The organism is Modicisalibacter coralii (assembly GCF_004117855.1).
Taxonomy (GTDB): domain Bacteria; phylum Pseudomonadota; class Gammaproteobacteria; order Pseudomonadales; family Halomonadaceae; genus Modicisalibacter; species Modicisalibacter coralii.
In genome coordinates, this window is the sequence record NZ_QWBW01000009.1 from 168691 (window position 1) to 224020 (window position 55330).

Sequence of the window (55330 nt, forward strand, 5' to 3'; positions counted from 1 at the left end):
CGCGCCTCGGGGATCCGCCACGCAGGCCGATGAACTGCCCTGGGTGGGACCCGACGCGCACCTCGGTTATCCAGCACTCGAGGCGTGGATGCGTCGGCGTGGCGTCGATTCGCATGTCGGTTATCGGGTCGACAGCATGCTCGGCATGCTGGCAGCGGTACGCTCGGGGCTCGGTCAGGGTGTATTGCCGTGCTATCTGGCCGACGGCGAACCGGCCCTGTGCCGCCGGGACGAGCCGATCGCCGAGCTGGCCACCGATCTGTGGCTGCTGACTCATCCGGATCTGCGACGCACGGCGCGGGTGCTGGCGTTCTTCGATGCCATGGCAATCGGTCTGGCGGCAAGGGCGGGCCCACTGGCGGGCGTGGTGGCTCAGTCGACAGCTCAGCCCGGGCAGCCATGACCACACCGTCATCCGCCGACAAGCCCGGTGTGGCCGGGCAGGATCCGCTTGAGTGGCTACGCTGGGGGGAGCGGCAGCACTGCCGTCACGAAAATGTCTCACAGGGACGATCGTCAGCGACGACAAGGAGCCAGTCATGTCACATCGTCACGACAGGAATTGCGCGCATTGCTCGGGGATCGGTGCGGCCGGCGCCCTCGGTCTTGGGCTGGTGGCCGGGGTGGCCGCGGCTGCCGGGGTGCTGGTGGGGCGCAAGGCGTCCACCACGGCGCGCCTGGGCAAGGGGCATCCGCTCAAGCACCGCATGCTCGACGTGGCTTCCGGCACCATGCAGCGCAAGATCCCGCTGGAGGCCATGAGCACCTACCTCAACGGCTTCCACATGTACGCCGACGAGATGGGGCGTCAAGTCGAGGCCTCGCACTTCTGTATTCATCTCGAGCCGGATCTCCACCAGTGCGTGATCTTCGATTCCAACAAACCCGATGCACGGTTGATCGGTATCGAGTACATCATCAGCGAGTCACGCTTTCGCGCCCTGCCGGAAGCGGAAAAACGTCTCTGGCACAGCCACCACTACGAGGTGAAGTCGGGCCTGCTGGTGGCGCCGGGCATTCCCGAGATGGCCGAGCATGCCTACTTCGAGGATCTCGTTACCACCTACGGCAAGACCTTTCACACCTGGCAGTACGATCGCGATGACTTCCCCTACGGTGTGCCGCAACTGATGATGGGCTTCACCGACGACGGCCAGGCCGACCCGGATCTGGTCGCGGCCCGCGATCGGCGGCTGGGGATCTCGACCGCCGAGCGTCGTCGGCATCGCGGTGACATCGCCACGCCGGTGGTGGCGCCCGGCGCCAATAGCTGGGAGAGCGGGCGCATCGTGCAGACCACCCTGGAGGAGCGGCCCTTCAAACGATGACCCCCCGCGGGCGAATGGAAGACGACGCACGAGGCCTGCCGGGCTTTGCCCGGCATCGGGCATGAGTGGCTTGATGCGCCAGCGACGACGATGAGTCTACCGCCGTCATCCCGGCACGGTGGGAAACCTGCCGTGCCGGGAATCTACTGTCCTTAATGCGTCGATACCGCGTCTGCTTTCACGGGTAATCGCCTCGGCATGAGGCGGACTGAACGTAATTGCCAACAACCTGACGGTTACTTTTTGTTACCAATAGGATTATCGTCCATACGGCCAATAAGTTTGAGAAAAGGTCATGAGTGCGGACTATGATCCAGTGGCTCGGGGAGGAGATGCGAGCAAAATCACTACCAAAAATTAATTAAATTTAGGGTGATGCTGCCGTGCAGCACCGTGATGAAATCGATGGCTTGCGGGCCATTGCGGTATCGACCGTTCTCGTCTTTCATTTCTTTCCGGCCCTGCTTCCCCTGGGCTATCTCGGCGTCGATCTGTTCTTCGTCATTTCCGGGTTTCTGATCTCGACCTACATTCTCGAAGAGGTGGAGAAAGCGAGTTTTTCCTTCAAGACCTTCTACTGGCGAAGGGCGAGACGAATCCTGCCGGCGACCCTGGTACTCCTGCTGGTCACCTCCTTCTTTGCCTTCTTTATCTTGACGCCGCCCGATCTGGTGAGATATTCGCAGAGTCTCATCGCGACCCTGACGTTCACTGCCAATATATTCTTCTGGAGGACGGGCGGGTATTTCGGCGATGCGGATGAACTGAAGCCGCTGTTGCACATGTGGTCCCTGGGTGTCGAGGAGCAGTTCTATCTGCTGTTCCCGGCCATCTTCGTCTTGATTGTCTCCAAATTGAAGACGCTCAGGTATGCGGTCATCTGTGTTTTACTGATCGTTCTGCTGTCTTTCCTGCTCAATGTCTTCCTGGCGGGGATCGGTGGCGAGAACCCGGCCTTCTTTCTGCTGCCGACCCGGGTGTGGCAGTTCGGGGTGGGGACCCTGGCGGCTTTTGCCTTCAAGGCCCGCAAAACCGACCGGAACGTCTACGTCACCTATGCGTCGCTACTCGCGGTCATGGCCGGGTTGCTATTCGCCGTCCCGGTACTGCCGATGGCCACGACCGTGACGTTGGGCTTGGGGGTTTTCTTGTCGAGGCCCCATCATGCGTCTTCGCTTCCCATGCAGTGCCTGACGCACCCTCTGGTGAGAAGGATCGGACTCATCTCTTTCTCGCTATATCTATGGCACTGGCCGGTCCTCGTGTTCATGAAATATGTCGCCATTGAACCGCCGCCACTGTCGACCCTTTTACTGGGTATGGTGGTCACCCTGATTCTGGCCAGTGCGAGTTACACGTTGGTGGAGGCACCTTACCGATGGCGGCGTAGCCCCAGGAATGTCAGTACCGCCGTGATTTCCAGTATGCTGCTGATGATCGTGTTCGTGGGTGGTTCGGTGGCCTCACAGGGCTTCAAGACACGGCATTCGCGATTGGTCAATACGCTGGCCAGTGCCACTCAGACCAATTACCGGTGCCCGATAACGGATTACTTTGCCTACGGCAATGCGCGTGCCTGTTTTGTCAACAAGGACGAACGGAGCGACTATGACATCGCCTTGATCGGCAATTCTCATGCGCAAATGTATGTGCCTGCCCTGGAAGACGTCTTGAAAGGTCAGCGGGAAAAGGGAATTCTCATTCCCTTGAACAGCTGCTTGCCGACGATCGATGTCAATGTCTCCCGAAAGTGTCTCGAGTTGGCCAGGATGAATTATGCGGAATATATCAAGGATGATCGCATCAAGACCGTGATATTCGCGATGACCTGGTACTCTGATTCGCTGGTCGATGAGCAGGGGAGAATACGTGAAGACCGCTCCCGGATGCTTCTGGCGAGATCGGTTCTGGGTTTGATGGACAAGGTCGAAAGCGCCGGCAAGGAAGTCTTCCTGGTCGGGCCGATAAAGATCCCGGGACGCGATCTTTCCTCGTCGCTGAGTCGTGAGCTGATGCTGCGCGGTGCCGGCGTGGATGCGGTGATGGAGGCGCTGAAGGTGCCCCGTGGTGTCTTTGACACGGAATTTGGCGAGATGCTGACATTTCTTTCCGCGAGTCTGGGAACGCACTTCGTGACCGCTCACGACCGGCTGTGTCGCGGGGGGTATTGTTACTACGGTGATAAGACCGGCATGTTCTTCGCCGACGCCAGCCACCTGAGTGCCAGCGGTGCCCGGTTGATGGCTCCCGTCTTCCGCCGGATCGTGGCGGCACGGGTCGCGCTCGGTACATGGCCCCGCTAGCAATAACGACGCCCTGACCGGGGGTGGTGCTCAGGGCGGCGGTGACTCGTGCATGAATCGGGCGGCCTCCGCGCACAGCCAGTCGCGGAACAGTGCCGTCTTGCGCGGGGCTTGCGGCGCGCGCAGCACGACGTAATCGATCCCGCTGGGAATGAAGCCCCAGGGCGCCACCAGGCGTCCGGCGCGGATGTCGTCGGCGACCAGCACCCAGGGGGCGATGGCCACGCCGAGACCGGCGACGGCCGCCTCGAGCATGAAATAGAAGTGCTCGAAGTGCGGCCCGCGCGCCTGGGGCACCTCGATGCCCGTGGCCGATGCCCAGTCGCGCCAGGCGTCGGGACGGGTGCGTGTGTGCAGCAGCGTTCGTCCGTCCAGTCTCGGGCGTGACTCCGGGTCCGATGGCGGCGCCATCACCGGCCCCACCCTCTCGGCGAACAGCGGCGTCGTCTCCAGGCCGTGTGTCCACTCGCCGTCGACATGGATCGCCACATCGAAGCGTGATTGCTCCAGATTCAGCGGACCCGCGGAGGCACTCAGGCGGGGCTCGAGCCCCGGATGAGCGTGCTGGAAGCGGTGCAGGCGCGGGATCAACCAGCGCAGCATGAGGCTGCCCAGGCAGTAGACGTCCAGCGTGCCTTCGACGGCGTCGGTCACGCCCTGTACCGCGGTGTCGAGCCGGTCGAAGCCGGCCGTCAGACCCTCCAGCAGTTCGCGGCCCGCCGCGGTCGGACGCTGTGCCTGACGGGGCCCCTCGAGCAGCGTCACGCCCAGGTACGCCTCGAGGCGCTTGACCTGACGGCTGATCGCGCCGTGGGTGACATGCAACTCCTCGGCCGCTTCGGTCATGCGCCCCAGGCGGCCGACCGCCTCGAAGGCACGCAGGGCGTTGAGCGGGGGCATGCGTCGTGCCATGTGAGTTTTCCTGATAAACGATGTGCCGATAAATCGTTAGGTCCACGCCCAGGCACGTGCTTTGCTGGGGCCATGTCCGTTACGTGATGCCATTGAGCCCGGCGTGATCATGATTGTCCAGCCTCGGGTCGTCGCGGTGCGGTGATTCATAAAACTCACATGAAGGAGAGGGCATGGAATCCTGGCTGTTCCTGGCGATCCTGCTGGCGGCCTTGCTGCATGCCGGCTGGAACGCCCTGGTCAAGGTGGGCCTGGACCGGTTTCTCGCGGTATCGCTGATCGCCATGGGCGCCGGCCTGGTCGCCGCGCCCGGCGTATGGCTGGCGCCGCCGCCGGCCCCCGCCGCCTGGCCATGGCTGGCGCTGTCGATGCTGCTGCACATCGGTTACAACGTCTTCCTGGTGCAGGCCTATCGCAGTGGCGATCTGGGGCAGGTCTATCCGATCGCACGCGGTGCCGCACCGCTGCTGGTCGCCGTGGTGTCCGCGCTGGCGCTCGGTGAGTTGCCGCCGCCCTTGACCACGCTGGGCATCGTCGTGCTGGTGGCGGGCGTGGGGCTGATGTCGCTACGCGGGGGCCGCCATGCGCAGCGTCTCGAACGGCGCGCGGTGGGCGCGGCGCTGGCGACCGCGACCTTCATCGCCGGCTACACCCTGAGCGATGCCATCGGGGCCCGGGCCAGTGGCTCGCCCGGCGGGTACATCGCCGGGTTGTTCGTCGCCAACGGCCTGGTGATGGCGGTCCTGCTGCTGGCCACGCGCGGTACCCGGGCATTGCCGGCCCTGGCCGGGCACTGGCGGCTCGGGCTGCTGGGCGGCGCCATGTCGCTGGGCGCCTATGCCATTGCCATCTGGGCGATGACCCGGGCGCCGATCGCGCTGGTCGCCGCGCTGCGCGAGACCAGCGTGCTGTTCGCCGCCCTGATCGGCTGCTGGTGGCTGGGGGAGCCGCTCAGCCGCTGGCGCGCCCTGGCGGCGCTGGTGATCGTCGCCGGGGTGATGCTGGCCAAGCTGGGTTGAGGTCGGCCAGTGACGGGCTGGACGCGCTGCGTCGGCTCTGCTTGAGTAGAGCGGCTCATTCACCCGGACAGGAAGCGTCATGGACGAGACACAGCCCGCCCGCCAGGTATCCCGCGATCAGCCGGGCGATCCCCGGCGCCCGACCCTGGTGGGCCTGCTGCCGGCGCCCGAACAGCCGGCCGACATCGCCGAGAGCCTGGCGGGGCAGCTCCCCGAACTGTTGGCCGACTACGTCGACGACCGTCTCGCGTGGGACGTGCAGGTGGTCGTCGACCCCTTGACCGGCGCCATGGAAGACTCCGATTCCATCATCGACAAGACGGAAGCGTACAAGCACCAGCGGGAATGGGACTACGTGATCTGCATCACCGACCTGCCCATCTACAAGGAGCGGCGTTACATGGTCGCGGAGGCCAGCATGGCGCGTTGCTCGGCGATCGTCTCGCTACCCGCCTTTGGTGCGACCGGGATCCGGCAGCGCCTGCGCGAATCGATCCTGCAACTCGTCAACGAGATGCATCATGGCAGCTCCGAGGCCGCGCGGGAGCGACAGGAGCGCCGCACCGAAGCCTCCGACAAGGTCAGCGACGACCTGCGTGGCGAAGGGGCCCGCCGATTGATGGGCCACCGGCTCTTCGAGAGCCTGATCCCCATCCATCGCGAGACGCCCGAACACGCCGAGGGCAACATCGACGTGCGTTTCGTCACGCGCTCGCGGCTGGGCGGTAGCCTGCGCATACTCTCCGGCATGGTGCGGGCCAATCGGCCCTGGACGGTCTTCCCCGCCTTTCGCAGCGTGATCGCCGTGGCCTTCGCCACCGGCGCCTACGGGCTGATCTTCCCCACCTTCTGGAAGCTCAACGACAGCTACGGCGGCTCTCGCCTGGTGGTGCTCATGCTCACCGCGATGATCGCGATGGTCATCTGGATCATGCTCGCCCACGGCCTGTGGGAGCCGCTCAGGAAAGCCAGTTCGCGGCATATCGCCCGGCTCTACAACATGGTCACCGTACTGACGTTGAGCACCGCCGTGGTGTTCTACTACGGCGTGCTCTACCTGCTGTTCCTGTTCGCGGTCTATCTGTTCGTGCCGGCGAGTCTGCTGAGCCAGAATCTGGGCCATGCGGTGGGGCCGGCGAACTATCTGTCGCTTGCCTGGCTGGCGAGTTCGCTGGCGACGCTTGCCGGTGCCCTGGGCGCCGGGCTCGAAGACGATACCACGGTGCTCAACGCCACCTATGGCTATCGTCAGCGGCGCCGCAACAAGCAGATGCGTCAGGACGACGGCGACTGAGCCGAAGCCTCGGCGGTCAGTCGCCTTGCCCGGCCGGAGCGCTTTCGCCGACCCATTCGCTCAACCAGAACAGCACCGCCGCCAGGGCGAAGGCGGCGCCCAGCGCACAGGCGCCGGGCCAGCCGGCCAGGGTGTACAGCCAGGCCGCGCCGCCCGAGCCCGCGGCGCCGCCCAGGAAGTAGCCGGTCATGTAGGCGGTGGTGATGCGGCTGCGCGCCTCGGGGCGAATCTGGTAGATCGCGCTCTGGTTGAGGATCTGGTTGCCCTGCACGCCCAGGTCGAGCAGCACGATGCCGACGATGATCGCCGCCAGTTCGTGGGCGAACAGCGTCATCGCCAGAAAGCTCAGCACGATCAGGCACAGGAAGCTGCCGGTGGCGACCCGCGACAGGCCGCGGTCGTGCAGGTTGCCGGCCAGGTTGGCGCACAGCGCGCCGGTCACGCCCAGCAGACCGAACAGGCCGATCACCGAATCCGGGTAGTCGTAGGGTGGCCGCGCGAGCAGGAAGGGCAGTGTGGTCCAGAAGGCGCTGAAGGCGGCGAAACCCATGGCGCCGTAGAACAGCCGGCGGCGCAGCAGTGGCTCGTCGCGCAGCAGACTCAGTACCGAGGCCAGCAGGGCGCCGTAGCCGAGTCGGGTCTGTCCGGGCTCGCGTGGCAGCAGGCGCGACAGCAGCAGCGCCTGGACCACCATCAGTGCCGCCGCCAGCCAGTAGACCGCGCGCCAGCCCAGCGCGTCGGCGATCCCGCCGGACACCGTGCGTGCCAGCAGGATGCCCAGCAGCAGGCCGGTCATAACCCGGCCCACCACCCGGCCACGCTCGGCATCGCTGGCGAGATGCGCGGCGAAGGGCACCAGGATTTGCGCGACCACCGCGGTCAGGCCGGTGGCCAGGGCGCAGACGAAGAACAGCGTGATGTCCGGCGCCAGCGCGGTACCGGCCAGGGCGACCGCCGTGGCCAGCGACACCGTGACGATCAACCGGCGGCGCTCGAGCAGGTCGCCCAGCGGCACCAGCAGGATCAGCCCCGCGGCATAGCCGAGCTGGGTCAGGGTGATGATCAGTCCGGCCGTGCCACGGGAGACCTCGAAGCCCCGGGCCAGGGTGTCGAGCAGCGGCTGGGCGTAGTAGATGTTGGCCACCGCCACGCCGCAGGCCAGCGCCATGACGAAGGTCAGCAGATCATTGGGCCGCAGGGCCGGGCGGCCGTCGGTTTGCGTGTCGGTCGCGTCGGTCGTCACCTCGTTTCTCCTACGCTTTGTCTGAAAAATGTCTGCGCTCGCCCATACGGCGTTAAAAATTGACTCAAAATGCTCATTTACGGCTTGTAAACTCCGCTTTTTCGTCAATTTTTGCCTTGTCTGGCCATCGCTCGCCGACTTTTCAGACAGAGCTTAGCTGGGCTGATGGTCATCGCCGCTGACGTCGATATCGACTTCGACCATCATACCCGGACCGATCAAGTCGGCGGGACCGTCATCGAGAGCGATACGCACCGGAATGCGCTGGGTGATCTTGGTGAAGTTGCCGGAGGGGTTGGGATCCGGCAGCAGCGCGAACTGGCTGGTCGCGGCGCGCCCAATGACGGTGACGTGGCCGTGGAAGGCGCGATCCGGATAGGCGTCGACGGTGATGTCGACCGGTTGCCCGACGCGCAGCTCGGCGATGTCGGTCTCCTTGATCTTGGCCTCGACCCACAGCTTGTCCGGGTCGTGCATCATCAGGATCGGCTGCCCGGCGCTGACGTACTCCCCCTGGTCGATCAGTGTCTTGTTGACCACGCCGTCGACCGGGCTTGGCACCTGGAGGTCGGCGATGCGCTGTTTTTCCTGTTCCAGCCGGGCCCGGGCCTGGGCCAGCTCCTGCCGGGCGACCTGCAGTTGCGAGCGTTGCACGGCGGGGTTGGGGAGTGGCATCTGCGAGCCATTGATGAAGCCGACCTCGGCGTTGTCGGCCTGAGCCTGGCTGACCGCGACCTCCTGCTTGGCCTGATGGTATTCCGCCTGCGCCGCCTGGTAGGCGTAGTAGTCTGCATCGCGTTGCTGTTGCGAGACCGAGTGCTTGGCGAGCAGGGCGTCGGAGCGCTGGAAGTCCTTGCGCGCCTGGACCAGCCGCGCCTGGGCGGCCTGCATGGCGGCCTTGCTGGCACTGAGTTCCTGGCGGGTCAGGGTCTTGCCGCCCGCGAGCTGGCGTTCGGCGATCTCGAGGCGCTGGCGTTGATAGTCGACGCGTGCCTGCATGGCGGCCACACCGGCCTCGAGGGTCGCGAGTTCCTGCTCGTCGGGCCGGCTGTAGAGCTTGGCGACGACGGCGCCCTTGTCCAGGTGGTCGCCCTCGGTGATCGAGAAGTCGGTGACCCAGCCTGCCAGGCGGCTGCTGACGGTGACCTGATCGGCCATCACCCGGGCGTCCTGGGCGCTGACATGGGTCATCCGGTGATAGATCGCGAAGCCCGCCCAGATCAGGCAGGCCAGCAGGACCAGCGCGAGCAGCGTCAGCTTGGTGCCCTTGCCGGGGCGGCGGGATACGGCATTCGACGTCGGCGATGTCATGATCGATGAATCCTTGAACTGACGAATGAAAGACGGCTCAGACGCGCTGCCAGCGGCTGAGCAGGATCGAGGGGATCGCGACCACCAGCAGGCTGCCCACCAGCAGCCAGAACCCATCCTGATAGGCGAGAATCGCGGCCCAGACCGCCTCGAGGCGGCCCAGCAGATAGCCGGCCATCGCCTGCTGGTGGGTATCCGGTACGCCCAGGTGGCCGGCGATCTGGGCGTAGTCGCCGAGCTGTTCGCGGGCCAGGCTGTTGCCGGCATTCACCCCGGCGTTGAGGTACTGGCCGTGCAGCGCCGTACGCCGGTCGAGCAGGATCACCAGCCCCGCCGTGCCCAGCGCGCCGCCCAGTTGCAAGGCGAAGTTGATCGTGCCGGAGCCGTAGCCGGTCAATTTCAGGGGCAGGGCGGCGATGGCGTTGGACAGGGTCGGCGGCGGGAAGGCCGCCATGCCGATCGACATGATCGCCATCGACCCCGCCAGATAGCCGAACGAGGTATTCCAGTCCATCTGCGCCATGTGCCACACCGAGAACACCGTGCAGGCCAGGCCCGGTAGAGTGATCCAATGCGGCGGATAGCGATCGCTCAGCCATCCCACCAGCGGCACCAGTACGCCCAGCACGGCGGTCGAGGGCACGAAGATCATCCCCGCGCTGACCGGGCTGTAGTGCAGTACCGACTGCACGAACTGGGGCAGCAGGTACATGATTCCGTAGAAGGAACCGCCGAACAGCAGCATCGTCAGGGTGCCGACCACGAAGATCCGGTAGCGGAAGATCGACAGGTCGAGCAGCGGGTGGGCGGTGCGCTTCTGCCAGGCGACGAAGATGGCCGCGCAGATCAGCGCAGCGCCGATCAACTCGGGGATGCGCGGGTCGTCCCAGCCCCAGCGCTGGCCGTTGGAGAGCGCCGCGAGCAACGAGAACACCGCCGCGAAGAGCAGCACCACCCCGGCCCAGTCGAAGGGCGGGCGCGGCCCCTTGGCCTCGCGCGGGGGCAGGAAGAAATAGCCCATCGCCACGGCGGCCGCGCAGATCGGCAGGGTGATGAAGAACACGTAACGCCAGGTGAAGTTCTCCACCAGCCAGCCACCGATCACCGTCGCCAGCGTCAGCGGCAGCCCCAGGCACATGCCGTACATGGCCAACGCCATGCCGCGGCCTTCCGGCGGGTAGGCGGCGAACAGCGCCTGCATCGCCACCGGACGGATCAGCCCGGTCATCGCGCCCTGGATGACCCGGGCGGCGATCAGCATCGCCATGCCCTGGCCGAGACCGCCGAGGAGCGAGGCGGCGATGAACACCAGCAACAACCCCACGAAGGTGGCGCGCTGGCCGACGGCGGCGACCAGCCACGGCGCGACCAGCAGCGATACCGTGGTCGAGGCCAGAAAGCCGGTGGACAGCCACTGGACCTGGGAGTCGCTCATGCCGAAAGCGCCCTTGATGTAGGGAATCGCCACGTTGACGATGGTGATCGACATACCCAGCGCCACCAGCCCCAGCATCACCGTGAGGGTCACCCACAGCTTGTAGCGGGGGCCGTAGCGCTCGAACAATAGATCGACCTGACTCATGACGCCCGCCGTTGCGGTGCGCGCACCCGGTCAGGATTGGCGGTGAATACCACGGGAGGTCTCCTCGTGCCTACCGGCTGCCCAAGAAGGCGGGCCGGCATCTCTGAGTGGCGAGATGTCGGCCCGAAGTATCGAACAGCGAGCTGTAACGCCGATGTAGCGCTAACTAGTAGCTAGGACATCGTTTGATAGCTAAGGATAGTAGCGCATTCTACCGCCGAAACCCAGTGACAATGACCACCGGCGCTGAGAGGGTATGCTCTGATCGCTGGGGGCACTCGACCGGCATTCGGCCGCCGGTGGAGGGGAACCCGTGAGGGAAGGGCGCATGGACCGGGAGCCGCGATGCCAGAGATCGACCCGAGATGGTGGCTGGGCCAGGGCGTCAGTCTGATGGCGCTGGCCCTGTGTGTCGTGGCCTTCGCCAGCCGGCGCGACGATCGCCTGTTCGTGCTGCTGCTGTTCGCCAACGTGGCCTTTGCCACCCAGTTCGCGCTCTTCCAGAGCTGGGTGGCCGCGGGCATCTCCGCGCTGATCGTCCTGCGTATCGTCCTGGTCCGCCGCTACCCCGGTCATGTCGGGATCATGGCGGGGATGCTTCTCGCCACGCTGGCGATCGCCGTGCCGACCTGGAGCGGGCCGCAGGATATTCCCGCCCTGCTCGCCGGGCTGGTGGGCACCTATGGCATGTTCATGCTGCGCGGCCTGGCCATGCGCGCGATGCTGGCCTTGGCCGCCTTCTGCTGGATCGTCAGCAATCTGCTGGCCGGTTCCCTCGGCGGCACGCTCGCCGAGTCGCTGATCTTCGTCACCAACGTGATCACGATGTGGCGCCTGCGACGTGATCCGGCGTGGCGTCAGTCGCCATGACCGCCGGCGGCCGTGCCCGTGATCAGTCCGATGACACTGACCACCACCAGCACCACGCCGAGGATTCTGAAGAAGGTCTGCGTACCGGCGGCGAGCATGTAGCGATGGACACGTTCGCCCAGCAGATGGCCCAGCAGGGCGCAGGGCAGCAGCCAGAGCTGATGGATCAGTTGCAGGTCGACGCCGGCGATGATGAACGCCGTCATCTTGATCGCCACCAGGATGAACCACAGCGCGAACAGGGTGTCGCGCAGTTGATGCTTGGCCACGTGGCTGGCGAATACCGAGACGATCAACGGCGCCCCGATCAGCGAGGTGCCGCTGACGTAGCCGCCCAGGCCCAGCAGCAGGCAGTCGACGACCGGGTGGTTGCTGCGAAACGGTCGGTTCAGGGCGTAACTGACGCCGTAGACGATGACGATCACGAAGATGATGATCGACATGATGCCGGCCGGCAGGGTCAGCAAGCCGACGACGCCGACCAGCTTGGGCACGATCATGATCTTGAGGGCCTTGCTCAGGTAGCCCCAGTCGATATTGCCGCCATTCGTCGTCGCCGTGCCCTCGGCTTGTGCCTGGCGATGGCCGCGCCAGGCGATCCAGCTCGAGAAGATCATCAGGTGGATGGCGATGATCGGCAGGAAGACCAGCGGATCGTCGACGACCAGCAGCAGGAAGGGCAGGGCCAGTACCGCGCCACCGAACCCCAGGCTGGTGCGCACGAAACCGCTCCAGGCGAAGATGGCGCCGATGAGCGCGTATTGGTACCAAGACAGATCCGACATGCGTTCCCGTTCGTTGTGGGTTTATCAGCAGAAACGACTATACCCGAAGCCCGGGACCCGATCGCGCTGAAAGCGGTTGGACGCACGGCGACAAGGGGCTCGATGAGGGGCGACAGGCGTTGCCGCCGCCGACCGCGCCGGCTATGTTGGCCGGCGTGTCCATGCAATGGCGGGGAAGCGACGATGAAGCAATACGCGGTGGTGGCCTACGACCACACGGATGACGACGCGCTGGCCCGGCGGCTGGCCAATCGCGATGCGCACCTGGCGGGCATCCGCCGGCTCGCGGATCGGGGGCATTTCCTCAGCGGCGGGGCGATCCTCGACGACGACGGCCGAATGGTCGGCTCCAATGCGCATTTCCAGTTCGCCGATCGGGCGGCGCTGGACGACTGGCTGGCCAGCGAACCCTACATGACCGGCCGGGTCTGGGAGCGGGTGGATATCCGCGAGGTCAGGCTCTTCGATCCCGGCGCCTGACGTCATGGCCGAGACTGGTACGCCGTTGGCCGCCCGGATTCGCCGGTTGCTCAAGACGACGCCCCGCGAGGCGCTGCCGCTGACCTATCATCAGGTCGCCGACGCACTCGGACTGCAGCCGCCGCGAACCATTCGCCAGGTCGCCATGGCGCTGGAGCAAACCATGCGCGAGGACGCCGCCGCGGATCGGCCCTTGATTGCCGCGCTGGTGGTCAGCCGTCAGGGGGAGGGCCTGCCCGCCCGGGGGTTCTTCGATCTCGCCGTGGCGCTGGGGCGCTTTCCCGACGCGTCCGAGAGGCATGTCGAAGCCTGGCGGGCGGAGTATCGGCATGCTCTGGCGTCGAGGGGCCACGATTGATGGGTCCGCTTTCCAGACACGCAAAAACACCAGGGCCCGCCGAAGCGAGCCCTGGTGTTCGAAGCCTGACGGCGCGCGAGGCGCCGAACTAACCGGGAGGGTTAGAGAGGCTTGATGTTCGCAGCCTGAAGGCCTTTCTTGCCCTGGGTCACGTCGAAGGAGACCTGCTGGCCGTCCTGCAGTGACTTGAAGCCTTCGGCCTGAATTTCGGAGAAGTGGGCGAACAGATCGTCACCGCCGTCGGCGGGAGAAATGAAGCCGAAACCTTTGGTGTCGTTGAACCACTTGACTGTGCCAGTTGCCATTTTCGAATTCCTTACGCATTGAGCGTGTATTGCGGTTGCCGGGTGATACCCGAGATACAGTGGGTAAGACAAGGGATATGACCAGGTAACCGAATGCTTCGAGTACAACTGACGATATGCGACTTGCTAACCAACTGGGGGCATGATGGGGGTCTGCCGGGGCTGCGTCAAACGTTTTCTGCCGCAGGCACGAAAAGATGGCCCGAGGGGACGTCGGTAGCGGGCCTCGGCGGGCCGGCCGGTGGTGCCTGGCTTGTCGTCGTTTAGACCAAGGTCTACGTTGAGCGCAGGTGCGGTCACTCGCGGTGACCGCCACGCACGCATCACACGGAGGTGAACATGACCAATGAGTTCGAGATCCACGCCCAGTCGCAGACCCTGCCCGGCAGCGAGGCCGCCATGGATCCGCCGGCCGAGATGATCCGGGCCGGTTACAGGGGCGCCGACAAGCTCGCGGGCAAGGTCGCGCTGATCACCGGCGGCGACAGCGGCATCGGCCGCTCGGTGGCGATCCATTTCGCCCGCGAGGGGGCGGACGTGGCCGTCGTCTATCTCAGCGAGGCCGAGGACGCCGCTGAGACCCGGCGCCTGGTCGAGGCGGAAGGGCGCCGCTGCCATCTGATCGAGGGCGACCTGGCCGAGGCCGAATTCTGCCGTCGCTGCATCGCCGAGACGGTCGATGTCCTCGGCGGCCTCAACGTGCTGGTCAACAACGCCGGCACGCAATGGGTCAGCGAGGATCTCGCCGAGCTGCCCGACGAACAGTGGCGCCGCATGTTCGACGTCAACATGCACAGCCAGTTCTACCTCGCCAAGGCCGCGCTGGCACACCTCGGCGAGGGCGATTCGATCATCAACAATGCCTCGATCAACGCCTATATCGGCCCGGATTTCCTCGTCGACTACTCGGCGACCAAGGGCGCCATCGTCAGCTTCACCCGCAGCCTCTCCAACCAGGTGGTGGGGCGGGGCATCCGGGTCAACGCCGTGGCCCCCGGCCCGGTATGGACGCCGCTGCAACCCGCCACCCTGGGTTCCCACGATCCGCAGTGGCTGGAAGGCTTCGGCCAGCAGACGCCGATGGGGCGCCCCGGTCAGCCCAGCGAGCTCGGCCCGGTGTTCGTGTTCCTGGCCAGCCTGGACGCCTCGTTCATCAGCGGCCAGACGATCCACCCCAACGGTGGTACCGTGGTCAATGGCTGATACCGGGGCCGAGCCCCTTCGTCGACACGAGGCAGCGTAGCGATGACCCAGGACACTCCACGCCAGCCGCGCCACTGGCTCGACAGCGCCACCCATCGTCACTGGTTGACCCGCGAGGGGCTGGCCCTGCTCGACTTCCATCGCGCCGGGCGGCTGGCGTCCGGTGGCTTCGGGCCCATCGACGGTGACGGCCGTCTTCTCGACGGGGCGAGCGCCGATACCATGATCACCGGGCGCATGGCGCACAGTTATGCCCTGGCGGCGCTCCAGGGCGTGCCGGGGGCGGCGGCGCTGGCCGAACACGCCGTCCGTGCGCTGAACGGTGTGCTGCGCGACACCCGGCATGGGGGCTGGTTCGCCGGCGATCCCGCGGCGACGGACGACCGCAGCAAGCAGTGCTACCTGCATCACTTCGTCGCCCTGGGGGCCGCCACCGCGACACACGCCGGCATCCCCGGGGCGGCCGAACTGCTCGACGAGGCGGTCGAGGTGATCGATAGCCGTTTCTGGTCCCCGGAGGAGCAGGCGTTCGTCGAAGGCTACGCCCAGGACTGGCGGGATCTCGCCGACTACCGCGGCGGCAACAGCAACATGCACGGCGTCGAACTGTGCCTGGAACTCGCCGATGTCCGCGGCGAGTCCGTGTGGCTGGAGCGGGCACTGGCGATCGTCGAGCGAATCATCCACCGCCACGCCGCCGCCCGTGATTTCCGTATCCTCGAGCACTTCCACGGCGACTGGTCCGAATGGCCGGAGCACAACGCCGACCGGCCCGACGACGGCTTCTACCCCTATGGCGCCACCCTCGGTCACGGCTTCGAGTGGGCGCGCTTGATGCTGCACCTGGAGGCCGCGCTGGAAAGGCGCGGCAAGGCGGCTCCGCCCTGGCTGTTCGTGGAGGCCGCCGCGCTGTTCGACGCCAGCCTGCGTGACGGCTGGGAAGCCGATGGCGCACCGGGTCTGGTGTATACCGTCGACTGGCAGGGGCAGCCGGTCTCCCGGCGCCGGCGTCACTGGGTCCATGCCGAGGCCGCGGCCGCGGCGGCGGCCTTCATCCAGCGCACCGGCGAGGCGCATTACGAGCACTGGTACCGGCGGCTGTGGGACGTCATCGACGATGTCTTCGTCGACCGCGAGCGGGGCGGCTGGCGCCAGGAGCTGGACGGCCGTCTGGCCATCGATGCCGCCGAGGGCGATATCAAGCCCGATCTCTACCACGCCTATCAGGCCACGCTGCTGCCCCGGCTGCCGCTGGCGCCCAACCTGGCGCTGGCGGTCGAAAGGTTATGAGTCGCCCCCGCCCGGCTTACAGATCCTTGACCAGCCGCAGCGCGTCGTGGATGGCGGCATGGGTGTTGCGATGCGAGATCGCGTCGCCCACCCGGAACAGTTGGAACCTTCCCCCCACCTCGCCGGCGAGCGGCTGCGGCTCGCCGGCGATCAGGGCCTCGTAGTCGACCGCGCCACGGTTGCTCGACAGCGGCCTGAGCGACGCGTACAGGTCCTCCATCGGCAGGGTGCCGAAATTGACCACGACCTGATCGACTCGCCGCTCGCGGCGGACGCCGGTGTAGTCGCTGCCGATCGAGGCCAGCAGGGCCTCGCCGTCGCGGCGCACCCCGGTCAGCCGGAAGCTCGGCGTGAAGGTGACGTCGAGCTGCTGCAGAGCGCGCAGGTAGGGAACCAGGTTCATGGCCATCACCTCCGGTGCCAGGGCACGGTCGGCGGTCATGTACTCGACCCGTCCTCCGGCCCGGGCAATGATCTCGGCGGCCTGCAGGGCGGTGTGATCGCCGGCGTCGTCGTAGACCAGGACGTCGCTGCCCGGCCTCGCGTGGCCCGAGAGGATGTCCCAGCCGGTCACGACGAGGTCGTTGCCGGTTTCCAGGGCCCGTTCGTTGGGTAACCCACCGGTTGCCACGATCACCACCTCGGGGGCCTCCGCCAGGACCTCGTCGTTCTCGGCGAACACGTTGAAGTGGAAGGTGACCCCCAGGGCCTGACAGCGTTCGTAGCGCCAGTCGATGATGCCCATCATCTCGCGGCGGCGTGGGCTCTGGGCCGTGAGGCGAATCTGCCCGCCGGGCGCGTCGGCGGCTTCGAACACCACCACCTCGTGGCCGCGTTCGGCGGCCACCCGCGCCGCCTCCAGCCCGCCGGGCCCGGTGCCGATCACCACCACCTTGCGGCGAGCCGTCGCCGGCGTAATGGTGTGCGGCAGGCTGGTCTCGCGGCCGGTCGCCGGGTTGTGGATGCAGTAGGCCGCGCCGCCCTGGTAGATGCGATCGAGACAGTAGTTGGCGCCGACGCAGGGGCGAATCTCGGCCTCGCGGCCTTCGATGACCTTGCGCATCAGGTGCGGGTCCGCCATGTGGGCCCGCGTCATGCCGATCATGTCGACCTTGCCCGAGGCGATGGCGTGCCGCGCGGTGGCGACGTCCTGGATCTTCGCGCCATGGAAGGTGGGAAAGTCGACCGCGCGCCGGATCTCGCCGGCGAAGTCGAGATGCGGCGCGCTGGGCATTCCCTGCACCGGGATGACATCGGTCAGCCCGGGGTCGGTGTCGATGTGCCCGCGGACCACGTTGAGAAAGTCCACCAGACCGCTGTCCTTGAGGCGATGCGAGATCGTCACGCCGTCGTCGGCGTCGAGTCCGCCCGGCAGGCACTCGTCGCCGGTGTAGCGCACGCCCAGCAGGAAGCGCTCGCCCACCCGCGCGCGAATGGCGGCGAGGATCTCGAAGGTCAGGCGAAGGCGATTGTCCAGGCTGCCGCCGTAGGGGCCGTCGAGCTCGTTGGTCAGCGGCGACCAGAACTGGTCCAGCAGGTGGCCGTAGGCCTGGATCTCGAGGCCGTCCAGGCCGGCGGCGTGCATCCGCTCGGCGGCATCGGCGTAATCGTCGATGATCCGCGCGATGTCCCAGTCCTCGGCGGTCTTGGGGTAGGCGCGATGGGCGGCTTCGCGGTGATGCGACGCCGAGACGATGGGCAGCCAGTCCCCCTTGTCCCAGCGGGTGCGACGGCCGAGATGCGTCAGCTGGATCATCACCGCCGTGTCGTGCTCGTGGCAGGCGTCGGTCAGCTCGCGCATCCACGGCACCACCTCGTCGCGATGGGCGAGGATGTTGTTGAAGGCGGGCGGACTGTCCCGGGAGACCGTCGCCGAGCCGGCGGTCATGGTCAGCGCCACGCCAGCGCGGGCACGTTCGACGTGATAGGCCCGATAGCGTGCCTTGGGCATGCCGTCTTCGGCGTAGGCGGGCTCGTGCGCGGTCAGCATGACCCGGTTCTTGAGCGTCAGATGCTTGATCTGCAGGGGCTGCAGCAGAGGGTCGTGGTTCACGGGGCGAGATTCCTTTGTTGTTGTGGCGTCGAGGCGGCCCGATGATGGTTCTGTACATCGGTGTCAGAATAATAGACAGTGGTGTACAGTAAAGGAAAGAAAAGGAGAGGGTGGGGCGATGGCCTTGGCCGTGAAGGTGGCGTCGGAGGGAATCAAGTGAAAGGCGAGCGTTCGACCGTCAACCAGGCGGCCTGGATCGATGCGGCCTATGAGCTGCTGATCGGCGGCGGGGTCGGGGCCGTCAAGATCGTGCCGCTGGCCAGCAAGCTCGGCACGTCGCGGACCAGTTTCTACTGGCTGTTCGAGGATCGCGAAGCGGTCCTTGCCGCACTGCTGGCGCGCTGGGAGCGCCAGAACACCGAGGCGCTCGTCCGCCAGAGCGAGGCGTATGCCGCGTCGATCGTCGAAGCCGTGCTTAACGTCTTCGACTGCTGGTTCGACCCGGGCCTCTTCGACTCGGAATTCGAATACGCGGTGAGGAGCTGGAGTCTGCAGGACGGCGCCGTCGCCGAGCGCGTGCGGCATGCCGACGAACGGCGTCTAGAGGCCCTGCAACGGTTGTTCGTCCGTTACGGATACGCCGCGGCGGAGGCGGACACCCGGGCGCGGACCGTCTACCTGATCCAGATCGGCTACATCTCGATGCACACCCGCGAGAGCCGGGAAACCCGACTCGCCCGCGTGGCGCACTATGTCGAGATATTCACCGGGCAGAGCTGCACGCCCGAGGATCTCGCGCGTTTTGCCGCCCGCCACCCGGCGCGTTTCGCCGACGAAGCCTGAGGCGTCACGCGTCGTTCCAGGTGGCGCCGGTCGCCTCGCAGGAGACCCCCCACAAGCGCTCGGCGAGCGCCGGATCGCGGGCCGCGGCGGTGGCGCGGGCGCGCTTCGCGGCGCCGCGCATTTCCCCCGGCCCGGCGGGGCCGAAGTAGTCGCCGGGGCGCACGTCATCGGCGGTGGCCGCGTGCAACACCGGCCGGGCGCCGTCGGCGGCGGACTGGCTGATCAGCGGCATCACCAGCCGAAACAGGCTGCCCACCAGGGCGCGGCTCTCGACGCCATGCTCGAACAGCGCGGTGCGCGACAGCCCCGGATGCGCCGCCACGCTGAGCAGCCCCCAGCCACGCGCGTCGCTGTGGCGTTGCAGCGCCTGACTGAACAGCAGCATGGCCAGCTTGGATTGGCGATAGGCTCGCCAGGGATCGTAACGGCCCTCGCCGTGGAGGTCGTCGAAATCGATACGCCCGCCGCGATGCGCCAGGCTCGAGAGTTGCACGACCCGGGGGGCCGGCGCCGCCAGCAGCAGGGGCAGCAGCAGGCTGGTCAGCAGGAAGTGCCCCAGGTAGTTGACGCCCAGCTGGCGTTCGAAGCCGTCGCGGGTGGTTTCCCGCGTCGGAGGCGCCAGAATGCCGGCATTGTTCACCAGCACGTCCAGCGCGCCCTCGTGCTCGCGTACCCGGGCGGCGAAGTCACGCACCGAGGCCAGGCTGTCCAGGTCGAGTGGCTCGCAGCGCACCGCAGTCTCGGGGAATTCGGCACGCAGCGCCTCGACGGCGGCACGGCCCTTGTGCGGATTGCGCGCGGCGACGATGACGCGATGGCCCCGCGCGAGAAGGCCCCGGGCGGTCTCGAAGCCCAGTCCGGTGTTGGCCCCGGTGACGATCGCCAGCGGGGCGGCGTGGTCGGTCGCCATCGGCTCAGTCGTTGCCGACGGTCTGGATCACCTCGAAGCCCTCGAACTGCGGCGGGCCCAGGTAGAGCCCCTCGCGACGGCTCTGCCCGGCATTGGCGTGCGCCGCGCGGAACGCCTCGGAGTGCGTCCAGGCCTCGAAATCCTCGCGCGAGCGCCAGACGGTGTGCGAGGCGTAGAGCACGTGATCGTCGTTCTCCGGGCCACGCAGCATGTGGAACTCGACGAAACCGGGCAGGCCCTGGAGGTGGCTCTCCCGCTCCAGCCAGATCCGTTCGAACTCCTCCGTTCGCTCGGGATTGACCCGGAAACGATTCATGGCGATGAACACGATGGTGTGCCTCCTGGCGGATCGATGGGTGCCCGGGAACGATGACACCTTCCCCCGAGTGGGGCAAGGCGGTCGGCAGGGGCGGCCTCGGCACGTCGGTGCCGTCATTGACTGCCCCCGGGAGTGATCTCTCGACAGGTTTTTCCTCCGGCCTTTGTCTTCAGCCATTCTCCAGAAAGAGGTCCGCGCGGTTCGCGTGCTGCAGGACCAGGCGCATGTTGGGCAGGTCGTTGCCCTCCAGCTTGGTCTGACGCTGGGCGTCGGAGAGGTGCGCCCAGCGCCGGGTCAGACGTTCCTCCAGTACGTGCTCCGGTACCTGGATGAAGACACGTAGATCGAACCTGTCAGCCAATCGCGCCCAGAGCGGGTCATCGAGCAGCAGGTAGTTGCCCTCTACCACGATGAGCCGCGCTTTGGGGCCGATCAGCCGCGCGGCTCCTCGGGCGATCTCGAGCGCGCGATCGAATACCGGCACCGCAACGACGCTACCGTCGTCGGCCGCGATCCGTGCGAGCGTCACTGACAGGCCCTCGACATCGAAGGTATGCGGTGCCCCCTTGCGTGCCAGGTCGCCACGCTGCGTCAGCAGGGTGTCGTCGTAGTGAAAACCATCCATCGGCAGAATCTCGGCGCTCCCGGGGGCGAGCGCCGTCAAGGCCTCCATCAGACGCGCAGCGATATAGCTCTTGCCCGCGCCCGGTGGGCCTGCCAGCGCCACGATGCGGCGCTCGGGGCCTTGCGTCATGGGGACGAGACGGGCAATCAGATCATCAAGGTTGGTGCGGGTCGGCATTCGGTATCGCCTCCTGTGCCAGCAGTGACTCCGAGGGATCGCCGATCATCAGACGTGGCGGGATGACCGCCACCTCGCCGGTGCGCTCGTCAGCGCGATCGAACCACTCGAAGCAGGTAGCAATCATCGTTTCCATGTCCTGGCGCAGCATGACGGTGTCGAGGGGCAGGCAGGCGGCGAAAGGGTCCCAGTCGAAACACGCCAGTCGGACGTGCCGCACCAACTCGGGGTGGGCATGCCAGAACATGGCAAAGCCCTCGAAGGCGGTGATCGAGTTCACCAATAGCGCTGACGGCGGTCGGTCACTCTTGGCGAAAAGTGTTTCCAGCGCGTTCTTGGCCGCCAGCGGACTGTAACCGCAGCGCAGGACGTCTCCCGCCTCGACCGGATGGGAGCGCGCCTGGCACTCCGCCATGAAGCCCGACACGCGCTGATCCGTGGCGTACTCCGACTCCCGACCACCGAGGAAGATCACCCGCTCCCGTGACGCAAGGCCGTCCAACAGCCAGCGGGTCAGGCTGCGTGCGCCGCCGACGTTGTCGGTGACCACGGAGAAGGTATTGGCGCCCGGCAGGTCGACGTTGACACAGCGCACCCCACGGGCGAGACAAAGCCGGTTCAGCGGCTCCGGATCGCGCACGCCGGCAATCACCATCAGCTCCACCTGCTGTGCCACCAGCGTCTCGACGACCTGCGTCTCGATCTCGTGGTCACGCTGCGTGCTGACCACGATCGGCACCAGCGAGCGCTGCCGGGCCTCGCTTTCGAAGCTCTCGATCAGGCCGGCAAAGAACCGGTTGCGGTGATGGGGCACGATCATGCCGGCAAGCGACGATCGCTGCATGCGTAGCCCCCGGGCGCGCTGGTTGGGCTGGTAGTCCATCTGCCGGGCCACCGCCAGCACGTGCTCCGCCGTGGCCTCCTTGATGCGATGCTGCCGCCAACTGCCGTTCAGCACGAAGCTGACCGTCGAGATCGAGGTCCCCGCCGCGCTGGCCAGCTCTCGAATCGTGGTGCCCCCTTTGCGGTTCGCCTTGGTCATAGCGGTCTCCGACGCCTGGGCTACGAGGTGAGTCTTGGACTAAAGACGATGCCATGATCGCATTGACGCCACAAGCTAAAAGGTTTTTGCTAATAACCGAAACGACCGACATGCCCGGCTGGCGGGTGCCCCAAGACAGCGACACGTCATGCCGTACGACTCAAACAGGCCCTACAACAATAGCCCTGGGAGACATGCATATGATTCGCAACAAAGGTGTACGCCGCTGGTTGACCCTCGCCGCCAGCGTCTTGCTCATGACGCTGGCGACCGCGCCAGCGATGGCCAAGGAGATCACCATCGGCGTGGTCGCCAAGATCGGCGGGATACCCTGGTTCAACGCCATGGAAGCGGGCATCGAAGAGCGCGCCAAGGAACTGGACGTGAACGCCTTCATGGTGGGCCCGACCAGCGCCGATCCGGCCCTGCAGGTGCGAGCGATCGAGGATCTGATCGCCCAGGGCGTGGATGTGATCGGCGTGGTGCCCAACGATGCCCAGGTGCTCGAGCCGGTACTGGCCCGCGCCCGGGAGCAGGGCATCATCGTGCTCACCCATGAATCCCCCGATCAGAAGAACGTCGACTGGGACTTCGAGCTCGCCTCGGTCAAGGGTTTCGGTGCCGCCTATGGCAAGCGGTTGGGCGAATTGATGGGCGGCAGCGGCAAGTACGCGGTGTTCGTCGGCGGGCTGACCGTGCCCCTGCACAATGCCTGGGCCGATGCCGCCATCGCCTACATCAAGGCGCACTACCCCGACATGCAACTGGTGGGTGATCGCTACGGCGTGGCGGAGGATGTCGACGCTTCCCGGCGCACCGCCCTCGACCTGATGCGTGCCAATGACGACCTGGGCGGCATCCTGGCCTTCGGTAGCCAGGGGCCGATCGGCGCAGCACGCGCCGTGAAAGAACACCGCCGCAGCGGCGACGTCGTGGTGCTCGGCCCCTTCTCCCCCGGCCAGGGTCGTCGCCTGGTGCATGACGGCGTGCTTAGCGGCGGCTTCATGTGGAACCCGAAACAGGCCGGCGAAGTCTTCGTCACCCTCGGCACCCTGCTGGCCAAGGGTGAGACGCTGAAAGACGGGATGGAGATCGCGGGCCTCGGCGAGATCCATCCTGACGTGAAAGGTCGCGACATCATTGTCGACCAGTTGGTCGAGATCAACGACAAGACCGTCGACGACCTGGCCGCGCTCGGTCTCTGACGCCACGGCGCCGGTGTCCCATCCGAATGGGCACCAGCGCCTCTGAATCCCCCCAGGATTACGCCAGAGGTGCGCCATGCACACCCCGATTCACTCACAGCCCGGCGACATCGATCCGGGACCCTGGCTACTGCGCCTCGAGCATGTTTCCAAACGCTTCGGCGGGGTCCAGGCCCTGGACGACATCGCCTTCAACGTGCGTCCCGGCGAGGTGCTGTGCCTGGCCGGCGAGAACGGTTGTGGCAAGTCCACGCTGATCAAGACGGTCAGCGGCGTCCACGCCCCCGAACCCGGCGCCGTCATGCAGTGGGATGGCCAGGACATGCTCGGCATCGATCCCGCCCGCGCGCGCGAACTGGGCATCCAGGTCATCTGGCAGGACCTGGCGCTGTTCCCCGAGATGAGCGTGGCCGAGAACATCGCCTTCGAACGCAACCTGGGTCGCCGTCCACGGCTGGTCAAGACTGCGGCGATGCGCGCCCAGGCTGCCGAGATTCTCGACAGCCTGGGCGTGAACATCGACCTGGATGCTCGGGTGGCCTCGCTGTCGATCGCCAACCGGCAGTTGGTGGCCATCGCCCGCGCACTGATCGCCAACGCGCGACTGGTGTTCATGGACGAGCCCACCGCCTCGCTGTCGCGGCACGAGACCGAGGCGCTGATCGACATCGTGCGGCGACTCTCGGCCCAGGGCATCGCGGTGGTGTTCGTCAGTCACCGCCTGGCCGAGGTGCTGGATATCTGCTCCCGGGTCACGGTGCTGCGCGACGGCTGCTACGTCGGCACCTACTCCACTGAGGGCATGACCCAGTCACGCCTGACCGAGCTGATGACCGGTCGCCAGTTCGACTACCGCACCCGGCCCGCGCCGACAGGTGATGGCGAGCCCCGGCTGTCGGTCCGAGGACTGACCCGCCAGGGTGAGTACCGGGACATCGATCTCGACATTCGTCCCGGCGAGATCGTCGGCCTGACCGGACGCCTGGGTGCCGGGCGCACCGAGCTGGCGCTGTCACTGTTCGGCATGCGCCGGCCGGAGCGCGGGCAGATCCTGCTCGACGGCCGACCGCTTAGGATGACCTCCAACCGCGATGCCATCCGCGCCGGCATCGCCTACGTCTCCGAGGATCGACTCTCCCTCGGCCTGGTGCAGCAGCAGGCCATCGCCGACAACATCGCCATCACCGTGCTCGGCCGCCTGCTGAACCGGGCCGGGCTGCTCTCGCCGCGTCGGCAAACCGGCCTGGTGGCGGACTGGATCCGGCGCCTCAAGGTCAAGGTCGGCTCGCCCCAGGATCCGGTCTCCAGCCTCTCCGGCGGCAACCAGCAGCGCATCGTGCTCGCCAAGTGGCTGGCCACCGAGCCGCGTCTGCTGATTCTCGACAGCCCCACCGTGGGGGTGGACGTCGGCGCGCGTGCCGGCATCTTCGAGATCGTCGCCGAGCTCGCTGCCCAGGGCATGGCGATCCTGCTGATCTCGGACGAGACCCCGGAGGTCTACTTCAACGCCGACCGCGTGCTGCACATGCGCGACGGTCGCCTGGTCGAATCGTTCATTCCCGCCCATACCGAACTCGAGCGGATCGAGGAGGCCGTCCATGCGTAAATTCCTGCCCCGCCTGGGCAGCACGGAACTGTGGCTGATCGCCGTGATCGCGGTGATCTGCGGCGGGCTCGCGCTGACCACCGACACCTTCCTGACCCTGGTCAACCTGCTCGACCTGCTCAACTACTCGGCGGTTAACGTGATTTTCGCCGCCGGCCTGCTGGTGGTGCTGGTCGCGGGCGGTATCGACATCTCCTTCGCCGTGGCCGCCTCGGTGGTGCAGTACCTGGTCGCCACCACGCTGCTGAGTCTGGGCGGGGGCGGCTGGGTGCTCGGCTTCGCCCTGTCGATCGGCTTCGGCGCCCTGCTGGGCGCCTTCAATGCCGCCCTCATCCATCACTTCCGCATCATCTCGATCGTGGTGACCATCGCCACCTTCAACCTCTTCTTCGGCTTGCTGATGTTCTTCACCGATGGGGTGTCGATCTACAACCTGCCGGATTGGCTGGTGGAGCGCGTGGTGCTGTTCGAGCACGAAACCGCCAATGGCTGGGCGGAACTGACCCTGCCGGTAGCGGTCATGGCCGTGGTGGTGCTGGCGACCTGGCTGCTGCTGCGCCGCCTGAACCTGGGGCGTCAGCTGTTCGCGATGGGCGACAATCCGGAAGCCGCCCGCCGCCTGGGTATCGGCATCGCCAAGATGCACTATCTCGCCTACGGCTGGCTGGGCGCCTGCGCCGGCATCGCCGGGCTGATGCAGATGCACTACGCCCAGGAGGTCGTGCCCAACGCGCTGTACGGCCGCGAACTGGATGTCCTCGCCGCCGTGGTGCTGGGCGGCGCGCGTCTGGGGGGCGGGCGCGGCACGTTGCTGGGGGCGGTGCTGGGCCTGGCGCTGATCGCCATCACCCAGAACGGCCTCAACCTGCTGGGCATCTCGCCCTACGCCTTCCGCATGATCGTCGGCGCCATCATCCTGATCGCCATCTGCATGTCGGGAGAGACCCTGGACGTCCTGCGCACCCGTCTTGCCCGCCGACGCGCCGCCCCGCGCCAGGAGGTGCTGTCATGAGCCCGAGCGTGATCTCGCGTCTTATGAACCCCGCCGGGAGCAAAAGCCCCGCCGCCGGCGAGCTGGCCGGCATGGGTATAGTGCTGGGCGTACTGGTGGTGAGCTTCAGCCTGCTTTCGGATCGCTTCCTGACCGGCGCCACCTTCGACTCGATCGCCTTCCAGCTCCCCGAGCTGGGGCTTCTGGCACTGGCCATGCTGATCCCGCTGCTCTCCGGCGGGCTCAATCTGGCGATCACCTTCTCGGCGAACTTCTCGGCCCTGGTGATGGCCTGGGTGGTCGGCTGGCTGGGTGGCCCAGAGGCCGGCATGAGCGGGATCCTGCTGGGCATGCTGGCGGCGCTGCTCAGCGGCGCCCTGATCGGCTGGGCGCTGGGGGCCATCGTCGCCTACACCGGCGCCCATCCGATCCTCGCCTCGCTGGCGATGATGATCTTCCTGCGTGGGCTGGGTGAATTCCTCACCCGTGGCGGCAGTGTCTCGGGCTTCCCCGACGCCCTGGTCGGCCTCGGCCAGGGCACCTGGCTCGGCATCCCCGTGCCGCTGCTGGTGTTCGCCGCCTGCGCCGCCCTGTGGGCGCTGATCCTCAATCGCACCCGGCTGGGCTTCTCGATCTACATGCTGGGCTCCAATACCGAGGCCACGCGCTACTCCGGCATCAGCACCCGGCGCGCCCTGACCCTGGTCTACGTGCTTTCGGGGGTCATGTGTGCCGTCGCCGGGATCATCATGACCAGCCGCTTCAACTCGGTGCGAGTTGGGCACGGTGAAGCCTACCTGCTGATCACCGTACTCGCCTGCTTCCTCGGCCGGGTGGATCCGTTCGGCGGCTTCGGCCGCGTGGCGCCGGTGGTGATGGCGCTGATCATCCTGCAGGTGATCAGTTCCGGTCTCAATCTACTCGGCACCAACCAGCACCTCGCCACGGCGTTGTGGGGCGGCATCCTCATCGCCGTGATGGTGGTGCGCTATCTATGGGGCCGGCTACGCGATCGCCGCCGGCGACGTCGCTGACACTGCGCAGCGCCGTCACGTTTGAGTGTGTTTCGCGACATCGATCTATCCAAGACATCAACGACAGAAGGATGAGGCTATGAGTGTCAGTGGCTTTGGCGTACACACGGCCATGTGGGCCATGGAGTGGAACCGGGAGGCCGCCGAATTCGCGATCCCGGAAGCGGTCAAGCACGACATCGACTTCCTCGAGATCACCATGCTCGATCCCGAGGGAGTGGACACTGCGCATACCCGCCGCCTGCTGGAGCAAGCCGAGGTGGCCTGCGTCTGCTCGCTCGGACTACCGCTGGACAAGCTGCCCACCAACAACCCCGAAGGCGCCCTGGATTTCCTCACCATGGCCATCGACAAGTCGGCGGAGATCGGCGCCAAGGCCATGAGCGGGGTCATCTACGGGGGGATCGGCCAGCGCACCGGCCAGCGCCCCACCGAGAAGGAGTTCGATGACACCGCACGCGTGGTGGCGCGCGCCGCCGCCTACGCCCGCTCCAAGGGCATGCTGTACGGGCTGGAAGCGGTCAACCGCTACGAGAACCATCTGATCAACACCGCCGATCAGGCGGTCCGGCTGTGCGAAAAGGTCGGTGCCGAGAATGTCTTCGTGCACCTCGATACCTATCACATGAACATCGAGGAGAAAGGCATCGCCCAGGGGATTCTGCGCGCCCGCGAGCATCTCAAGTACATCCACCTCTCCGCCTCGGATCGTGGCACCCCCGGCCGCGACACCATTGCCTGGGACGAGGTCTTCGCCGCCCTCGCCGCCATCGACTTCAAGGGCGGCATGGCCATGGAGAGCTTCATCACCGTACCGCCGCAGGTGGCCAGCGCGCTGTCGGTATGGCGCGACGTCGCGCCCTCCCGCGAGGAGGTATTGACAGATGGGCTCGGCTATCTGCGCATGAAGGCCGATCAGTACGGCTTGATCTAGCGTGTCCTGTCCGGTAATCCCCTGATGCCGGAGGCGCCGGCGGGTCACCCGCCGGCGCCTCCGGTCAGCCCGACAGCACCGTTGGCAGCCACAGGGCGATCGCCGGCCACAGGCAGACGATCAGCGCGCCGATGCACATCAGCACGAAGAACGGCGCCGCCGCCAGCGCCACGCGGCCGATGCTCTCGCCGGTCAGCCCCTGCAGCACGAAGAGGTTGAAGCCCACCGGCGGGGTGATCTGACCCAGTTCGACCATGATCACCAGGAAGACGCCGAACCACAGCGGGTCGTAACCGGCCTGGACGATGATCGGCAGGGTGATCGGCAGGCTCATTACGGTGATCGAGATACCGTCCAGGAACAGCCCCAGCACGATATAGAACAGCGCCAGGGCCAGCAGCAGGGCCACCGGCGAGAACGCCTGTGCGGCGATCCAGCCCGCCAGTTCGCTGGGCAGGTGCAGGTAGCCCATGGCGGTGGACAGCAGGGCGGCGGCGATCAGCAGGCTGCAGACCATCACCGCGCTGATCAGCGCGCCGCGCAGGGCATCGACGAACAGGGCCAGACTCAGCTGGCGTTCCCACAGCAGCAGGACCAGGGTGGCGGCACAGCCCACCGCGGCGGCCTCGGAGGGGGTGGCGATGCCGCTGTAGATGGCGCCCAGCACGATCACGATCAGTCCCAGCACCGGCGCCAGATCGAGCAGGGCGCGGCCGACGCCGGTGGCGTCGTCCTCGCCCCGGGGCGCGACGCGCGGGTCGAGCAGGCTGCGCAGGGCCACGTAGCCGACGTACAGCGCGGCGATCAGCAGCCCCGGCAGCACGCCCGCCATGAACAGCTTGCTGATCGAGACCTCGGCCTGGACGCCGTAGACGATCATCACGATCGACGGCGGTATCAGCAGCCCCAGGCTGCCCGCCCCGGCCAGCGAGCCGATCGACAGGTCGCGGTCGTAGTGGCGCCTGGCCAGTTCCTGGGTGGTGATCTTGCCGACGGTGGCGGTGGTCGCGGCGCTCGAGCCGCTGACGGCGGCAAACAGCGTGCAGCCCAGCACGTTGGTGTGCAGGATGCCGCCGGGCAGGTGCCGGGTCAGCGGCGTCAGGCCCCGGAACAGCCGTTCGGAGATGTCGGAGCGGAAGATCAGCTCGCCCATCAGGATGAACAGCGGGATGGCCGAGAGCTCCCAGCTGTTGGCGGCGCGGAACAGGATCTTGGAGAGGATCAGACCGATCCGCTGGGCATCGAAGTCGCCCAACCCCCACAGCGAGAGCATGGCGACGATGACCAGGCCGGAAAACACCCAGTTGCCCAGCGCCAGCACGCCGAGCAACAGGGCGATGACCCCGGCGCCGGTGAGAAGCATGTCCATTCATCGTCCTCCGGGCGGGAAGGTCCGGCGCTGCGCGAGGATATGCAGCGTGCGCACGGCGAGCGTGAAGCAGAGCAGGTACAGGCCCAGTAGTACCGCGCCCTGGGGGATCCACAGCGGGGTGCGGGCCATCGTCTCGCTGATGATGCCGCGCGCGAAGCTGCGCTCCACGGCCAGCGTCCAGTAGCGTGCCAGCCAGCCGAAGGCGAGCAGGGCCGTGAGGCTGGCGAACAGCTCCAGCGGCCAGCGCCAGCCCTGGGGCAGGCGCTCGAGGACCAGGGAAACGCGGATCAACCCATCCTTTTCCAGGGCGTAGGGCATGCCGAGGAAGGTCATTGCCGCCACGCTGTAGCCGATGTATTCGTCGAGGATGAACGTGGAGCGACCGAACAGGCGCAGGCCGATCTCGAGCAGGATGTGCCCGAGCATGTACACCACCAGCAGCATGGCGACACCGGCGCCCAGCGCCGCCAGGGCGCTGGACAGCCGGCCGAGCACGGCGACGACGGGATGTACCCGGCGCGGCGTTGCGGTCTCCCCGGCAGGTTCGGGGGCCGCCATCACGGGGCCTCTGGGTCGCGGTACTGTTCGAGGATGCGCTGGCCGCGATCGCCGGCCGACTCGACCCAGTGGGCGACCACCGGCTCGGCCGCCTTCTCCAGGCCGGCCTGGAACTCGCCCGGGATGGGGTCGTGGATGGCCACCTGGTGCTCGCGCAACTCGGCGTAGTTCTGTGCCAGACGCTGTTTCACGACCTCCCAGTTGTGGGCGTCGGTCTCCTTGGCCGCCTGGAGCACCGCCTGCTGGTTGGCCTCGCTGAGATCCTCGAAGGCATCCCGGTTCATGTGCACCATGTTGAGCGGAACGGCGTAGTTGATGGCGCTGAAATCGCTGAGGTGTTCCCAGAAGCTGCCGTTGGCGCCGGCCTCGGCCGAGGTCAGCACCGCCTCGATACCGCCGGTGGCGAGCTGGGGCACGACATCGGCCCAGGACAGTTTCACCGGCGAGGCGCCGGCGCTCAACAAGGCTTCCGTGCCGTTGCGGTCGTAGCTGCGGATCTTGAGGCCATCGAGGTCCTTCATGCTGGTCACCGGAGTCTTGGACCAGATGCCGCTGGCCGGCCACGGCGAGGCATAGAGCAGGATCTGGTCATTGGCCTCGAAGACCTTGGCGTACTCGGGCCGGGCGATATTGTAGAGGCGGTGCGCGGATTCGACGTCGTCCGCCAGGAAGGGCAGCGACGACAGCAGGAAGATGGGGTCCACGCCGCCGAGAGTGCCGGAGAGGCTGTCGGCGATCTGCACGGCGTTGTCGGCCACGGCATAGAAGTGATCCGCCGAGCGGAAACCCAGCGAGCCGCCGGTGTGCAGGGTGATGTCGACCTCGCCGTCGGTCAGGTCCTTGACCCGGTCGATGAACCAGGCATCGCCCTGGGCATGGATCGAGCTGGCATTGTATTCGTTGGAGAAATCCATGGACGCCGAGTAGACGGGGGCGGCCAGAGCCGCCAGGCCGAGCGCCAGCAGCGAGCGCGTCACGAGGCGGGCGGGGGAAATGGACAATCTGCCGGGCATGGGTGAGTCCTTGTTGTTGGTCGATCCTTGAGCTTCGGGAAACGTCCCGACCGAGGGCGGTCTCTGGACGACGCAAAGCGTTCCCTGTGCGACGCCGGCACCCGTGCGGGGGGCGCGCCGTCGGGTCGTGTGAGGTGCGCCAGCGGCAAGCGGTATCGGCGCGGTGTCGTGCAAACCTTTCGGGGTGACGCTGAGAGAACGACCGGCCCGGGCATGGCCAGCATCATGGCGAATACCAACAAGTCCACAATCACGGTCATTGCCATGATCTACACCATCGCCATTCTGCTCAGCCTGATCGGCTATTTCGTCATCGGCCACCTGGCCGGGCGTCGCGTCAAGCACCTCGACGATTACCTGGTCGCCGGGCGCAACGCCCCGACCTTCCTGATTCTCGGCACCCTGGTGGCCAGCTACCTGAGTACCAGCGCCTTTCTCGGCGAGACCGGCTTCGCCTACGCCGGGTACCCCTTCGTCATGCTGATCTTCGCCGCCGTCAGCACCTCCGGCTGCCTGCTGGGAGCGCTGGCCTTCGGCCGCTACCTGCGGCGCAGTGGCGCGCTCACGGTGCCCGAGTTCTTCGGCAAGCGCTTCGCCTCGCGGCGCGTGCAGGTGATTGCCGGGCTGACCACGGTGGTCGGTCTGGGCGCCTACCTGCTGGGGGTGATGCAGGGCGCCGGGATCATGTTCGAGGAACTCACCGGGCTGCCGTACTGGGTCGGCCTGGTGCTGGTCTGGCTGACCTATACCGGCTTCATCCTCTACTCGGGCTCGCCGGGTGTGGTGCTGACCGACACGGTGATGTTCGTGATCTTCTCGCTGGCCGCGCTGGGCGGGTCGCTGTACATCATCGACGACCTGGGCGGTTGGCACGGCGTCATCGAAGGGCTGCTGAGCCAGTCCGACAAGCCCGGCATCGCGCTGTGGCACGGTGTCATTCAGGGCGAGGACGCCACCTTCTCCTCGCCCGGCGAGGCACTGACCTGGGGGCTGACGCTGGGTCTGGTGTGGGCCGCGGTGCTCGCCGCCAGCCCCTGGCAGGCCAGCCGCTACCTGATGGCGCGCAACGAGCACGTGGTGATGCGTTCGGCGATGCTCACCGCCGTGGCGCTGGCGATCTTCTATGCGCTGATGATGATGACCGGCGCGGCCATCAACCTCTACGACCCCGGCCTCGACGGCGAACACGCCATGGTCTGGTCGGCGCTCAACGTGCTGCCCACCTGGCTGGGCATCGTCATTCTGACCGGCGTCTTCGCGGCCGGCCTGTCGTCCTGCTCGACCTTCCTGTCGATCATCGGCTTCAGCCTGTCCAACGACATCCTGCCCGCCTCGCGCGACGAGAAGACCGCCATGCGCACCAGCCGCATCGCGGTCCTCGCCGCCGGGCTGATCGCCCTGGTGCTGGCGTTGTTCCAGCCGCCGGCGGTGATGGCCGTGGTGTGGTTCGCGGCGACACTGTTCGCCTCGTCCTGGGGGCCGGTGGCGCTGATGAGCATCTGGAGCCGGCGGATCACCGCCGCCGGCGCGGCCTGGGGGCTGATCGTCGGCTTCGTCGGCAATCTGCTGCTCTCGCTGGCCGAGCAGGCCGGCTGGGTCACGCTGCCGGTCTACCTGCACCCGGTCGTGGTCAGCACCCTGGCGGCGCTCGTGGCCATCGTGGCGGCCTCGCGGCTGACCACGGTCAGCCCGGCGGAACGCGACTACCTGGCGAGCCTGCACCGGCGCGACGAGGCAACCCAGGCGAACTGGGAAAGCGGCACGCGCCGGGTGGCCGTCGGCACCATGCTGGCGGGAATCCTGGTGGGCGTCTTCCTGTGGTACCAGTACGCGGACACCCTCGCCGGGCTGGCCGGGCGCTTCGCCATCGCCGAATCGGCGACGCTGGGTGCCTACGCGCTGGCGGTGGGCTGTGGCGGCATGCTGCTCATCGCTGGCGGGGTCGGGTACCGGGTCGCCCGCACCCGCCGGGCCGGGGTAGCGCGAAGCGTCTCCAGCGGTGCCTGACGCGGCGTGGCGGCCACGGCGCCGCCATTGCCGCCCGATCCACCCATCGGGGCCGCATCGCCGGGTGCGGCCCCGACTCGTCAAGCGAGGTGCCGGCGATGTCTCTCGAGGTACAGGATCACCGTCACGGCCTGCTGCTGGCCACGTTCGGCATACTGGTGCTGAGTGTCGACAGCCTGCTGGTGCGCCTGGCGGACAGCGACGGCTGGGACATCGTGTTCTGGCGGGGCAGCCTGATGGCGCTGTCCGTGGGGCTGCTCTATGGCCGTAGGCACCGTCTCGCCACGCTGCGGGGGCACGCAGGCGCCGCGCTGCTGTCGGCGTTGCTGCTGGCCGCGACGTCGACGCTGTTCGTCCTGGCGGTCATGCATACCCGGGTGGCCAATGTCGTGGTCATCCTCAGCACCGCGCCGCTGTTCGCCGCGCTGTTCACGCGGTTCTGCCTGCACGAGGCCGTCGCGGCGCGCACCTGGATGGCGATTGCCCTGGCGTCCCTGGGGCTGGTGATCGTCTTCGCCGGCTCGCTGCAGAGCGACGGGATGCTGGGCAATCTCTACGCGCTGGGCGCCTCGGCGGCCGTGGGCGGCAATCTCACCCTGCTGCGGCGCTTTCCCGTCATGGACCGGCTGCCGCTGATCGCGGTGGGCGGGCTCGTCTCGGCGGCGATCGCCTGGCCCATGGCGACCCCGCTGCGGCTCGACGCCGGCAGCTACGTCGTCCTCGCCGTCATGGGGCTGGTGCAGATGCCCCTGGCGACGGCGCTGATCAACAACGCCACGCGCTATCTGCCCTCCGCCGAAGTCGCGCTGTTCTACCTCGTCGAGGCGATACTCGGCACGCTTTGGGTGTGGTGGATCCTCGGCGAGCGCCCGCCCGGCGCCACCCTCTACGGCGGCACGCTGACCCTGGTCACGCTGGTCGCCAACGCCTGGCTGGGGCTGCGGGCTAGGGCGGCTACCAGCCCCGGTCGAGCGGGCTGAGCAGGCGTCACTCGGCGTGCCGTCGGCGCAACGGCTCGAGCAGGTCGCTCAGGCCGTTGTGGTCGATCTCGTGCATCAGTTCGAGCAACTGGCCGATCTCGCCGCGCGGAAAGCCCTCGCGGGCGAACCAGTTGAGATAGGGGCCGGGCAGGTCGGCGATCGGCCGACCCTCGTACTTGCCGAAGGGCATGCGGCGGGTGAGCAGTTTTTCCAGGTCTTCGGGTTTCACGCTGGCTCCTGTGTCGATCGCGCGATTATGCCATGCGGCTTCCGGTTGCCGTCCGGCGGGCTCCAGCGGTCATGGAACGGAAGGCTTGTCGTGCCGGTGAAGGTCCCGGGTGGCGTCGATCGCCGCGTCGATGGCACGGGGCTCGAGGACCAGGCCGACATGATCGATGCCGGGCAGCAGCTCGACCGGGGCCGCACTTCCCGCTTCCCGGAACACCGCGTCGAAGCGTTCGACGTGGAACACCGGGTCCTGCTCGCCGACCAGCACGTGCATCGGCCGCTGGACCGCGGCGATGGTCGCCCGGTAGTCGCGCTCCGGTCGGTAGTTCTGTGCCAGGTTGAAAGCGTACCAGGGCGTCAGGGCGGCCTTGGCCTCGTCGTTGAGGGCATAGCGAACCACCGGCAGGTGGTCGAAGGCGTGGATGCCGAGCCGGTTCAACAGCAGGATCGCCAGGTAGCGGGGGATGCCGACGCGCACCCAGCCGCCGCTGCCGTGGCGGTAGGTGGGGGCATCCTGGCCGATGAACGGCGCCAGCAGCAGGTAATGGTCGAACAGCCCCTGGTACCGGCCGCCGGCGACCCTGAGCGCGAAACCGCCGCCGGCGGAAAAGCCCACCAGCGTGGTCGGCGCGGCGGGAGTGACGGCCCGCATGAAGTCTTCCAGATCCTCTTCCAGTTGACCGACATGGTCGATCACGCCCCGGGTGCCGGAGCCGCCGTGGCCGCGCACATCCAGCGCGTAGGCGGCGTAGCCGGCATCGGCGTAGGCCCGGGCCAGCGGGTGCAGGCTCCAGCTGGTGGCCGAGGAACCGTGGAGCAGGACCACGCTGCCTCGCTGCGCCGTGGCGTGGGGCGGGTAATGGCGAAAGGCCAGTTGCGACCCGTCGCGCGCCGGGTAGTGGCTGGGCGCCGGCAGGTCGCTGTCGTCCAGCGCCTTGAAGGGTTCGGTGATGCCCTTGGCCACGGGCGGGCTGGACGGCCCGCCGAAGAGAAGGGCCAGCACCACGGCAACGGGCAGGCCGATGACGATCAGGAGTACGGCAATGAGGAGGAGTTTCATCGGCTTCTCGTGTTGGCGACGTGCTGCCAGCCTAGCGCTTCCCGGCGGTGGCTGGCGAGCCGCGAGATTGACACGGGCCTGCGCTGCGGTAGGCTGATTCCAGCGCCGCAAGGCGTCCCCGTCCGCGGAAAGGGCTGCGCCCATCGCCACCATCGATGCCATCCATACGACTCCCGGCCTGTCCGGCGGACGCAGGCGCATGGAGGGAATCGTATGACCCCGTCCAGCCGGCCCGACGCCATCTCCCATGGCCGCCTCAACCTCGAACAGCAGCGCAAGCGTGCCAAGGAATTGCTCAAGGCGGTTCGGGCGAACGAGCCCCACGCCCTGGCGCGTGTCCTCGACCATCTGCCGCCGCGTCAGACGCCTCTCAAGCTGGCCGACGCCCAGTTCGTCATCGCCCGGGAAAGGGGTTTTGCCAGTTGGGCCCGGTTGAAGGCACACATCGGCGCGCTCGATGCCGCGAAGGCGCAGCTCGCCGAGCGGGGCGACCGCGACCTGGCCACGCTGCACATCCGCTGCGGCAACGATATCGAACACAGCCTGCGCACGGCGGGCTTCGTCGGCGACTTCCTGGAATTTTCCGACCCGTTCTGCCTCGGGCCGCTGGCCGATCTGCCGCCGGACGCACTGATGCGGTTGCGGGCCCGCTTTCTGGCCGGCGCCTTCGCCATGACCGAGGCGGATGCCCTGGGGCGCCTGCGCGCCAGCTACGAACGGCTGGAGAGCCTCGAACGCTATCAACGCATCGTGCTGTGGTTCGAGCACGACAGCTACGATCAGCTCCTGCTGGCCTACCTGCTGCACCGCTTGAATCGGCAGCGTCCCGAGGCACGCGTCGAGCTGATCGCGGTGGACAGCATCCCCGGTGTGGCGCGTTTCATCGGTATCGGCCAGCTCGCCCCCGATCTGCTCGCCTGGCTGTGGCGGCAGCGCCGCCCGGTGCAGGCCCCGCTGCTGGAACTCGGCACGCGTGCCTGGGGTGCGCTGGTCGCCGACCGGCCCGACCCGCTCGAGGCCCTGGTCGCCACCGGCACGCCGGCGCTACCGATGATGGGGCGGGCGCTCGCCCGGCACCTTCGGGAACTGCCCGAGCCGACGACGGGGCTCGGGCTGACCGAGCGGCTCACGCTGGAGAGCGTCCGCGACCATGGCCCGTTGACGGTCGGCCAGGCGTTTTCGCGCTTGATGCGCGAGTCCGAACCGCTGCCCTACCTGGGCGACCTGATGTTCTGGTGGCAGATCCAGGCGCTGATCGAGGCGCCACGGCCGCTGCTCGCGATCACCGACACCGACTGCGAATGGCCCCAGCGGACGCTCGCCCTGACGACGCTGGGCAGGGAAGTGCTGGCCGGCCGGCGCAACTGGCTGGATTTCGTGACGACGGCCCGCTGGGTCGGGGGCATCCGTATCGCGCCGCATTGAGGGGTGTGCCCGGCGGGCTATGTCAGAGGATGGCGGCCGGCTCCACGGCTGTCTCTGAATAGGGGGGCCTTGCTGTCCAATTTTCACGGGTGTCCATGAAAAATGGACATATTGAATTATTGGACATCAGAAGGCGCTGGAACGGGAAATCGCCGAGACGGCGACCCACGGCCGGCGTCTTACACGACGCGGGCCCCGAACGAGACGGCATGAGTGGATGGACAGGACGGATTGGTGGTCGTGTCGCCAGCCAGCCACTCATGACCGTGCCGTGCTGTGAAGGCGCCAGTCCTCGCTGGACAGGGAGTCGCCGGGCGACAGGCGCGGGACCATGACCATCTGCACCAGGATGCCCACCAGCATGATGCCCCAGGCCAGGGTCAGATCATCGAAGGCGTCGCGCAGCAGACCGGCCAGGAACGGCATGACGCTGGCGATGATGTACCCGCCGCCCTGGACGAAGCCCAGCAGGGCGCCCGCCTGGCGCGCCGCCTGCAGATGGTCGACGGCGATGATCAATGACATCGGGAACAGCCCGCCGATGCCCAGGCCGAGCAGCAACAGGGCCGGGAGGGCGAGCGGTTGCGGCGCGACGATCAGGCTCAGCAGACCCAGCGCGATGACCACGAGGATGACGTAGAACACCGGGCGGCGGTCCGGGAAGCGGTCAACGACCGACGAGAGGCCGACGGCGGCGACGACCTGAGCCAGGGTCAACCCGCCCAGCAGGAAGCCACTGGCCGTCTCCGACCATCCCAACTGGACATAAAAGGGCGGCAGCCAGGCCAGCACCAGGGTGTAGGCGGCGGTACCGATGCCGAAGAACAGCATCAGGTACCAGGCGCGCGGTGACGCCATCGGCAGGCCCGGCCCACCGCCGGCGTCGGCCCCCGGCCGTGGCGTGCCGACCCGGCGCCAGCCGAGCAGGGCCAGAATGGCGAAGGCCGCCCATACCGATAGTGCCACGGGCCAGCCCTGCATCGCCGACAACGGGGCGACCAGCGACGAGGACACCATGGCGCCGGCCATGATGCCGACCGTGTAAAGGGCCATTAGCTGGCCGGCCTTGGCGCCGTGGTCCCGCTTGATCATCCCGGGCAGGGTCGCCTGGATGACGGCGATACCGATGCCGCCCGCCGCGGCGGTGGCGATCAGGCCCGCCTCGCCGTGGAAGGGCAGGCGCGCCAGGGTCGCCGCACCCACCATCACCAGGCCGTACTGCACCGTCTTCTCGACGCCCAGAACGCGCTGCAGCATGCCGCCCAGCAAGGCAAACAGTCCCATGGCCAGCACTGGCAGCGTGGTCAACAGCCCGGCGGTGGTATCGCCGATGCCGGTCGCTGCCTGAACGCTGGCGAGGATGGGGCCGACGGCCGCCATGATGGGACGGAGGTTCAGCCCCACCAGCACGACGGTGAGTGCAACCAGCGCATGGCGCCCGGCGTTGGCATTCGACATGGCGTCCTCCAGGGGGTCGATGTTCGGCTAGATTCTCGATATAAAGTATCTTTACGTCAAGGTATGTGCCCGACAATCGATGTGCATCGAGGGGCTACCGCATGGGCGCACGGCCGATTGCCTCGACGCTGGAAAGCGCGCGCAGCGGTGCGAGGAGGCTGTCTACGCTATCTCGTCGCCGTCGGCGCCGACACGCTCAGGAGCGTCCGCCCAGACTGCCGCCGCCATCCACATCGATGACCTGGCCGGTGACGAAGCTCGCCGCGTCCGACATCAGAAAGCCGACGACAGCCGCGATTTCCTCGGGAGAGCCGAGCCGGCGCATGGGAATGGTCGCGATGACCTCCCGCTCCGCCTGGCTCCCGGCGGGGCGCGCCTGATGGAAGAGTTCTGTGGCGGTAGGGCCCGGGGCGACCGCGTTGGCGGTAATCCCATGTTCGGCGAACTCCAGGGCCCAGCTTTTCGTGCAGCCCGCCAGCGCGCTCTTGGCGGCGGCATACGCCGTGCGGTTCCTGGCGCCGTGAATGGCCCGGCTGCAGATGTTGACGATGCGACCGAAGCGTCTCTCTCGCATGCCAGCGATCAACGCCTGGACGATCTGTATGGCGGTGCGCACGTTCAGGTCGTGGACGCTCTGCAGGGTGGCCAGATCGAGCGACTCCAGTGGCTGGGGAGAGGCGATGCCGACATTGTTCACGATGCCATCTATCGCGTAGTCGGCCCTGACGTGCTCCAGCAGGTCCTGCGTGGTATCGATCCGGGAGAGATCGCCGCTCAGCAGGGTGCCCGGGAAGTTGGCTGCGTCGCCCTGGCGTGCCACCCCGACGATCCGGTGCCCCTGATCGGCCAATGTCTTCGCAATGGCCCATCCGATCCCCCGCGACGCGCCGGTGACGAGAAAGGTTCGGGGTTGCATGGGACGGTTCTCCATTTGAGAGGGTGTTTACAAAATGCCTGCGCTCGACAATACGGCGTTAAAATCGGCCTCGCGCGCGAGCCCGGTCAAAATACTCATTTACCCCGTGTAAACTCCGTTTTTTCGGCCGATTTTGCCTTGTCTTGCCTTCGCTCGCCGACTTTGTAAATACCCTCTGAGGTCCGGGATAACGCGATGTGACGTTATCGTGTTCGATAAGGGGGCAGCCCTAATGTTCCGGCTAGTTCGGTACTCGTTGCCACCCCACCGTCAGCCGCCGGGGGTGCCGATCGTGTCCCGTCTCGACCAGATCCAGCATCGCCGAGGCGAAGTCGGCATACGAAATCCGCGAGATACCTTCCGCGTCGCTGACCAGGGTATCCGTGCCCCACTGGTAATCGCCCGTGCCCGGGCCATGTACCAGCATCGCCGGTGGCCGCAGGCAGTACCAGCGGGCATCGGGAGTGACGTCGAGCAGGGCGTCCTGTGCGGCGCAGGCCTCGGCGATGGGGCGCACCGCCTCGGGCAGGAATCCCGGTGTGTTCAGCACACTGGCGGGTTCGCCGGCGCGCAGCTTTAGAGTCGCCGCGCCGCCGGTGACGAAGACTGGAACGTCGGCGCTCGCCGCCCCGGAGAGCACGGCGCGAGTGAGGGCGACGAGCTGCATTTCCGCCCCCGTCGCCGGCCGCAGGGTGCTGATGGCGGCGTCGTGTCCCGGTATCAGCCGTCGTGCCGCGTCGGGGTCGGCCATCAGGTCCGCCGCCTGGCGTGTCAGGGAGCCTTCCAGTTCCTCGAGGCGTCGCCGTGAGCGTGCCACCGCCGTGATGGTGTGACCACGCCGCCGGGCTTGTGCCACCACGTGATGCCCGATCTCGCCGGTCGCGCCGAATACGATGATCTTCATGCCTTGTCTCCTGCCAACGAAGGGGTTGTGAGGGGCTTGCGAGCGGCGCGCTGACCGAGCCATACGCTGGCGATCACGATGAGCGCGCCCAGTGCCTGCGTGGTGCTGAAGGTTTCGCCGAGCACCAGCCAGCCCAGCGCCACCGCGGTGAGCGGACTCAGGAAGCCGAATGCGGTGACGGTGGCGGGCCCCAGCCGGGCGATGCCCCGGAACCACAGGTAGTAGGTGAGTGCCGAGCCGATCAGGCCGAGCCACGCCAGGCCGACGAGATTGCTGGCCGACGGCAGGGGAAACGCCGGTTCCACGACACGTGCCAGCGGTAACAGCAGCAGGCCCCCGGCGACGAGCTGCCAGGCCGTGACGGTCAGCGGCGAGGCCGGGGGCTGCCAGTGACGGGTCAGCACCGTGCCGGCGCCCATCGACAGGGCGCCGAGCAACGCCGCGCCAACGCCGATGGGATCGAGCCGGGTACTGGGTTCCATGATCAGCAGCGCCACGCCGAGGATGCCGGCGACGGCGGCGGCCAGACCGCCGGCGCGGATGGGGGTGGCCAGCACGAGTCGCGAAAGCACCAGCACGATGAGCGGCTGAATGGCACCGAGCGTCGCCGCGGTACCGCCCGGCAGCCGGTAGGCGGCGACGAACAGGGCCGCCCAGAACACCGTGAAGTTCAGCGCGCCGAGCAGGACGATCCGCCCGAGCCAGCGGGCCGGTGGCAGCTCGCGAACGATCAGCAGCAGGAGCAGGCCGGCGGGAAGCGCCCGCAGCATTCCCACCGTGAGCGGGTACCCCTGGGGCAGCAGCTCCGTGGTGACGAGGTAGGTGCTTCCCCAGACCGCCGGCGCGGCGGCGGTGAGCAAGAGATCCCGGGTGTGTGACATGGCGGCCTCCAATAGTTTGACGTCAAGATAAACCAATAAATCTTGATGTCAAACTATTGGCCGGTTAGCCTGACGGCATGGATCAAGTCGAACGTATTCTCGCGCAGTGGCGCGCCGAGCGCCCGGACCTCGACGTTGCCCCGATGGGGACCATCGGCCGCGTGAAGCGCCTCAACGTGCATCTTTCCCAGGGGATGGAGCGCGTGATAACGGCTCACGGGCTCACGGCGGCCGGTTTCGACGTGCTCGCCACGCTCCGGCGTGCCGGGCCGCCCCATGCGCTCAGCCCGTCCGCGCTGATTGCCTGGACGATGGTCACCTCGGGGACGATGACCAACCGCATCGACCGGCTGGAGGAGGCCGGTCTCGTCACCCGGCGCCGTGACCCCGACGACGGGCGCGGCTCGGTGGTGGCGCTGACGGACGCGGGGTTCGCGCTGATCGATCAGGTGGTGGGCGAACACGTCGCCAACCAGCACCGCTTGACCGAGGCGCTGAGCGACGACGAGCGGGCGAGGCTGGATGAGTTGCTTGGCAAGTGGCTGGCTTCGTTCGAGGATTAAGAGGATGTTTACAAAATGCCTGCGCTCGACAATACGGCGTTAAAATCGGCCTCAAAATGCTCATTTACCCCGTGTAAACTGGAGCGCCAGCCCGGTCCGTTTTTCGGTCGATTTTGCCTTGTCTTGCCTTCGCTCGCCTAATTTGTAAGCACCCTCTAGGCCGTTGTCACAACTGCGCTTCGACCGCCGCCTTGTCGATCACCGACCACACGCCAACGATCTTGGCGTCGAGGTACGCGTAGAACACGTTCTCGGCGAACGTCACCCGGCGGCCATTGACGGGCAGACCGAGAAACTTCCCCCTTGGCGTGCAATCGAACCGGAGCCGGCTGGCTACGTGGGGCGGGTCGGCCGTCAGCAGTTCGATGGCGAAGTGCAGGTCCGGAATTGCCAGATAGTCCTGCTCGAGCATTTCGCGATAGCCCGCCAGCCCGAGTCGGCGGCCGTTGTGTTCCACATCGTCGTGGACGAAGCGGCCCAGGCTCGACCAGTCCTGCGCATTCAGGCAGTCGATGTAGCCGCGATAGAGGTTGGCGAGATCGTCTCGAGTCATGGGCGCATCCTGTGCCATCGTTCACCAAGGTGATTCTTCGTCAGTTCGTACATTGCCGGAATGCCTCGGTCGCCGTGCCTTGATGAAAGCGGATCCGCCAGCCGCGTGCACTGTGTATCCATAGCGACGAGCGTAGTGTGTGGGCGGATAAATTGCCTTCGTCATCGGCCTGTGCCGCCCGGTAGGTCAGCAGCGCAATATCCTCCGCCAGGCGAGCGATCTCGTAACCTTCCGACCAGATGGTGTCCGCGCGGCGTTCGACAGGCAGCCACTCGAGGATGTCGGCCTTCGTGAGCCGGGCACCCGATTTCCCGAATTCCAGGAATTCATCATCGAGCAGTTCATCCAGCCGGTCACGATCCGAGCGCGTGAGCGGCTGGTGAAGCGCGACTTCGAGATGGCGCAGATGCTGCAACAGTTCGCTGTCGTTCATGGAACCTCCGCAGAGCCTGGGACACTGGCCGCGCGATCACTCCGTGAGTCTGACCACCTGCCTGGTATCACGGCCCGCTAGTTGGTGGCGGTGATACGGGGCCGCCGAGCAACGCCGCGTGCTGGATGACCCGTTCGCTGAGGAAGTCCGCGAGGGCGCGGACGCGCGGCGAGCGGGTCAGGTCGGTCTGGATCACCAGATAGATGGGCTGCTCGACCTCGATGGCCGGGTCGATGCAGACCAGGCCGGCCTCCCGCGCGGTGAAGTGGGGCAGCACGGCAAGCCCCAGCCCCTGGGCGGCGGCCTCGACCTGGGTTCGCAGCGACGTCGTCGTCAGCGCGGGGCGGCGCCCTTGCAGGGTCCGCTCCATCCAGCGCGCGGCGGGCAGGTGAGCGTAGGCGTCATCCCAGGCGATGAACCGGTCGGCGTCGTAGCCGTTTTCCGGGACGCCTCGGCGCCCGGCGGCGTAGGCCGGGCTCGCGTAGAGGCCATAGCCCAGCGTCGCCAGGCGGCGCAGCGAGACATGGCCGCGTTCCGGCCTGACCATGCGGATGGCCAGATCCGCGTCGCGGCGGTGCAGGTTGGCCGTGGCGATGTCCGTGACGAGTTCCACCGTCAACGCGGGATGGCGCTCCCGAAAGTCCGCCAGCGCCGGCAGGATCAAGCCGGTCGCCAGGTTTTCGGCCGTCGCCAGCCTGACCGTGCCGGCAATCGCCTCGTGGTCGCCGCCGTCCGCGGTAAAGGCATGCGCCGCCGCCTCCAGCGCTTCGGCCTTGTCGACGAGACGCTCGCCGTCCTCGGTGAGCCGGTAGCCCGACTGCTGGCGCGTGAACAGGGCCCTGTTCAGGGCCGCCTCGAGACGTTCGATGCGCCGGGACAGCGTGGCGACACCCACGCCGAGGCTGTGCGCCGCGCCACTCAGGGTGCCGCTGCGAACGACCGCCAGAAAGGCGCGCGCATCGTTCCAGTCGACGTCCCGTGACGCTGGCTTTCCGTGAGTGGAAATCCCCTTTCCGGCATCGTGCATGTTGGGTGTCCCGACATCGTGCAATTCTGATCCGCGAGCATGACACGAGGATTCTGGAAATGGAAAAACGCACACTGGGCGCCGATCTGTCGGTGTCGGCCATCGGCCTGGGCTGCATGGGGATGAGTGAGTTCTACGGCGCACGGGACGATAGCGAGTCCCTGCGAGTGCTGGACAGGGCGGTCGAGCGGGGTATCGACTTTTTCGATACAGCGGACATGTATGGCCCGCATCACAATGAAACCCTGATCGGCGAGTTCCTGGCACGCACGTCCCGCGAGGTAACGATCGCGACGAAGTTCGGGATCGTGCGCAACCCCGGCGAATACCGGCGCAGCCTGGACAACAGCGCCCGGTACGCGCGGGAATGCTGCGAGGCCTCCCTGCGTCGGCTCGGGGTCGAGCGCATCGATCTCTACTACGTTCACCGGATCGACCCCACTCGACCCATCGAGGAAACCATCGGCGGACTGGTCGAGTTGATCGAGGCCGGCAAGATCGCCCGCATCGGACTCTGCGAGGTGAGCGCCGAGACCCTGCGGCGCGCCCATGCCGTGCATCCCATCACCGCCGTGCAGACGGAATATTCGCTGTGGACGCGCGACGTGGAGGACGCGGTGCTGCCCACCTGCCGGGAACTGGGCATCGGCTTCGTGCCGTACTCCCCGCTGGGGCGCGGTTTCCTGACCGGGCGCTTCCAGGACACCGATCAGTTCGGAGAAGGGGACTCCCGCGCCCATCTGCCGCGCTTCGCGGAAGGGGCGATCGAACATAACCGGCGTATCGCCGATGTGATCGCCGAGATGGCGGCGGCGAAAGGCTGCACATCGGCCCAGCTATCGCTGGCCTGGCTGCTGGCCAAGGGCGATGACATCGTGCCGATCCCCGGGACCAAGCGCCTGCGCTACCTCGACGAGAACGCCGCCGCCGTGGACATTGCGCTGACCCGGGCCGAATGCCAGCAACTGGAAGCGGCCACGGCCCGGATACCGGTGGCCGGCGAGCGCTACACGGCGGAAGGCATGAAGGGGGTGAATGCATGAGTGGCGCACGGACTAATCGGCGCCAGGAGGCAATGGCCCTGCTCGAGCGCCTGGAGCCCGAGGCGCCGGGGCGGGTCGCCGACAACCTCGACGACTTCCACCCGCAGGCCCTGGAAACGCTGCTGGGGTTCGCCTTTGCCGATGTGGTCTCCCGCGAGGGGATCGACCTCAAGACGCGTGAAATGCTGACGGTCGCCATGCTCGGCGCCATGGGCAACGCCCCCGGCCAACTGGAATTTCACCTGCGCGCGGCGATGAACACCGGCGTCACCCGGGAGGAAATCGTCGAGATCGTCCTGCAGATCGCGGTGTATGCGGGAATACCCGCCGCCATGAACGCGATGAGCGCCGCCAAGGCGGCGTTCCGGGCACGGGAGGGTGCGTGAGGGGCTTGCCGAGTGCGGTGTTGGTCGGGCTTGTCGCGTGCCGCGCTCCCGGGAGTCGTGATTCCTGAACGGAAAAAGAAAACGGCCCGGCGCGATGCCGGGCCTTGCTTTGCTGGACAAGGGCTCAGGCGCGAGTTGTCAGGGCCTCCGCCGGCGTATGGCTGGAAGCTTGGCGCGCGGTCAGGCTCATGGCGACGAAAATCGCCGCGTTGACCAGCAGGCCGCAGAAGCCAGCATTCCAGCCGAAGGGTGCATTGCCGCCGAACTGGAAGAAGAGAGTGAGGCCGGCGCCGACAGCCAGGCCGGTGAAGGCGGCGCTGCGTGACGCCCGGTGCCAGAACAGCGCGCCGAGCAGCATCGGCAGCAGCTGGACGACGATACCGTAGGCCCCCAGCAGCAGGGCCACCAGCGAGCCTGGATTGGCCAGCGCCAGTAGATAGGCGGCCAGTGAGATGACGATCACTCCCAGACGCGTCAGCTTCAGGGCGCGCTGATCAGGCAACTGGCGCCAAGCGGGCAGATGCTGGCCGATATCGCGCACCAGAATGGTGGCGGATGTGTGGGCCAGGTTAGCGGCCGTGGACATGGCGGCGGCCAACGCGCCAGACAAGGCGAGCCCGATCAGCCAGGCCGGGAAGTCGGCCATACCCACCACCAGACTCAGCAGTACCTGATCCGGTGAATCGAGCGGGTTGTCCTTGAGCACCACGATGCCGGCGAATCCAATGATCAGCAGTGGCACCAGCAGGTAGCTGTAGAGCGGGTAGAGCACGAACACTCGCTTGAGGGTTCGTTCGCTCCGGGCGCTGTAGAACTTCATGAAGATATGCGGCCACATCACGCAGCCCAGGGCGCTGATCAGGATGGCGGTAGAAAAGGCGCCCCAGCCCATGCCTTGGCTGCCGGGCATGGTCAGGTACTCGGGTGCCTGGCGCTGGATCTCTCGGAACATCTCGCCCACACCACCAAAGAACTGGTCGGCGGTGGTCAATCCCAGGACCCAAGCGATGACGATCATCATCACACCCTGCAACAGGTTGGTCCAGCCGATGCCCTGCAAGCCGCTGGCGTAGACATAGGCAGCGACCACGCCGCAGGCCACCAGGCTGCCCAGCCAGAAGGGAATGGTGCCCGAGGTGGCGGCCTCGAACAGCATGCCGGCGCCGGCGATCTGGATCGTCAGGTAGGGAATCATGGCCAGAACGCTGATGATGCCGATCAGCAGCCCCAGAACGTTACCGCGGGTGGGGTAGCAGGCGGACAGGAACTCGGCCTGGGTCAGGAAGCCATGTCGGCGTCCGAGCCGAGAGATGAGTGGCGCGATTACCCACCAGACCAGTACTGCCAGAGCCAGGTAGGCGATGATGTAGAGCGCCGGGGCGCCCTTGCTATAGGCCCAGCCGGGGGCACCCAGGAAGGCGAAGGCGGAGAAGATCTCCGCGCCGAGAATGAAGAACAGCACCAACAGGCCCATGTGTCGGCCCCCGGCGACATAGCCCTCCAGCGAAGAACTCTGGCCGCGCCGGGCCCGCAGGCCCACAAGCAGCACGATCAGCAGGTAGCCGAAGGTCATGACGGTGATCAGCAGCGAATCATTCATCGTCGACCTCCTCGGCGCTGTCGCGGCGATAGCAGATCACCAAGCCGACGAACATGGCGAAGACCCAGGCGATGTACCAGAACATGAAGAAGGGCAGGCCCATCACCATGGGCTCGATGCGATTGGCGAGCAGTGCGCCGGGCCAGATCATGGCCAGGGCGCAGAGCAGGAAAAAGACGCGCATTCCCCGGGAGGGAAGCGTGGATTTCGTGGTCATTTGAGGCCTCTTTGTTGTGGTGTTGGTTGGGCGTGGATTGGGCAGGGATCAGCCCTGGCGCAGCGCGCCGAGCCCGATGGCGGCCAGCAGGCGGCAGCCGACGGGAATGACGTCGTCGTTGAAGTCGAAGCGGGCATTGTGCAGTGGCGGCGTGTCATCGCCTTCGGCGGTGCCGAGGAAGAAATAGGCGCCGGGACAGCGCTGCAGCATGAACGAAAAATCCTCGCCGCCCAGGCTCGGCTGGACATCGCGCACCAGGGCCTGCTCGCCGAGCAGGTTGGCGACGCTCGCCTCGACATGGCGAGTCGCTTCGGCGTCGTTGAGCGTGGCGGGGAAGATGCGCTGGTAGTCCACTGCGATCTCGCTGCCATGTGCCGCCGCGATACCATCGCAGATCCGGCGCACGGCCTGTTCGATACGGTCCTGGGTGGCAGTGTCGAGGGTACGCACTGTGCCACTGAGGCGCACCTCGTCGGGGATGATGGCGAAGCCATCCAGATCGCCGCCCTGCAAGCCACAGAGGCTGAGCGCGGCCGGGGCGAGAGGATCAGCGTCGCGCGAGACCACGCTGTGCAGGGCCTGAATAAGGGCGCCGGTAGTACGCACCGGGTCGACGGCCAGATGCGGATTGACGCCGCCATGGCCGCCCTTGCCACGCACGGTGATATCCAGCCGATCGGTGGCGGCCATGATGGCACCACTGCGTACCGCCACACGACCAGACGGCAGGGCTGGCCAGTTGTGCAGGGCGTAGATGGCATCCATCGGGAAGCGTTCGAACAGACCATCCTCGACCATGGCGCGCCCGCCACCCAGTCCCTCCTCGGCGGGCTGGAAGACCAGATACAGGGTGCCGGCGAACTCGCGGTGCGCGGCCAGGTAGGTGGCCACGCCGAGCAACATGGTGGTGTGGCCATCATGGCCGCAGGCATGCATCACACCAGGATTCGTCGAGGCGTGCTGATGCTCGCCGAGCTCCTGGATAGGCAGGGCGTCCATGTCGGCCCGCAAGCCGATGCGACGGCCGTTGTCGGGGAGCAGGCCCGTCACGGTGGCGACGATGCCGGTGCCGCCGATGCCGCTCTCGAAAGGGATGTTCAGGCGCGTCAGTTCCGTGGCCACACGCTCGGCGGTGGCATGTTCCTGGAAACCCAGTTCCGGACGGCGGTGCAAGTCGTGACGCAGCCTGGTAAGCGCCGCATGGTGGTGGTCGAAGAACGTAGGATCGATGAAGTCAGTCATGGTTGTCGTTTGTAGTGGATGGATGACTTTGGCCATCGTGGTTGCTCGACTGGCTATAGGTAAAATAGTTTTATTAGGTGTTTTCCATACTAAAATTGGATGAAAGGTGCGTGAGCGATCACGTGGTCGCCAAGGGATGCCATGGACTTCAAACAGTTACGTTATTTCGTCACGGTGGTGGAAGAGGGGTCCATATCGGCGGCTGCCAAGAGCATTCCCCTGGCACAGCCAGCCCTGTCGCGGCAACTGCAACTACTGGAGGAGAGTGTGGGGGCGCCGTTGCTGATGCGTTCGCGACATGGGGTCCGCCTTACAGCTGCAGGCGAGGCCTTCCACGATGAGGTGCGGCGGTTGCTGGGCGAGTTCGAGCAGGCCAAACGCAATGCCCGCCGGATCGCGGATGGTCAGCTCGGCCAGCTACGTCTGGGAGTGACCGTCATGCATCTGTGGGTGCCCCAGATCGTGCGACTACTCAACGACTTCCGTCTGCGCCATCCCGAGGTGACGCTCAGGGTGATGTCGCTGCTCTCGGCGCCGCAGATCGAGGGCATTCGCGAGCAACGGCTCGATGCCGGGATGCTGTTCTTCCCGCCGGAGGATGACGATGAACTTTGCAGACACTGTCTCTACGAGGATCGCCTGGTCCTGGTGACCAGCGCCGGATCGTCCCTGGCCGAGAGCCCACCAAGCCGTCTGGCGGACCTCAACGGCGAGGACTTCATCTGGTTCGAGCGCAGCGACACGCCCACCTATCACGACAAGCTGATCCATGCCTTCCAGCGGCGTGGTTTCACGCCCCACGTGGTTCAGGAGGGGACGGACAACGCCACCATGCTGTGTCTGGTGGCGGCCGGCATGGGGTGCACCATCCTGCCGGAGATGACAATGGCCGGGGCGCCGGAGGGCGTGGTCAGTCATCGCCTGGACGATCTGGATCTGGTCCTGCCGCTGATGCTGGTGTGGCGGCGAGATGCCAGTCTGTCGGCGGTACATCGATTGATCGAGCTGGCCGAGTCGCGTTCGCTGGCACCGCCGACGAGCGAGGAAGTCTTCCCTTCCCTTTAAGACGTGAGGCGTCCCGGGATGTCAGCCGAGTGGGGGCATGGGGCGGCAGACGCCGATAAAAAGACGCCAGCGATGCCGGCAGGTGACGGCACCAACCTTATGAGCGTTCCGTTGGCGTTTCCGCCTCGTCCTCGGCGGGGTCCTCCAGCGGCTCGCCTTCCTCATTCTGGAGCTGGCTGTCGTAGGCCGCCTGAAGACCGGTTTCCTCCCTGGTCTCCTCCTCGGTTTCCTCATCGTCGCTCTGGGCGATGGCGCCCGGATAGAAGGGCGACAGAATGGACACCAGGATGCCCAGCGCGGCGAACATCGCGAAGGCATCGGCATAGCCGAAAGCATTCACCAGCCCGCCGACGGCCGGCGAGCCGGAGGCCTGGCCGAGCGATACCGCCATGAAGGGCAGCACGGGCCCCGCCGACAGCCGGCCCGGCAACAAGCGGATGCCGGTCATCAGATAGAGCCCCGTCAGGCTCATGTAGGCCAGGCCGAAGACCAGCGCGGAAAACGTCGCCAGCAGCGGCTGGCTCGGGCTCGCCGCGAGCAGGGCCAGGCTTGCGGCCAGCATCATCAGCATCAGCGCCTGGGTGATGGGCGGGTTGTTGCGATCGGCCAGGTCGGCGACCACGGCACCGCCGAGGCCGGCGACGCCCACCGCCAGCCAGAGCCACCCGGTGGTAGCGGGCGAGAGCTTGCCGAGGTTGACCACCAGATCGGGGGCGAAGATCCAGTAGGCGGAGGACACGAAGCCCATCACGTAGGCAAACAGGGTGAGCCGGCACAGACGCGACCAGGGCAGCTCGCGGAGCGGGGCCGGTGGCGCGGCGTTGGCCGGCACGATCCGCGCGACCGAGGGCAGGATGAACCAGGCGCCGATCACGCCGAGGACGGCCAGCACGGTGAACGACAGATAGGCGATGCGCCAGGCATCGGCCAGGAACAGCACCGTGGGTACGGCGACGATCACGCCGATACTGGTCCCCGCGTTCATCACCGAACTGACGCGGCCGTGCATCGAGCGCTTCACCAGCGCCTGCATGGCCGCCGTGAGTGCCGGCATCATCAGGCCGGTGCAGATGCCGCACGCGAACACCCCGGCGCCGAGCTGCCAGGCGTTGGGGGCCTGGCTGATCAGTCCCAGGCCACCGACGCCGAAGGCGCCGGACAGCACCGCCGCGTAGCGGGCACCCAGATAATCGGTGGCGAGCGGCGCGATCGCCGTGGCGAACAGGAAACTGATCAGCGGCAGCGCGCCGATGATGCCGATGACATAGGGCGAAAGATCCAGCGCGGTGCGGATCTGGGGCACAAAAAGGCCGAACGCGAAGCGCGCGAGCCCGTAACTGATGGCGATCAGTGCGGCGCCGAACAGCGCGAACTGGGTACTCGACAGGGATCTCATGGCGCCTCCATGCGGCAAGAGTCGTGGATGTCGGTCCGTTCCGCGTTCAGGCGGTTTGCCCGTGGCTGGGCGAAATCCATGTCCGTCGTCATCGCCATGCGGTCCCCGCCTGACAGGAACGAAAGTGTCGACGAAGGCCTGCCGAGCCATCCAGGGAGCGGGATACCGCGCTACCAGGAACCTGGGCCAAGGCGCCGCACCGCGAGGTGCCGTCGATGTGAGTCCAGGGCGGTTCGTTGGCACACCGTGGACTGGCTCGAAAAGCCTAGGAGTTCCACCGACCCCCTTCAAGCCGGCTGTCGGTATGCGCACATGGCGCTACGTTTTCGACAGAGATGGCGCCCTTTCATCGTCCTTGGCCTGGCCCCGCGCGGCCGTGAGTTTCACGCTTTGGCCGGCACGCTGGCTGCTAGGCTGAAGCGAACGCCTACCGCCGGAGGGAAGACACGATGATCCAAGATCCGAAGGATGTCGAGTCCCGTGTCATTGACTACCCGCTTGGTAAATAACTCAGAACGTTGGGTCTGCCATTCCTTCATCACCTGATGGGTGATTGATCCTTGAGGGGTGATTGATGGTGCAGCGCATTCTGCGGGATGTGATGGTTGTACAGACATATATAGCGTTTCAACGTCTGTTCTAGGTTTTCGCCTGAGCGATAGCGCCGAGTCGCCAGCACGTAGCTGATACGGCCGTTGAAGCGCTCCACCATGCTGTTTGTCTGGGGCCTTACCGGCTTGATCAGACGGTGCTCGATACCCAAGGCCTGGCACTCCTGATCGAACGGGTGGCGGCCGCTGGGCTTGCGCTCACCCGCCCGCGTGAAACGATCGGTGAACGACTTGCCGCTGTCGGTCAGTACCTTCTGGACCTTGAAGGGCGCTTTCTCCTCCACCCGCTTCATGAACGCCCGCGCATCCTTCGCGGACTGGCTGCGTCAAACCTCCATAGACCTAGCGCGTGGCGCGGTCGATGGCGACGTACAGGTAGCGTTTCTGCTTCTCGTCGGGCATCTGGGGCAGGTGCTTGATGTCGATGTGCTCGTAACTCGGCTCATAGTCCTTGCAAGGCTTGTGCCGAGGCTTTCCCTCATCGCCTGAGTCCCGTCGAGCCAGCTTTACCAGTGTCGCCACCCCGCGCTGCTTGAGCATGCGGTTTAGACCAGAGCGCGACAAGCGAGGATTGAAGAACTCACGTGCCACTACGAACAGGTCATCCAGGCCGAGACGCAGAAAGTCGCGCGCCGCGATCAGCACCTCCTCCTGATCAGGCGTGGCCAGCAGATTGTGACGTGTATGCGATCGATCATGGACATCATCACGATACCGTCAGCGCCGGATAGTCGCGACGGCGACTCCGTACTGGCGAGCCAGCTCGCTATCGGTGATGCTGGTGGACGCTACCTGGATCTCGGCATGGGTCTTCGGGGCCATCGTGGCCTGCTTATGCAGCTTGATGTCCATGAACCTGCTCCCTGATGAATTGCTGAATAAGCTCCCTGGCTGCTAGCAAAGGATAACTTTTACAGACGATCTGATCATCCGGGGCCCCACAATTACAGGGTGTCAATGAAAAACCGCACCATCCATGATGGCGCGGTGTAATCAAAATTTATCTAGTCAAAAAGCTTTCCATACCCTTCAATACGTACCTTAGCGTCAATTGACCGCAAGGCATCCCAGAGAATGACCTGGTTACCGGTGATCATGGAAACCCCCAAGGTGTCTTCCACGGCATCGATGATGCCCACCGAGCGTTGCCCGTTACCGCCAATGAAAACGGTGTCCGCCTCTGACTCGGCCACGATCTTGGCAATCCAGTCATATAGGCTCTCTGGCGTGATGTATTTCTGACCACTTGGTAGGCCGCACGGGGCGTGGTGAACCACGCGGAACCCTGCCGCTTCAAAGTATCGTGCTCCCAGTTCATCCAGCTCTGCGTCGAACCACGGTGGGTTGACGATTGCCAGCCGCTTGGCGTCCAGCTTGGCCAGCGCACGCTCCGTGCTCAGACACGTAGAGACGAGCGGTAAATCTCTGGCCCGGGGGCGCAGGCGCTCTATCAGAGCTCGCTCGCCATCAGGGCCGTGCTTGTACGCCGAGCTGGTAAAGGCCAGACCGACCGCATCCAGCGGCGACGCGGCTAAGCTTTCAACGGCCTCATCGACATAGGGCGGCTGGGCAAAGGAAGCCACTGGATCATGAGGGATTTTTTCATCCATCTCGCCGCCGGCGCGCATGGCAGAGAAATACAGGCGACTGCCGTGGATAGTGATGTCATCGGTGGCCATCGCTTGAAGCTCAGCTTCCGGACCGACGTCCGCATGCGGGACGACGGTGCCAATGCGGATCGTCCTGTTCCAGCCATCCGGACGAAATAGGGCGGTTGCGTTCGCTTTGGCCTGGGCCGGGTTTAGAGGGGCATTCACAGAAAGCTCCTTTTTCGTTTCCAAAGATTGAACGGCTCAAGAGCCTGAGTTGTGGCGTGCTTATAGACAGCCATGGGCCAGCGATCCGGAAAGTTAGCCAGCACCTGATACGTGCCGCGGTAATCGAAACCGGCCTCGGCGGCACTATCCCGGTCGACGGCGTAGACCACCTCGTCGATTCCAGAGAACAGTGCATTGAGGTAGCACATGGCGCAGGGTTCGCCTGACGCGATTAACGTCGCCCCGCGTAAGTTTGGGGAGCCCACGTTTCGGCAGGCATCACGAATGGCCTCTACCTCTGCGTGGGCGGTAGGGTCATGTTGCTCGAGAACACGGTTGACTCCGCGTCCCAGCACTTTACCCTTGGCGTCGACCACATAGGCTGTGAACGGGATGCCGCCGCCACGGACATGCTCCATGGAATACGCTACTACATCTTCCATGAGGCGAATGATGTGGCCCGGGGGGGGAGTCGACATGGGTATCTCCAGTGATGAGATATTCTGAGCGAAAGGGCAAGCGAGAAATAAGCCAGCCCCTTCGCTAAAAGGCCATTGATCTTCAGGAAGCTACTAACCCTGACTCCTCCGGCTGTAACTTCTCGCTGCTGGCGAGTTTCAGCCAGATAACCCCGGCGATGATCACAGCCAGCCAGATGGTTTGGGTTAGCGTCAGGGATTGATCGAGCAGAAAGCTGCCGAAGACGGCCGAGCCCACTGCGCCGATTCCCGCCCATACGGCGTAGCCAATGCCGACGTCGATCGTTTTCAGGGCCACGCTTAAGGCATACAGGGTGAGGAGGAAGAACACGATCGCGGAAATCGACCAGCTCAGCACGGTAAAGGCTTGGCTCCCCGCGACACTGAGGGCATAGACAATTTCGAAAGCGCCAGCGAGAAGCAGCATGACCCAGGCGCGACCGGTACTGGTTTGGTTGCTAGCAGTGTTGGACATGACATTTTCCTTCGATAGTCTGTTAAGCAGTAAATATCGTAATTACGGTAATATTCCTTGCGCTTGGCCTCAGGCCGCCCCACTGAGCCGAAGCCCGATGACACCGCCTATCACCATGGCAATGCCGGAAAGCTTTCTCAGGTTGAGACGCTCCTGGAAGAACACGGCCCCAAGGACGACAATTCCGACGCCAGCCACCGAGGTCCAGATGGCATAGCCAACGCCGACATCGAATTCGAGCAGAGCAAGGCTGAGGAAGAAGGTGGCAATGGCGCCACTGACGAGGGTGGCGATCGTCCACCACAGACGAGAGAAGCCCTGTGCGTTGCCGGCCGAAAAGGCCACAGAAATTTCAAACAGCACAGCGATGCCAAGGTAAATCCAGCTGATCATGATTAATGCTCCTGCAATGTATTGAGTGGCGTGGGGCTAGCGTGGGTTACCTGCCACTTCCGTGGCAGGGGTGGGAGAGGTGATCCGGTCGACAGCCCGGCGCAGTTCACCCGGCGTGGGAACACCGCGGAAGATCTGCTCGCCGATCACTATAGTGGGGACAGAGGTGATCGCCATGTCCTCACGTGCGTGCCGAAGGGCTTCTTGATGCTGCTCACGATAAGTACCGTCAGCCAGCGCCTGAAGAACGGCCCCACGCTCAAGACCTACTTCAGCGCCCAGATCAGCCAGGACTTCTGCGTGGCCGATATCCTTTTCTTCCTGGAAGAAGGCTTGCAGGGCACGCATCGAGAAGGCGTGTCCAAGCCCTTGCTCATCAGCCATGGCGAAGACCTCGAATGCCTTGTCAGTGCGTGGCTGGGGCGACAGCGAGGGCAGCTTGATCGGCACGCCGAGACGCTCGGCCATCGGATATACTGATTGCTTCCAGACCTGAGGCAGATAGGGATCCTCGACACGCAGGGTCGGTACCGGCTCTGGCCGCAGTTCGTAGGGCCGCCACTGGATATCGATGTCTTGCCCCTTGATCACATCTTCGATGACATGCTCTGCCAACAGGCAATATGGGCAGACATAGTCGGTATAGATCGTGATGCTCTGGCTCATAGGTTCACCTATGGTTGTGCATACATATACCGGGAATTACAACACGGCCCCGGACGTTTTGGCTTGGGGTACCCGTCCTCCAGGGGTGACCATGCCAGGGTGATAGGTGTTCACCAGTTCGATCAGCTCAGCGTAGCCAGGATTGGTAAACACCATGGGATCGTCGAGGTAGTTCATGGCCAGGCCACCACTGAACGGCTGGTGTATAGCACTGCTATAACCATCGAATTCGAGTGGCTCGATCCCGTAGAGCTTGCACAGCAGCTTGTTGAACACCGGTGAAACCTGCAGCCATGCGTCGCCGACCTTCACCTCGTTGTACCAGTGGAGGAACACATCTCCGCCGACCAGGTCCTGCAGTTCAGGTGTGGCGATGTGATTGATCACACGGCTAGCCACGACGCGGCAGGCCAGACCCTGAGAGCGGCAAGCGGTGGCGTACAGTAGCGCCTTGTGCAGGCAGAACCCGCGGCGGTCATTCACGATCTGGCTGGCACGAAGACCCGCGTTGCTGATGTCGGTATCGAATACCTCATAAGCGATCTTGTCGCGTACGGCGTAAAAAAGCTTCACCGCCGTTTCGCGCTCATCAAGCGGCTC

The 55330-nt window shown here is 66.1% G+C and carries 56 protein-coding genes and 1 pseudogene (2 of these 57 running past the window's edge); 23 read left to right on the top strand and 34 right to left on the bottom strand.

Annotated features, from left to right (window positions below; all coding sequences use genetic code 11):
* The 3 genes from D0901_RS05770 to D0901_RS05780 all read left to right on the top strand — a co-directional run.
* On the top strand, positions 1-403 hold the end of the coding sequence (locus D0901_RS05770; protein WP_129139341.1) for a LysR family transcriptional regulator. The gene continues 509 nt to the left of window position 1, outside the view; 403 of the gene's 912 nt are visible here — the last part of the coding sequence; the start codon falls outside the window, past its left edge; the stop codon is at positions 401-403.
* Between the two features lie 136 nt (positions 404-539).
* Positions 540-1328 carry an OBAP family protein gene (locus D0901_RS05775; RefSeq protein ID WP_129139342.1) on the top strand — a complete coding sequence of 263 codons (789 nt, stop codon included), beginning with the start codon at positions 540-542 and terminating at the stop codon, positions 1326-1328.
* 383 nt (positions 1329-1711) lie between these two features.
* Positions 1712-3631: an acyltransferase family protein gene (locus D0901_RS05780; RefSeq protein ID WP_129139343.1), complete on the top strand. Its 1920-nt coding sequence runs from the start codon at positions 1712-1714 to the stop codon at positions 3629-3631.
* Between the two features lie 30 nt (positions 3632-3661).
* Here the strand turns inward: D0901_RS05780 and D0901_RS05785 are convergent, their stop codons facing one another.
* A complete protein-coding gene (locus tag D0901_RS05785; protein WP_129139344.1) occupies positions 3662-4543 on the bottom strand; it encodes a LysR substrate-binding domain-containing protein in 882 nt (293 codons plus the stop codon).
* A gap of 173 nt (positions 4544-4716) precedes the next feature.
* On the opposite strand from D0901_RS05785, the gene D0901_RS05790 reads away from it, so the two are divergent.
* Together D0901_RS05790 and D0901_RS05795 are read left to right on the top strand one after the other, a co-directional pair.
* Positions 4717-5562 carry an EamA family transporter gene (locus tag D0901_RS05790; RefSeq protein ID WP_129139345.1) on the top strand — a complete coding sequence of 282 codons (846 nt, stop codon included), beginning with the start codon at positions 4717-4719 and terminating at the stop codon, positions 5560-5562.
* A gap of 79 nt (positions 5563-5641) precedes the next feature.
* On the top strand, positions 5642-6856 hold the full coding sequence (locus D0901_RS05795; RefSeq protein WP_129139346.1) for an MFS transporter: 1215 nt from the start codon (positions 5642-5644) through the stop codon (positions 6854-6856).
* Positions 6857-6872: 16 nt separating this feature from the next.
* Here D0901_RS05795 and D0901_RS05800 read toward each other — a convergent pair whose 3' ends face one another.
* The 3 genes from D0901_RS05800 to D0901_RS05810 form a co-directional block, all read right to left on the bottom strand.
* Positions 6873-8099, bottom strand: coding sequence for an MFS transporter (locus D0901_RS05800; RefSeq protein WP_203234801.1), 1227 nt, complete (start codon positions 8097-8099; stop codon positions 6873-6875).
* Positions 8100-8252: 153 nt separating this feature from the next.
* Complete coding sequence (locus D0901_RS05805; protein ID WP_129139347.1) at positions 8253-9410, bottom strand: HlyD family secretion protein; 1158 nt, start codon at positions 9408-9410, stop codon at positions 8253-8255.
* A gap of 37 nt (positions 9411-9447) precedes the next feature.
* The gene (locus D0901_RS05810; RefSeq protein WP_129139348.1) at positions 9448-10992 is read right to left on the bottom strand and encodes a DHA2 family efflux MFS transporter permease subunit; all 1545 of its coding nucleotides are present in this window, start codon (positions 10990-10992) and stop codon (positions 9448-9450) included.
* 345 nt (positions 10993-11337) lie between these two features.
* Here D0901_RS05810 and D0901_RS05815 point away from each other — a divergent pair, with 345 nt between their 5' ends.
* Positions 11338-11862 (top strand): YgjV family protein, encoded by a 525-nt coding sequence (locus tag D0901_RS05815; RefSeq protein ID WP_129139349.1) that lies wholly within the window; start codon positions 11338-11340, stop codon positions 11860-11862.
* Here the strand turns inward: D0901_RS05815 and D0901_RS05820 are convergent.
* Entirely contained in the window at positions 11850-12647 is a 798-nt protein-coding gene (locus tag D0901_RS05820; RefSeq protein ID WP_129139350.1) for a sulfite exporter TauE/SafE family protein, read from the bottom strand. The genes D0901_RS05815 and D0901_RS05820 overlap by 13 nt on opposite strands.
* 183 nt (positions 12648-12830) lie before the next feature.
* On the opposite strand from D0901_RS05820, the gene D0901_RS05825 reads away from it, so the two are divergent.
* Both D0901_RS05825 and D0901_RS05830 read left to right on the top strand, forming a co-directional pair.
* On the top strand, positions 12831-13127 hold the full coding sequence (locus D0901_RS05825; RefSeq protein ID WP_129139351.1) for a YciI family protein: 297 nt from the start codon (positions 12831-12833) through the stop codon (positions 13125-13127).
* 4 nt (positions 13128-13131) lie between these two features.
* Positions 13132-13485 carry a hypothetical protein gene (locus tag D0901_RS05830; RefSeq protein ID WP_129139352.1) on the top strand — a complete coding sequence of 118 codons (354 nt, stop codon included), beginning with the start codon at positions 13132-13134 and terminating at the stop codon, positions 13483-13485.
* A 101-nt stretch (positions 13486-13586) separates the two neighbouring features.
* Here the strand turns inward: D0901_RS05830 and D0901_RS05835 are convergent, their stop codons facing one another.
* Positions 13587-13790, bottom strand: coding sequence for a cold-shock protein (locus tag D0901_RS05835; RefSeq protein WP_129139353.1), 204 nt, complete (start codon positions 13788-13790; stop codon positions 13587-13589).
* 339 nt (positions 13791-14129) lie between these two features.
* Here D0901_RS05835 and D0901_RS05840 point away from each other — a divergent pair, with 339 nt between their 5' ends.
* Complete coding sequence (locus tag D0901_RS05840; RefSeq protein ID WP_129139354.1) at positions 14130-14993, top strand: SDR family oxidoreductase; 864 nt, start codon at positions 14130-14132, stop codon at positions 14991-14993.
* Between the two features lie 42 nt (positions 14994-15035).
* The gene (locus D0901_RS05845; RefSeq protein WP_129139355.1) at positions 15036-16283 is read left to right on the top strand and encodes an AGE family epimerase/isomerase; all 1248 of its coding nucleotides are present in this window, start codon (positions 15036-15038) and stop codon (positions 16281-16283) included.
* A gap of 16 nt (positions 16284-16299) precedes the next feature.
* On the opposite strand, the gene D0901_RS05850 is transcribed toward D0901_RS05845, so the two are convergent.
* Positions 16300-18336, bottom strand: coding sequence for an NADH:flavin oxidoreductase (locus D0901_RS05850; RefSeq protein ID WP_129139356.1), 2037 nt, complete (start codon positions 18334-18336; stop codon positions 16300-16302).
* Between the two features lie 156 nt (positions 18337-18492).
* Between D0901_RS05850 and D0901_RS05855 the strand changes: the two genes are divergently transcribed.
* A complete protein-coding gene (locus tag D0901_RS05855; protein WP_129139357.1) occupies positions 18493-19119 on the top strand; it encodes a TetR/AcrR family transcriptional regulator in 627 nt (208 codons plus the stop codon).
* A gap of 4 nt (positions 19120-19123) precedes the next feature.
* Here D0901_RS05855 and D0901_RS05860 read toward each other — a convergent pair whose 3' ends face one another.
* The 4 genes from D0901_RS05860 to D0901_RS05875 form a co-directional block, all read right to left on the bottom strand.
* The gene (locus D0901_RS05860; RefSeq protein ID WP_129139358.1) at positions 19124-20029 is read right to left on the bottom strand and encodes an oxidoreductase; all 906 of its coding nucleotides are present in this window, start codon (positions 20027-20029) and stop codon (positions 19124-19126) included.
* 4 nt (positions 20030-20033) lie between these two features.
* Entirely contained in the window at positions 20034-20357 is a 324-nt protein-coding gene (gene hmuQ, locus D0901_RS05865; RefSeq protein WP_129139359.1) for a heme-degrading protein HmuQ, read from the bottom strand.
* 160 nt (positions 20358-20517) lie between these two features.
* Positions 20518-21150, bottom strand: a complete 633-nt coding sequence (locus D0901_RS05870; RefSeq protein ID WP_129139360.1) for a nucleoside/nucleotide kinase family protein — start codon at positions 21148-21150, stop codon at positions 20518-20520.
* Positions 21128-22192 carry a LacI family DNA-binding transcriptional regulator gene (locus tag D0901_RS05875; protein WP_129139361.1) on the bottom strand — a complete coding sequence of 355 codons (1065 nt, stop codon included), beginning with the start codon at positions 22190-22192 and terminating at the stop codon, positions 21128-21130. Before D0901_RS05875 ends, D0901_RS05870 begins: the two co-directional genes overlap by 23 nt.
* Positions 22193-22392: 200 nt before the next feature.
* Between D0901_RS05875 and D0901_RS05880 the strand changes: the two genes are divergently transcribed.
* The 5 genes from D0901_RS05880 (at position 22393) to D0901_RS05900 (ending at position 27962) form a co-directional block, all read left to right on the top strand.
* The gene (locus D0901_RS05880; RefSeq protein WP_233440369.1) at positions 22393-23397 is read left to right on the top strand and encodes a substrate-binding domain-containing protein; all 1005 of its coding nucleotides are present in this window, start codon (positions 22393-22395) and stop codon (positions 23395-23397) included.
* Positions 23398-23473: 76 nt separating this feature from the next.
* Positions 23474-25003: a sugar ABC transporter ATP-binding protein gene (locus D0901_RS05885; protein WP_129139362.1), complete on the top strand. Its 1530-nt coding sequence runs from the start codon at positions 23474-23476 to the stop codon at positions 25001-25003.
* Positions 24996-26015 carry an ABC transporter permease gene (locus D0901_RS05890; protein ID WP_129139363.1) on the top strand — a complete coding sequence of 340 codons (1020 nt, stop codon included), beginning with the start codon at positions 24996-24998 and terminating at the stop codon, positions 26013-26015. The genes D0901_RS05885 and D0901_RS05890 overlap by 8 nt, the downstream gene beginning before the upstream one ends.
* Positions 26012-27028 (top strand): ABC transporter permease, encoded by a 1017-nt coding sequence (locus D0901_RS05895; protein ID WP_203234802.1) that lies wholly within the window; start codon positions 26012-26014, stop codon positions 27026-27028. The genes D0901_RS05890 and D0901_RS05895 overlap by 4 nt, the downstream gene beginning before the upstream one ends.
* A gap of 79 nt (positions 27029-27107) precedes the next feature.
* A complete protein-coding gene (locus D0901_RS05900) occupies positions 27108-27962 on the top strand; it encodes a sugar phosphate isomerase/epimerase family protein (RefSeq protein WP_129139364.1) in 855 nt (284 codons plus the stop codon).
* 64 nt (positions 27963-28026) lie between these two features.
* Here D0901_RS05900 and D0901_RS05905 read toward each other — a convergent pair whose 3' ends face one another.
* Genes D0901_RS05905 through D0901_RS05915 form a run of 3 tightly spaced genes read right to left on the bottom strand, consistent with a single transcriptional unit; the run spans position 28027 to position 30905 of the window.
* Positions 28027-29331, bottom strand: a complete 1305-nt coding sequence (locus tag D0901_RS05905) for a TRAP transporter large permease (protein ID WP_129139365.1) — start codon at positions 29329-29331, stop codon at positions 28027-28029.
* Positions 29332-29892 carry a TRAP transporter small permease gene (locus D0901_RS05910; protein WP_129139366.1) on the bottom strand — a complete coding sequence of 187 codons (561 nt, stop codon included), beginning with the start codon at positions 29890-29892 and terminating at the stop codon, positions 29332-29334.
* Positions 29892-30905: a TRAP transporter substrate-binding protein gene (locus D0901_RS05915; protein WP_129139367.1), complete on the bottom strand. Its 1014-nt coding sequence runs from the start codon at positions 30903-30905 to the stop codon at positions 29892-29894. The genes D0901_RS05910 and D0901_RS05915 overlap by 1 nt, the downstream gene beginning before the upstream one ends.
* Positions 30906-31118: 213 nt before the next feature.
* Between D0901_RS05915 and D0901_RS05920 the strand changes: the two genes are divergently transcribed.
* Both D0901_RS05920 and D0901_RS05925 read left to right on the top strand, forming a co-directional pair.
* Positions 31119-32912 carry a sodium:solute symporter family protein gene (locus D0901_RS05920; RefSeq protein ID WP_233440370.1) on the top strand — a complete coding sequence of 598 codons (1794 nt, stop codon included), beginning with the start codon at positions 31119-31121 and terminating at the stop codon, positions 32910-32912.
* Between the two features lie 98 nt (positions 32913-33010).
* Entirely contained in the window at positions 33011-33892 is an 882-nt protein-coding gene (locus tag D0901_RS05925; protein ID WP_129139368.1) for a DMT family transporter, read from the top strand.
* Between the two features lie 7 nt (positions 33893-33899).
* On the opposite strand, the gene D0901_RS05930 is transcribed toward D0901_RS05925, so the two are convergent.
* Together D0901_RS05930 and D0901_RS05935 are read right to left on the bottom strand one after the other, a co-directional pair.
* Entirely contained in the window at positions 33900-34121 is a 222-nt protein-coding gene (locus D0901_RS05930) for a DUF3820 family protein (RefSeq protein ID WP_129139369.1), read from the bottom strand.
* A 69-nt stretch (positions 34122-34190) separates the two neighbouring features.
* A complete protein-coding gene (locus tag D0901_RS05935) occupies positions 34191-35180 on the bottom strand; it encodes an alpha/beta hydrolase (protein ID WP_129139370.1) in 990 nt (329 codons plus the stop codon).
* Positions 35181-35393: 213 nt separating this feature from the next.
* Here D0901_RS05935 and D0901_RS05940 point away from each other — a divergent pair, with 213 nt between their 5' ends.
* On the top strand, positions 35394-36605 hold the full coding sequence (locus tag D0901_RS05940; protein ID WP_129139371.1) for a DUF1835 domain-containing protein: 1212 nt from the start codon (positions 35394-35396) through the stop codon (positions 36603-36605).
* 258 nt (positions 36606-36863) lie between these two features.
* On the opposite strand, the gene D0901_RS05945 is transcribed toward D0901_RS05940, so the two are convergent.
* The 4 genes from D0901_RS05945 to D0901_RS05960 all read right to left on the bottom strand — a co-directional run bounded on the left by D0901_RS05945 (position 36864) and on the right by D0901_RS05960 (position 40764).
* Positions 36864-38063 (bottom strand): MFS transporter, encoded by a 1200-nt coding sequence (locus D0901_RS05945; protein WP_129139372.1) that lies wholly within the window; start codon positions 38061-38063, stop codon positions 36864-36866.
* Between the two features lie 196 nt (positions 38064-38259).
* Entirely contained in the window at positions 38260-38979 is a 720-nt protein-coding gene (locus D0901_RS05950; protein WP_129139373.1) for an SDR family oxidoreductase, read from the bottom strand.
* Positions 38980-39220: 241 nt separating this feature from the next.
* On the bottom strand, positions 39221-39883 hold the full coding sequence (locus D0901_RS05955; protein ID WP_129139374.1) for an NAD(P)-dependent oxidoreductase: 663 nt from the start codon (positions 39881-39883) through the stop codon (positions 39221-39223).
* A complete protein-coding gene (locus D0901_RS05960) occupies positions 39880-40764 on the bottom strand; it encodes an EamA family transporter (protein WP_129139375.1) in 885 nt (294 codons plus the stop codon). Before D0901_RS05960 ends, D0901_RS05955 begins: the two co-directional genes overlap by 4 nt.
* Positions 40765-40841: 77 nt before the next feature.
* Between D0901_RS05960 and D0901_RS05965 the strand changes: the two genes are divergently transcribed.
* Complete coding sequence (locus tag D0901_RS05965) at positions 40842-41327, top strand: MarR family winged helix-turn-helix transcriptional regulator (RefSeq protein WP_129139376.1); 486 nt, start codon at positions 40842-40844, stop codon at positions 41325-41327.
* Between the two features lie 166 nt (positions 41328-41493).
* Here D0901_RS05965 and D0901_RS05970 read toward each other — a convergent pair whose 3' ends face one another.
* The 3 genes from D0901_RS05970 to D0901_RS05980 all read right to left on the bottom strand — a co-directional run bounded on the left by D0901_RS05970 (position 41494) and on the right by D0901_RS05980 (position 43340).
* On the bottom strand, positions 41494-41880 hold the full coding sequence (locus tag D0901_RS05970) for an ester cyclase (protein ID WP_129139377.1): 387 nt from the start codon (positions 41878-41880) through the stop codon (positions 41494-41496).
* A gap of 40 nt (positions 41881-41920) precedes the next feature.
* The gene (locus D0901_RS05975) at positions 41921-42313 is read right to left on the bottom strand and encodes a nuclear transport factor 2 family protein (protein WP_129139378.1); all 393 of its coding nucleotides are present in this window, start codon (positions 42311-42313) and stop codon (positions 41921-41923) included.
* Between the two features lie 67 nt (positions 42314-42380).
* Positions 42381-43340: a LysR family transcriptional regulator gene (locus tag D0901_RS05980; RefSeq protein WP_129139379.1), complete on the bottom strand. Its 960-nt coding sequence runs from the start codon at positions 43338-43340 to the stop codon at positions 42381-42383.
* A 59-nt stretch (positions 43341-43399) separates the two neighbouring features.
* Between D0901_RS05980 and D0901_RS05985 the strand changes: the two genes are divergently transcribed.
* Together D0901_RS05985 and D0901_RS05990 are read left to right on the top strand one after the other, a co-directional pair.
* Positions 43400-44383, top strand: a complete 984-nt coding sequence (locus D0901_RS05985) for an aldo/keto reductase (protein WP_129139380.1) — start codon at positions 43400-43402, stop codon at positions 44381-44383.
* On the top strand, positions 44380-44769 hold the full coding sequence (locus D0901_RS05990; protein WP_129139381.1) for a carboxymuconolactone decarboxylase family protein: 390 nt from the start codon (positions 44380-44382) through the stop codon (positions 44767-44769). The genes D0901_RS05985 and D0901_RS05990 overlap by 4 nt, the downstream gene beginning before the upstream one ends.
* Before the next feature lie 124 nt (positions 44770-44893).
* Here the strand turns inward: D0901_RS05990 and D0901_RS05995 are convergent, their stop codons facing one another.
* The 3 genes from D0901_RS05995 to D0901_RS06005 are packed head-to-tail and all read right to left on the bottom strand — an operon-like array spanning position 44894 to position 47828.
* Entirely contained in the window at positions 44894-46369 is a 1476-nt protein-coding gene (locus tag D0901_RS05995; RefSeq protein ID WP_129139382.1) for a sodium:solute symporter family protein, read from the bottom strand.
* Complete coding sequence (locus D0901_RS06000; RefSeq protein WP_129139383.1) at positions 46362-46586, bottom strand: DUF3311 domain-containing protein; 225 nt, start codon at positions 46584-46586, stop codon at positions 46362-46364. Before D0901_RS06000 ends, D0901_RS05995 begins: the two co-directional genes overlap by 8 nt.
* 48 nt (positions 46587-46634) lie before the next feature.
* Positions 46635-47828 (bottom strand): M20 aminoacylase family protein, encoded by a 1194-nt coding sequence (locus D0901_RS06005; RefSeq protein ID WP_129139384.1) that lies wholly within the window; start codon positions 47826-47828, stop codon positions 46635-46637.
* A 141-nt stretch (positions 47829-47969) separates the two neighbouring features.
* Between D0901_RS06005 and D0901_RS06010 the strand changes: the two genes are divergently transcribed.
* A complete protein-coding gene (locus D0901_RS06010) occupies positions 47970-48893 on the top strand; it encodes a LysR family transcriptional regulator (RefSeq protein WP_129139385.1) in 924 nt (307 codons plus the stop codon).
* A gap of 97 nt (positions 48894-48990) precedes the next feature.
* On the opposite strand, the gene D0901_RS06015 is transcribed toward D0901_RS06010, so the two are convergent.
* The 8 genes and pseudogenes from D0901_RS06015 to D0901_RS06050 form a co-directional block, all read right to left on the bottom strand.
* Positions 48991-50289 carry an MFS transporter gene (locus tag D0901_RS06015; protein WP_129139386.1) on the bottom strand — a complete coding sequence of 433 codons (1299 nt, stop codon included), beginning with the start codon at positions 50287-50289 and terminating at the stop codon, positions 48991-48993.
* A 470-nt stretch (positions 50290-50759) separates the two neighbouring features.
* Positions 50760-51752: pseudogene (locus D0901_RS06020) on the bottom strand (DDE-type integrase/transposase/recombinase); the annotation flags it as partial.
* Between the two features lie 152 nt (positions 51753-51904).
* Positions 51905-52717 (bottom strand): maleate cis-trans isomerase family protein, encoded by an 813-nt coding sequence (locus D0901_RS06025; RefSeq protein WP_129139387.1) that lies wholly within the window; start codon positions 52715-52717, stop codon positions 51905-51907.
* Complete coding sequence (locus tag D0901_RS06030; RefSeq protein ID WP_129139388.1) at positions 52714-53196, bottom strand: nucleoside deaminase; 483 nt, start codon at positions 53194-53196, stop codon at positions 52714-52716. Before D0901_RS06030 ends, D0901_RS06025 begins: the two co-directional genes overlap by 4 nt.
* 82 nt (positions 53197-53278) lie before the next feature.
* Positions 53279-53671 (bottom strand): DMT family transporter, encoded by a 393-nt coding sequence (locus D0901_RS06035; RefSeq protein WP_129139389.1) that lies wholly within the window; start codon positions 53669-53671, stop codon positions 53279-53281.
* Between the two features lie 69 nt (positions 53672-53740).
* Positions 53741-54064, bottom strand: coding sequence for a DMT family transporter (locus D0901_RS06040; RefSeq protein ID WP_203234803.1), 324 nt, complete (start codon positions 54062-54064; stop codon positions 53741-53743).
* A 36-nt stretch (positions 54065-54100) separates the two neighbouring features.
* On the bottom strand, positions 54101-54730 hold the full coding sequence (locus tag D0901_RS06045) for a DsbA family oxidoreductase (protein WP_129139390.1): 630 nt from the start codon (positions 54728-54730) through the stop codon (positions 54101-54103).
* Positions 54731-54766: 36 nt separating this feature from the next.
* Positions 54767-55330: the 3' end of an acyl-CoA dehydrogenase family protein gene (locus D0901_RS06050; RefSeq protein ID WP_129139391.1), read on the bottom strand. The gene runs 1287 nt beyond the window's last position; the window shows 564 of its 1851 coding nt (coding positions 1288-1851); its start codon lies off the right edge, out of view; its stop codon occupies positions 54767-54769.

Bases quoted from the DNA above. Each gene is read 5' to 3' on its own strand.
- D0901_RS05775 (WP_129139342.1), top strand. From the start codon at position 540: ATGTCACATCGTCACGACAGGAATTGCGCGCATTGCTCGGGGATCGGT.
- D0901_RS05785 (WP_129139344.1), bottom strand. From the start codon at position 4,543: ATGGCACGACGCATGCCCCCGCTCAACGCCCTGCGTGCCTTCGAGGCG.
- D0901_RS05790 (WP_129139345.1), top strand. From the start codon at position 4,717: ATGGAATCCTGGCTGTTCCTGGCGATCCTGCTGGCGGCCTTGCTGCAT.
- D0901_RS05795 (WP_129139346.1), top strand. From the start codon at position 5,642: ATGGACGAGACACAGCCCGCCCGCCAGGTATCCCGCGATCAGCCGGGC.
- D0901_RS05805 (WP_129139347.1), bottom strand. From the start codon at position 9,410: ATGACATCGCCGACGTCGAATGCCGTATCCCGCCGCCCCGGCAAGGGC.
- D0901_RS05810 (WP_129139348.1), bottom strand. From the start codon at position 10,992: ATGAGTCAGGTCGATCTATTGTTCGAGCGCTACGGCCCCCGCTACAAG.
- D0901_RS05815 (WP_129139349.1), top strand. From the start codon at position 11,338: ATGCCAGAGATCGACCCGAGATGGTGGCTGGGCCAGGGCGTCAGTCTG.
- D0901_RS05820 (WP_129139350.1), bottom strand. From the start codon at position 12,647: ATGTCGGATCTGTCTTGGTACCAATACGCGCTCATCGGCGCCATCTTC.
- D0901_RS05825 (WP_129139351.1), top strand. From the start codon at position 12,831: ATGAAGCAATACGCGGTGGTGGCCTACGACCACACGGATGACGACGCG.
- D0901_RS05830 (WP_129139352.1), top strand. From the start codon at position 13,132: ATGGCCGAGACTGGTACGCCGTTGGCCGCCCGGATTCGCCGGTTGCTC.
- D0901_RS05835 (WP_129139353.1), bottom strand. From the start codon at position 13,790: ATGGCAACTGGCACAGTCAAGTGGTTCAACGACACCAAAGGTTTCGGC.
- D0901_RS05840 (WP_129139354.1), top strand. From the start codon at position 14,130: ATGACCAATGAGTTCGAGATCCACGCCCAGTCGCAGACCCTGCCCGGC.
- D0901_RS05845 (WP_129139355.1), top strand. From the start codon at position 15,036: ATGACCCAGGACACTCCACGCCAGCCGCGCCACTGGCTCGACAGCGCC.
- D0901_RS05860 (WP_129139358.1), bottom strand. From the start codon at position 20,029: ATGGCGACCGACCACGCCGCCCCGCTGGCGATCGTCACCGGGGCCAAC.
- D0901_RS05870 (WP_129139360.1), bottom strand. From the start codon at position 21,150: ATGCCGACCCGCACCAACCTTGATGATCTGATTGCCCGTCTCGTCCCC.
- D0901_RS05875 (WP_129139361.1), bottom strand. From the start codon at position 22,192: ATGACCAAGGCGAACCGCAAAGGGGGCACCACGATTCGAGAGCTGGCC.
- D0901_RS05880 (WP_233440369.1), top strand. From the start codon at position 22,393: ATGATTCGCAACAAAGGTGTACGCCGCTGGTTGACCCTCGCCGCCAGC.
- D0901_RS05885 (WP_129139362.1), top strand. From the start codon at position 23,474: ATGCACACCCCGATTCACTCACAGCCCGGCGACATCGATCCGGGACCC.
- D0901_RS05890 (WP_129139363.1), top strand. From the start codon at position 24,996: ATGCGTAAATTCCTGCCCCGCCTGGGCAGCACGGAACTGTGGCTGATC.
- D0901_RS05895 (WP_203234802.1), top strand. From the start codon at position 26,012: ATGAGCCCGAGCGTGATCTCGCGTCTTATGAACCCCGCCGGGAGCAAA.
- D0901_RS05900 (WP_129139364.1), top strand. From the start codon at position 27,108: ATGAGTGTCAGTGGCTTTGGCGTACACACGGCCATGTGGGCCATGGAG.
- D0901_RS05905 (WP_129139365.1), bottom strand. From the start codon at position 29,331: ATGGACATGCTTCTCACCGGCGCCGGGGTCATCGCCCTGTTGCTCGGC.
- D0901_RS05910 (WP_129139366.1), bottom strand. From the start codon at position 29,892: ATGGCGGCCCCCGAACCTGCCGGGGAGACCGCAACGCCGCGCCGGGTA.
- D0901_RS05915 (WP_129139367.1), bottom strand. From the start codon at position 30,905: ATGCCCGGCAGATTGTCCATTTCCCCCGCCCGCCTCGTGACGCGCTCG.
- D0901_RS05920 (WP_233440370.1), top strand. From the start codon at position 31,119: ATGGCCAGCATCATGGCGAATACCAACAAGTCCACAATCACGGTCATT.
- D0901_RS05925 (WP_129139368.1), top strand. From the start codon at position 33,011: ATGTCTCTCGAGGTACAGGATCACCGTCACGGCCTGCTGCTGGCCACG.
- D0901_RS05935 (WP_129139370.1), bottom strand. From the start codon at position 35,180: ATGAAACTCCTCCTCATTGCCGTACTCCTGATCGTCATCGGCCTGCCC.
- D0901_RS05940 (WP_129139371.1), top strand. From the start codon at position 35,394: ATGACCCCGTCCAGCCGGCCCGACGCCATCTCCCATGGCCGCCTCAAC.
- D0901_RS05945 (WP_129139372.1), bottom strand. From the start codon at position 38,063: ATGTCGAATGCCAACGCCGGGCGCCATGCGCTGGTTGCACTCACCGTC.
- D0901_RS05950 (WP_129139373.1), bottom strand. From the start codon at position 38,979: ATGCAACCCCGAACCTTTCTCGTCACCGGCGCGTCGCGGGGGATCGGA.
- D0901_RS05955 (WP_129139374.1), bottom strand. From the start codon at position 39,883: ATGAAGATCATCGTATTCGGCGCGACCGGCGAGATCGGGCATCACGTG.
- D0901_RS05960 (WP_129139375.1), bottom strand. From the start codon at position 40,764: ATGTCACACACCCGGGATCTCTTGCTCACCGCCGCCGCGCCGGCGGTC.
- D0901_RS05965 (WP_129139376.1), top strand. From the start codon at position 40,842: ATGGATCAAGTCGAACGTATTCTCGCGCAGTGGCGCGCCGAGCGCCCG.
- D0901_RS05970 (WP_129139377.1), bottom strand. From the start codon at position 41,880: ATGACTCGAGACGATCTCGCCAACCTCTATCGCGGCTACATCGACTGC.
- D0901_RS05975 (WP_129139378.1), bottom strand. From the start codon at position 42,313: ATGAACGACAGCGAACTGTTGCAGCATCTGCGCCATCTCGAAGTCGCG.
- D0901_RS05980 (WP_129139379.1), bottom strand. From the start codon at position 43,340: ATGCACGATGCCGGAAAGGGGATTTCCACTCACGGAAAGCCAGCGTCA.
- D0901_RS05985 (WP_129139380.1), top strand. From the start codon at position 43,400: ATGGAAAAACGCACACTGGGCGCCGATCTGTCGGTGTCGGCCATCGGC.
- D0901_RS05990 (WP_129139381.1), top strand. From the start codon at position 44,380: ATGAGTGGCGCACGGACTAATCGGCGCCAGGAGGCAATGGCCCTGCTC.
- D0901_RS05995 (WP_129139382.1), bottom strand. From the start codon at position 46,369: ATGAATGATTCGCTGCTGATCACCGTCATGACCTTCGGCTACCTGCTG.
- D0901_RS06000 (WP_129139383.1), bottom strand. From the start codon at position 46,586: ATGACCACGAAATCCACGCTTCCCTCCCGGGGAATGCGCGTCTTTTTC.
- D0901_RS06005 (WP_129139384.1), bottom strand. From the start codon at position 47,828: ATGACTGACTTCATCGATCCTACGTTCTTCGACCACCACCATGCGGCG.
- D0901_RS06010 (WP_129139385.1), top strand. From the start codon at position 47,970: ATGGACTTCAAACAGTTACGTTATTTCGTCACGGTGGTGGAAGAGGGG.
- D0901_RS06015 (WP_129139386.1), bottom strand. From the start codon at position 50,289: ATGAGATCCCTGTCGAGTACCCAGTTCGCGCTGTTCGGCGCCGCACTG.
- D0901_RS06030 (WP_129139388.1), bottom strand. From the start codon at position 53,196: ATGTCGACTCCCCCCCCGGGCCACATCATTCGCCTCATGGAAGATGTA.
- D0901_RS06035 (WP_129139389.1), bottom strand. From the start codon at position 53,671: ATGTCCAACACTGCTAGCAACCAAACCAGTACCGGTCGCGCCTGGGTC.
- D0901_RS06040 (WP_203234803.1), bottom strand. From the start codon at position 54,064: ATGATCAGCTGGATTTACCTTGGCATCGCTGTGCTGTTTGAAATTTCT.
- D0901_RS06045 (WP_129139390.1), bottom strand. From the start codon at position 54,730: ATGAGCCAGAGCATCACGATCTATACCGACTATGTCTGCCCATATTGC.